This window comes from Lysobacter sp. 1R34A (assembly GCF_051217035.1).
Taxonomy (GTDB): domain Bacteria; phylum Pseudomonadota; class Gammaproteobacteria; order Xanthomonadales; family Xanthomonadaceae; genus Lysobacter.
Genome location: NZ_JBPKJP010000030.1, coordinates 1 through 41,456, shown reverse-complemented (window position 1 = coordinate 41,456; position 41,456 = coordinate 1). Strand labels below are relative to the sequence as shown.

Genomic DNA, 41,456 nt, shown 5'->3' with positions numbered 1-41,456 from the left:
CGCACCGCGCAAGCGCCGTCGCCGTCGTGGCGGACGCCGTATCGAGGGCGCCGAAACCGGCGCGCCGACTGCGAACGCAGCCGAGGCCTCGGTGGTCAAGCCGGCGCCGAAGCCCGCCGCCAAGCCGGTGCAGAAGCCCGCGCACAGGCCGGCCGCATCGGCACCGGCCGGCGAGGCCAAGCCCTCGCTGCTGGGCCGCATCGGCCGCAAGCTCAAGTCGCTGGTCGCGCGTCCGCCGCGTTCGCAGCACTGATCGCCTGAGCCGCGCGCGATCGGTCGACGGCAGGCGTGCGGCCTGCCGTCGACGTTCCGCAGCTATCGAGCCCCATCCGGCACCCGACCTCGTCGCCTCGACGAGGTTCGCGCGAGCTTTCGTCACAGCGCCTTGCTGACGAACACCGACCAGGTATTGGCCGAGGTCTCGACGAGTTGGAACACGTCGAGATCGCCGTCGTTGTCGATATCGAGCGACTGCAGCTGATTGCCGTAGCTCGGCGACGGCGGCCAGCCGACGCCGAAGGCGCCGCCGGCGTACGGCCAGGTGGTGAACACGCCGCTGCTGCCGGGTTCGAAATGGCCGCGGCGGCCGCTGCCGCCGGCGCTGCACCAGATCGTCAATCGCCAGTTCGGCGGTGCGCTGCCGAACGAGGGAAACACGATGAAGCGGGCGTTGCTGTAGCCGGTCGAACCGGCCGGGCAGGCCAGGGTGGCCACGTTGAGCGGCGGGTCGTACTGCTCGGCGCCGGCGTGACCGGCGTACAGGCCGAGAGCGAGCAGGGCGAGGGTCAACTGCGCCTTGGTCGTTTGCATGAGAATGCTCCTTGAAGAGTCGACGACGGTCCGCGCCGGCCCTCGAGGCCGGCGGCGGTGCTTGCGGGTGTCGGACGATCAAGGTGCTGCAAGGCGTGGCGCGGGCGGGTAAGCACCGGCCCGTTGCGGTCGTGCTGCGCCGGCCGGCCTGCGAGCCGGTCGGTGCCGTCGATGCGTCGTCGATGCCGCGCGACGACCGCAGCGCGAACATAGGCCAAACGCCCGGGCCGAAACGTGATGTCTCCGGCGATTCGCTCTGCGATACTTCCGGCCATGACCGTATTGCGCTTCGACAACGTCAGCAAACGCTACAGCAGCGGGCACGAGGCCCTCAGCGAAGTCAGCTTCGAGGTGGCGCCGGGCGAGATGCTGTTCGTCACCGGTCACTCCGGCGCCGGCAAGAGCACCCTGCTCAAGCTCATCCATCTCAGCGAACGCCCGAGCCGCGGCGCGGTGTTGTTCGGCGAGCGCAACCTGCTCAAGGTCGGCGGCCGCCGCGTGGCCCTGCACCGGCGCGAGATCGGCGTGGTGTTCCAGGACCATCGCCTGCTCGCCGACCGCAGCGTCGCCGACAACGTCGCCCTGCCCCTGTTGTTGCGCGGCCTGCGCCGCGCCGACATCGGCCGACGCGTGCGCATGACCCTGGAGAAGGTCGGCCTGGGCGCGCGCGCTTCGGCTCTGCCGGGCGAGCTGTCGGCCGGGGAGCAGCAACGCGTGGGCATCGCCCGGGCGATCATCGGCGAGCCGCGGTTGTTGGTCGCCGACGAACCCACCGGCAACCTCGACCCGACCCTGTCGGCGGAAATCATGACCCTGTTCCAGTCCCTGCCCGAGCGCGGCACCAGCGTGCTCGTCGCCAGCCACGACCTGGCGCTGGTCAAGCGCATGAAGAAGCGCGTGCTGGTGCTCAACCAGGGCCGCCTGGTCGACGACATCGCGCCCGAGGACCTGGCCGAATGAGTTCCTTTCCGACTCAAGAGTCTCCCCGCGAGACGTCTCCCGGCATCGAAGCCCCGGCCTCGCGCGACGACGACCTCGCGGTCGAGTCGGCGGTGCAGTCGCGGCTCGGGGTGTGGTTCGACCACCATCTGTACAGCCTGGTCGCCAGCGTCGGCCGCCTGCTGAGCAAGCCCTGGGCGGCTTTGCTGACGATCGGGGTGATGGCCGTGGCGCTGGCTCTGCCGCTCGGCCTGTGGGCGGCGCTGAGCAACATCGAACGCTTCGCTGGCGAAGTGCAGCAGTCGCGTCAGATCAGCCTGTTCCTCAAGCCCGAAATCAAGCTCGAACGCGCCCGCACCCTGGCCGAGGAGCTGCGCGCACGGCCCGAGGTCGGCGCGGTCGAACTGCGCACCCCGGAACAGGGTCTGGCCGATCTGCGCGAGAAGAGCGGCCTCGGCGACAGCCTCAGCGCGATCGAAGGCAATCCCTTGCCGAGCCTGTTGCTGGTCACGCCGAAGGGCGACGAGCTGGCTCTGGCCGAATCGCTCGGCACTCTGGCCGAGACCGACCTGGTCCAGCACGACGCCGGCTGGCGCCAGCGCCTCGACGGCTGGCTGCGGTTCGGCATCCGCCTGGCCTGGCTGCTCGCGGCGATGCTGGGCCTGGGCGCCTTGCTGGTGGTCGGCAACACCGTGCGCCTGGACATCCAGTCGCGGCGCGAAGAGATCGGGGTGCTGCAATTGCTCGGCGCCACCGACGGTTTCATCCGCCGGCCGTTCCTGTACCTGGGCGCCTGTTACGGCCTGGCCGCCGGCGCGGTCGCGCTGGCCCTGCTGACCGCAGCCGACCGCACCCTGCGCGAACCGCTGGCCGCCCTCGCCACCAGTTACGGCAGTCATTTCGAGCTGCAGGGCTTCGACCTGGCCCAGGCCCTGGCGATCCTGGCCGGCGCGGCCGCGCTGGGCTGGCTCGGCGCCGGTTTCGTGACCGGCCATTACCTGCGCCAGAGCCGCTCCGGCCAAGGCTGAGCGGGCGCGCTTGCGTCGCGCGGTTGTCAGGATGTTGCCTGAGACTCGGATTCGGCGGCCGCTTCCGCCTAGAATCGGGTTCCCCCGCCTGTGCGCTTGGCGTCGATGCCCCCTTGGGCGTCGGCCCTGCGTCGCCGACACGGTACCGTTCCTGACATGCAAAGCCAGAATCTTCGTCACTTCGAAAACACCGCGCCGCGGGTGATGGTGGTCGACGGCTCCAAGCTGGTCCGCAAGCTCATCGCCGATGTCCTGATGCGCGAGCTGCCCAACACCCGCATCGTCCAATGCGGCAGCATCATCGAGGCGCGCGTCGCCCTCGACCACGGCGAGGTCGACCTCGTCACCACTGCCCTGGTCCTGCCCGACGGCGACGGCATCGCCCTGGCGCGCGCGGTGCGCGAAGCCGCGGCGCAGGCCTACGTGCCGGTGATCGTGGTTTCCGGCGACGCCCAGGCGCACCTGGAAGCGCGCCGCTTCACCGAAGACGTCACCGATTATTTCGACAAGGCGCTCGGCCCGAACGCGCTGGCCGAGTTCATCCGCGGCTATGTGCAGCCGCAGCCGATTCCCGGCGCGCGCGTGCTCTACGTCGAAGACAGCCGGGTGGTCGCGGTGGCGACCAAGCGCATGCTCGAGCGCCACGCCCTGCAGGTGTTGCACTTCATCGGTGTCGAGGAAGCGCTGGAGCACCTCGAGGCGCATCGCGCCAGCGGCGCGGCCGGCGGCGATGCCGGCGCCGACCTGGTGCTGACCGACGTGTATCTGAAGGGCGAGCTGGGCGGCAAGGATCTGCTCGCCAAGTTGCGCAACGATTTCGCTTACGGCAAGCGCCGCCTGCCGGTGCTGGTGATGACCGGCGACGCCAACCGCGACAACCAGAGCGAACTGCTGCGCGCCGGCGCCAACGACCTGGTGCTCAAGCCGATCGAGGAGCGCCTGCTGGTGACCAAGACCCTGTTCCAGCTGCGCCTGTCGCGGCTGTCCGAGCCGGCGGCGCTGCCGGCATGAGCGACGCCGACCGCGAGCCCAGGCTCGAAGCCTCCTGGAAAGCCCGCGTCGGCGACTGGTTCGCGCGCGAGGACATGCAGTCGCTGTCGCGTTTCCTGCGCGAGCGCAAGGCGGCTGGCGCGCGCATCTTCCCGCCCGGGCCGCAGATTTTCTCGGCCTTCGACGCCACGCCGTTCGACCAGGTCAAGGTGGTGGTTCTGGGCCAAGACCCGTACCACGGCTACGGCCAGGCGCACGGGCTGTGCTTCTCGGTCCAGCCCGGCGTGCCGGTGCCGCCGTCGCTCGACAACATCTTCAAGGAAATCCAGCGCGACCTCGGCATCGCCCGGCCCGATCATGGCTGCCTGCTGCCGTGGGCGCGGCGCGGCGTGCTGCTGCTCAATGCGGTGCTGACGGTCGAGGAAGGCCGCGCCGGCGCGCACCAGGGCAAGGGCTGGGAAGGCTTCACCGACCACGTCGTCGACACCCTCAACCGCGAGCGCGACGGCCTGGTGTTCCTGCTCTGGGGCAGCTACGCCCAGGCCAAGGGCAAGGTGATCGACGCCGGTCGCCATCGCGTGCTGAAGGCGCCGCACCCCTCGCCCCTGTCGGCGCACCGCGGCTTCATGGGCTGCGGGCATTTCTCCGCCGCCAACGAGTACCTCGCGCGCCGCGGCCAGGCCCCGATCGACTGGACTCTGCCGCCGCGCGATGCTCTGACCGCGTAAGCGCGTAAGCGCGTAAGCGCGTAAGCGCGTAAGCGCGGAAGGGCTAACGGGTAGAAGCGGCGCGAGCCGCCACCGCGATGTCCGGCGTGCGGCGCAGCGATGATGTCGGTGCGCATTGCGGCCATGCCTTCATGGTGGTTTCGCCGCCATCGAATGCATCGCGGTCGCGACTCACGTCGCTCCTGCACCCGTCGCTTCCTTGCAGGAGCGGCGCAAGCCGCGACCGCCCCCTGCGGTGTGCGGCCTACGACGATGACTGTGCGTGTTGTCGCGTTGCGCTCCGCGATGGTTTCGCCGCGACCCGATGCTTCGCGGTCGCGGCTTGCGCCGCTCCTACCCTGGGAAGCAGATGCCTTCATTCACCCGAAATAGGCCCGCAAGGCCTCGCCGGCGTCGCGCAGGGCCGGGTTCGCATCGGCCGGCGGCGGCAACAGGCGGAACACGCAGGACGGCAAAGGCGGCAGCCGGCTCGAACGCGCGATCATCAGGCCTTCGCCGATCGCCGAGGCGTTGAGGCAGCCCAGGCCGAGCCCCGCGCGCAAGGCGGCCTGTACGCCGGCTACGCCGCTGCCGAGGTGGGCGATGCGATGGGCCACGCGCTGCCGCTGCAGCGCGCGCAAGGCGGTCTGGTGCAGGCTGCAGCTCGGCGGCAGCAGCACCAGCGGCAGGCTCGCCTCATGGCGCAGGTCCAATCCGATCGCCGCCGCCCAGGCCAGCGGCTCGCGCCGCAATTCGTCGTGGCTCGCGCGCCGGCGCGGGCGCGAGGCCGATTCGACTTCCATCGTCAGCGCCAGGTCGAGCGCGCCCTCGGCATGGGCCTGCGCCAGCGCCGCGCTCTGGCCCATCGTCACCTGCAATTGCAACTGCGGGCAGTGGCGGGCGAGGTGGCGCAACACGCCGGCGATGTCGTCGGGGCGGAAATAATCGCTGATCGCCAGTCGCACCTCGGTGCGGCGCAGTTCGCGGCGCACGTCGTGCAGGGCCAGTTCGCCGAGCGCGAGCATCTGCCGCGCGTGGCCGATCAGGCGTTCGCCGGCCGGGGTCGGCACGACGCCGTGGCGCGAGCGCAGCAGCAAGGCGGTGTCGGCGGCGCGTTCGAGTTTCTGTATCTGCTCGCTGACCGCCGACTGCGAACGGAACACGCGTTCGGCGCCGCCGGAAATGCTGCCGGCCTCGGCGACCGCGACGAAGGCCTTCAGCTGTTCGAGGTCGAGCATGCTCATGGCGGTCCCTCTTTGGCGATTCCTGTGCCATCGGCCGATCCGATGGATACGGCCGGATCTTCCCGCTATTCCGATGGATGGCGCAAGCCTAGGCTGTGCCCATCCACCCCGCCGACCTTCGGCCCCTCACAGGACCCAGCTCATGCCGCACATCAACCTGCAACTCTCCGGCGCCCCCGACGCCGAACTCAGCCGCCGCGCCGCGGCGATCGTCGCCGACCTCACCGTGGAAATCCTCGGCAAGCCGCGCGAACTGGTCGCGGTCGCGATCCACTACGTCGACCGCCCGCACTGGTTCATCGATGGCCGTTCGCTGGCGCAGTGGGGACGCAACGCCTATCACCTCGACATCAGCATCACCGACGAGACCAATACCAAGGCCGAGAAGGCGCGTTACCTGCAAGCGATGCATGCGGCGTTGTCGGCGCTGATCGGGGAGGTCCACGAGACGTCATATATCCACGTCGTCGATGCGCGCGCGGCCGCCTACGGTTACGGCGGCCTGACCCAGGAGCAGCGTTATCAGGCGGCGCGGATCGCCGCCGCCTGAAGCGCGGATGCCTCGGCTGCCCGGACTGCCGCTTCAGCCCGCGGCCGCGCCTTTCGCCTGGCTGCGCAGCCAGTCGCGCAGCGCCAGCACCTCCGCGCTCGGCGGGGTGTCCGGCCGCACGAACCAATGCGGATAACCGTCCAGCACCGGGCCGAACGGCTGCACCAGGCTGCCGGCGGCGAGATCGTCGGCGACCAGGGCCAGGCTCAGCAGGGCGACGCCGTGGCCGGCGATCGCCGCCTGGATCGCATGGCTTTCGTCGGTGAAGCGCAGCCCTGCCTCGACATCGAGCCCGCTCAGGCCGGCGCGTGCGCACCAGGCCTGCCAAGTCGGCGTGTCCTCGGTCGGATGGCGCCACTCCGAATGCAGCAAGGACTGCGTGCGCAGATCCTCCGGGCCTCGCACCTCCAGGCGCGGGCTGCACACCGGAGCGAAGCGGTTGCCGATCAGTGGTTCGGCGATCAGGCCCGGATAGGGCCCGCGGCCGTAGCGGATCGCCGCGTCGGCGACGCCGCCGTGCAGGTCGACCGGGTCGTCGGAGGCGTGCAGGCGCAGGTCGAGGTCGGGGTAGGCGGCGCGGAACGAGGCCACCCGCGGCACCAGCCATTTGGCGGTGAACGACAGCGGCGCCGACACGGTCAGCGCGCGCCGTCGCCGTCGCGCGGCGATCGCGGCGAGGGCCTCGGCGAAGGCGTCGAAGCCGTCGCGCAGCACCGGATACAGCGCGGCCGCCTCGGCGGTCAGCGCCACCCGCCGGGTCTGGCGCTCGAACAGGCGCACGCCGATCTGCGCTTCCAGCGCGCGGATCTGGTGGCTGACCGCGGTCGGGGTGACCGACAGCTCTTCGGCGGCGCGCTTGAAGCTGTGCAGGCGCGCGGCCGCCTCGAACGCGCGCAGAGAACCGAGCGGGGGCAGGCGGCGTCCGGACATGGATGAAAAAAATTCTCCTATCGGCTGAGTAATCGGAGTTTGTCGGGTTTGTAGGGGCGGATCAACATGGCGGCAGCCAGCGCCATCCCGGCCTGAACATGATCAGGGCTCATCCATGGGCCCGTCGCGAGAACCGCCATGACCCGACTCCTGCACATCGATTCCAGCGCCCGTCCCCATGCCTCCGACCGCGAGGCCCACGGCTCGCACAGCCGCCGCCTCAGTGGCCGCTTCGTGCGTCGCTGGCGCGAGCGCCATCCCGACGACGCGATCGTCCAGCGCGACGTGGGCGTGGCCCCGCCGACCCCGGTCAGCGGCCGCTGGATCCATGCCGCCTTCACCCCGCTCGCCCGGCGCGAGGACTGGATGCACGAGGTGCTGGCCGAAAGCGATGCCCTGATCGACGAGTTGATCGCCGCCGACCTGATCGTGATCGGCGTGCCGATGTACAACTTCGGCGTACCGGCCCCGCTCAAGGCCTGGATCGACAACGTCGTGCGGGTCGGCCGCACCTTCGGCTTCGACCGCTCGCGCGAGGGTGAGCCGTACTGGCCGATGCTCGCCGACGCCGGCAAGCGCCTGGTCCTGCTCAGCTCGCGCGGCGACTACGGTTACGGCAAGGGCGAACGGCTGGAGTCGATCAACCACGTCGAACCCTCGGTGCTGACGCCGATGCGCTACCTCGGCATCACCGAGGCGCACGGCGTCGCCATCGAGTACGACGAGTTCGGCGGCGAGGAGCTGCGCCGCTCGATCGAGAGCGCCGAAGCCGAGGTCGACGCCCTGGTCGAGCGGTTGTCGCAGGGCGAAGCGCGCAAGGCGGCTTGAGACGCCGAAGCCGGCCGCATGGCGAATCCATCCCGCGGAGTTTGCTTTTGGCCTCGCTCGACCTAAGGTGGGCGGCCTGATCGCGCATCGCCGCGATCGCCCGTCACCGCCGAGCCCGCCGCAATGGAACGTCCGTGTTGAGGACCGTCTGCGCCACCCGCTACGTCACCCCGCTGCGCGAGGGCGGCTCGCTGCCGGCCGTGGTCGAAGCCGACGACGACGGCCTGTACGTGATGAAGTTCCGCGGCGCCGGCCAGGGCCGCAAGGCCCTGGTCGCCGAGATCGTGGCCGGCGAACTCGCCCGCCGGCTGGAGCTGCCGGTGCCGGAGATCGTGCTGATCGAGCTCGACCCCGACATGGCCCGCACCGAGCCCGATCCGGAGATCCAGCACCTGATCCGCGCCAGCGAGGGTCTCAACCTCGCCCTCGATTACCTGCCCGGTTCGGTCAACTACGACCCGCTGGTCGACCGCCCGAACGACGAGCTGGCTTCGCGCATCGTCTGGTTCGACGCCTTCGTCACCAACGTCGACCGCACCGCGCGCAACACCAACATGCTGCTGTGGCATCGCCGCCTGACCCTGATCGACCACGGCGCCGCGCTGTACTTCCACCACGACTGGGCCAACGCCGGCAATGCCGCGGGCAGCCGCTTCGTCCCGATCAAGGATCACGTGCTGCTGCCGTTCGCCAGCGCCATCGCCCAGGTCGATGCGGCGATGGCCGCGGCGGTCACGCCCGAACTGGTGCGCTCCATCGTCGAGCTGGTGCCCGACGACTGGCTGGCCGACGAGCCGGGCTTTGCCGATGCCGCGGCACACCGCCAGGCCTATGCCGATTATCTGAACCGCCGCGCGCAGGCGCCGCGCGCGTTCGTGGAGGAGGCGATCCATGCCCGCTCGCTCTCCCTATGACTATGCGGTGATCCGCGTGGTGCCGCGGGTCGAACGCGAAGAGTTCGTCAACGTCGGCGTGCTGGTCTCGTGCCCGGGGTCGAGCCTGCTGGTCGCCGGGATCGAACTCGACGAGACGCGCCTGCGCGCGCTCGATCCCGGCGTCGACATCGATGCGGTGCGCCTGCATCTGCAGGCGATCGAACGGATCTGCCGCGGCGGCCGCGATGCCGGCCCGATCGGCCAGTTGCCGGTGCGCGCGCGCTTCCACTGGCTCACCGCCAAGCGCAGCTCGATCATCCAGATGTCACCGGTGCACACCGGCCGCTGCCTGGAGCCTGGGCAGATCGTCGAGCACCTGCTGACGCGCATGGTGCGGCCGATCCCGCCGCGCGAATGAACCCCGCGCCGGCGCGGGCTTGCTGCCCGTCGCCGGCGCCCCTATGTTCGCCAGAGCGCGACTAACGCAACGGAGCCAGAGCGAATGGAGCAGGGCCAGGACATCTTCGAGCACGCCGGCGACGCCGCCGACCTCAAGCGCGCGGTGGCGCTGCTGGAAACCCCGTCGATCACCGCGCGCATGACCGCCTTCGTCGGCGCGCCGATCGAGTTCGGCATGTCGAAGCTGCCCGGCTTCGTCAGCCGCAGGATCCAGAACATCGTCCACGGCGCCCTGCACAAGGCCGCCGCGGCGGCGCTGTGGACGGTCAAGGACGAGCCGAGCAAGGCCTCCTCGACCAAGAGCCACAAGCTGGTCGCCGGCGCGGTCGGCGCGGTCGGCGGTTTCTTCGGCGCCGCCGGGCTGGCCGCGGAGCTGCCGGTGTCGACCGTGGTGATGATGCGCGCGGTCGCCGACATCGCCCGCAGCGAGGGCTTTTCGCTGTCCGATCCCGAAGTGCAGGCCGCATGCGTGGAAGTGTTCGCCTTCGGCGGCGGCAGCGACGAGGACGATGCGTCCGCGTCCGGCTATTACGCCGTGCGCACCGCATTGGCCGAAGTCGGCCGGCTGGAACTGGCCGGACTGGCCGGCCGGCGCGGCGCCCAGCACGCCACTCATGCCTACGCCAAGAAACAGGCCACGGCCTGGATGAGCAAGCTGGTCGACGTGGTCGCCACCCGCTTCGGCGTGGTGGTCGGCGAGAAGACCGCGGCGCAGTTGGTGCCGGTGATCGGCGCGGCCACCGCGGCGACGATGAACATGCTGTTCACCAATCACTACCAGGACATGGCGCGCGGGCATTTCATCGTCAAGCGCCTGGAACGCAAATACGGCCACGCCGAAGTCGCCCGCGCCTACGAACGCCAGCGCACCGACCCGACGCTGTCGGCGCCGGCGTCGCCGCCACGGGCCTTGCCGGCGCCGCGCGCGGACGATGCCGGGGGCGGCGGCGTGGCTGGTGGTTAGGCGCGGGTGGCTGGTTGTGAGTAACCGGTAACGAGTAGTGAGCAACGAGTAGTGAGCAACTAGCCACAGCAACTAGTTGCTCGTTCCTAGTCCCTACTTGCCATTTCCCCGAGCCCAGCAGCGAACCGGCGATCGCCGCGCGGTTGCCTCAATCGGAACGCAGGCTCAGGGTCGTGCGCGTGCCGCGTTCGGCCGCGTCGAAACGCAGGCTCCAGCCCAGGTGTTCGCATAGGCGCGAGATCAGGTCCAGGCCGATGCCGCCGCCTCCGCGGCCGCCGCGTGCGACCCGCGCATAGATCGCGCTGATTTCTTCCGGGGTCATGCCGTGGCCCGGATCTTCGATGATCACGGTCGCGTCCGCGGACAGGCGAATCGCGATTTCGCCGCGGTCGCTGTTCTCGATGGCGTTGCGCAGCAGATTGCCGATCGCCGCCTGCACGATCGGCAGCGGCGCGACGATCTCGCAATGCGGCAGCGGCGCCAGCGCCAGGCTGAGGTCCTTGTCGCGGGTCAGGTGGCGATGGTCTTCGACGATCTCCGGCAGCAACTGGTCCAGGGCGACGCGGTCGGCGCTCGCGGCCAGGCGCTGCGGGTCCTTGGCCAGGGTCAACAGCAAGGAGATCAGCTGCTCGACGTCGCGGGCGGTGCGGCGGATCCGTTCGAGTTGCAGGCGCGCGCCCGGCGGCAATTCGCGGTGTTCCAGCGCGAGCTCGGTCGAGCCGGCGATCACCGCGATCGGCGTGCGCAGCTCGTGGCTGGCGCTGTCGATGAAGGCGCGTTCGCGCTCGACGAAACGGTCGTTGCGTTCGAGGTAGTCGTTGACCGCATCGGCGATCACCACCAGTTCCGAACTCGCCGCTTCCGGCACTTCGACACGCTGGCCGGCGCGGTCGGGCTGCAGGCCGCCGATGCGCTGGGCCATGTGGCTGAGCGGACGGACCAGCCGGTGCACGCCCCAGCCGATCATCACGGCCAACAGCAACAGGGTGGTGATCGCGGCGCCGGCGATGGTCAGCGCCATGTCGAACTCGCTGTGCTCCATGTCGGTGATGTCGAGCGACAGGGTCAGGCGCGCGCCGTCGACGTCGCGCACCATCACCACGCGTTCGGTGCCGTCGACCAGGATGTCGTCGTGCACGCCGGGGGCGAGCGCTTGCAGGCCGGCGGGGATCGGCCGCGCGCCGCGGCTGTCGTAGAGCTGCAGCGAATCGGTGTCGATCCAGCGGTAATCGGGATCGACTTGGCGGCGCTCGATGAAGTGATCGAGCTCGGAATCCAGCAGCGAGGTCCACACCAGGTGCTCGGCGTGCTCGTTGACGACGAAGCCCTGTACCACCACCGCGACCGACAGCAAGGCGGTATAGCCGAGCACGCCGAGCAGGATGCGGCGCTGCAGGCTCGAACGGAACCCACCGCGCGCGCCGGCGGCGTCGCGGGCGGAACCGGCGCCGGAGTCAGCCGGCGTGGTCATCGAGGTCGCGCTCCGCGGCCGGCGCGGCGATCCGGTAGCCGACCCGCGGCAGGGTCTGGATCAGCTTGACCGGGTAAGGCCCGTCGACGGCGCGGCGCAGTTCGTAGATATGCGAGCGCAGCATGTCGCCGTCGGGCGGGCTGTCGCCCCACAAGGCGTGTTCGAGGCGTTCGCGGGTGACCGCGGCCGGGCTCGACTGCATCAGCACTTCGAGCAATTTGCGGCAGGCCGGATACAGGTGCAGGGCGCGGCCGTCGCGGCTGACCTCCAGGGTGGTCAGGTCGAGCTTGAGGTCGGCCAGTTGCAGCACCTTGCTGCGGTTGCGGCCGGCGGCGCGCGCCGCCAGCGCTTCCAGCCGCACTTCGAGTTCGGGCAGGGCGAAGGGCTTGGTCAAATAGTCGTCGGCGCCGGCGCGAAAGCCGGCGATCTTGTCGGGCAGTTCGTCGCGCGCGGTCAGCATCAGCACCGGCACGTCCGAACCGGCTTCCTCGCGCAGGCAGCGCAGCACCTCGCGCCCGTCCAGGCGCGGCAGCATCCAGTCGAGCACGATCGCGTCGTAATGTTGGGTCACCGCCAGGTGCAGCCCGGTCGGGCCGTCGGGCGCGGCATCCAGGGTGTAGCCGCGCGCCTCGAAATAATCGAAGAGGTTGGCGACCAGGCTGCGATTGTCTTCCACCACCAACAGGCGCATGCGCCGAGTCTCCCGCCGCGGTTCGCGGCTAGTTGCGATAGTGCCCGATTCGGGCCGGCCGGGCCGCTCAGGGGCCGGTTGGAAGCGGGTTTGGAGCCTTTAGGGACGATGGGGCCATGAGCGCGGGCGGTTACGTTCGCCCGCAGTAAACCGCCAGCATCGCCCGACTCGCGTCGGAACGATGTCGGAGCGCGGCCGTGCCCCCTCGCAGCCCGCGTCGAAGTCGCGCCGCGATCCACGCCGGCAGCTGAACGCTGTCGGCTGCAACGGCGCGACCGTCTGCCCTTTAACGAAGCGCGAACCTGGCTCCGACCGCTCTCCGACAGCGGGGCTTCGATGATCGCCGCCGGTCCGGTCGATCCCATTGCGGGACGCCTTCGCCGCCTTGCGAGCCCGCCGCCGTCGATGAACGATTCCGCCTATTCCCTCGCCCGCTCCGGGCCTTCTTCGCCGCCCCAGTCATCGTATTTCCTACTCGTGCGCAGCCCGCTCCTGCGCAGCCACTTCGTCGCGCCGCTGCTGGTCTGGTGCGCGGTCACCGCCTGGGCGATGAGCGGCGGCGACTTCTGGCTCGCCGATCGCCTCTACGCCTGGCAAGGCGGGCGCTGGGCGCTGCAGAACGCTGACCTGACCGAGCGGCTGATCCATCGCTTCGGCCGCGACGCCAGCACCGCCGCCTGGTTCGGCGTGCTCGCACTGTGGCTCGTCGCGCGGCTGCGCCCGGGCCTGAGCGAGTGGCGACGCCCGCTGGCGTATCTGCTGCTCTCGACCGTGCTGGCGATCGCGCTGGTCTCGGCGCTGAAGTCGCTCACCGCCGTCGACTGCCCCTGGGACCTGCGCCGCTACGGCGGGGCCGACGAATTCTTCGGCCTGTTCTCGCAGCGTCCGCCGGGTTCCGGCCGCGGGCGCTGCTTTCCGGCCGGCCACGCCAGCGCCGGCTATGCCTGGGTCGCCCTGTACTTCTTCCTGTCGTGTGTGCAGCCGCGATGGCGCTGGTTCGGGCTGTCGGTCGGCCTCGTCCTGGGCCTGCTGTTCGGCGTCTCGCAACAGCTGCGCGGCGCGCATTTCCTCTCGCACGACCTGTGGACCCTCGCCATCGCCTGGTCGGCGGCGCTGGGGTCGTACCTGGCGATGGCGCCGCTGCGGCGCGCCGCGCCGGCCGCCGTCGCCTTGCCGCTGTCGCCGAGCGCCGGTCGATGAACGCGATCGTTCATGCGCGGCTGCGCTGGCCGGCTTGGTTCGGCTATCGCCCGCAGGCCAGCGTCGAGACCATCGCCCTGGTCGCGAGCCTGTTCTTCGCGGTGTTCGCCAACGGCGCGTTCTGGCGCGCGGCCTCGGCCGCCGGCGCGCTCGGCGCCGGCGACGGCGCCCGGGTCGCCGCCTGCATGTTCGTGGCGATCGTAGCGATCACCCTGCTGCTGCTCGGGCTGTTGTTGAATCGCTGGACGGTGAAGCCGCTGCTGACGGCGCTGTTGCTGGTCACCGCCGCCGCCGCGCATTTCATGAGCCAGTACGGCGTGTACCTCGACACCGGCATGATCCGCAACGTGCTGCAGTCCGACGGCAAGGAGTCCGGCGAATTGCTCAGTGCCGGCCTGATCCTGCCGATGCTGTTGTACGGGGTGCTGCCGTCGCTGCTGCTGTGGCGGGTGAAGCTCACGCCGCGCCCGCTCGGCCGCGCCGTGCTGGTCCGCGTGGGCACGCTGTCGGCCGCGCTCGCGGTCAGCGTGCTGGCGCTGATGCTGTCGTTCCAGGACATCTCGGCGCTGATGCGCAATCACAAGGAAATCCGCCACCTGGTGACCCCGGCGAATTATCTGGTTTCGCTGGCGCGGGTCGCGCTCGACGACTCGGCCTCGCGGGCGCGCGGCCGCGAGCCGGTCGGCACCGATGCGCGCGTCGTCGCGCGCCCGCCCGGCGCCAAGCCGCGGCTGCTGGTGCTGGTGGTCGGCGAGACCGTGCGCGCGCAGAACTGGGGCCTCAACGGCTACCGGCGCCAGACCACGCCGGAGCTGGCGCGGATCCAGCCGGTCAATTTTCCCGACATGACCGCCTGCGGCAGCAGCACCGAGGTCTCGGTGCCGTGCATGTTCTCGCCGTACGGACGCGAGCACTACGACAAGCGCCGCATCGAAGGTTCGCAGTCGCTGCTCAACGTGCTCGAATACGCCGGCATCCAGACCCTGTGGCGCGACAACCAGACCGGGTGCAAGAACGTCTGCACGGGCCTGGCGTTCGAGTCGTTCGAGCACGACCGCGATCCGGCCTTCTGCGATGCCGAGCGCTGTTTCGACGAGGTCATGCTGCGCGGCCTGCGCGAGCGCCTCGACCGGCGCGGCGGCGACGCGGTGGTGGTGCTGCACCAGCTCGGCAATCACGGGCCGAGTTACTTCCGCCGCTACCCCGAGCGCCTGCGCCGCTACACCCCGACCTGCGACACCAACGAGCTGGGGCGCTGCAGCCGCGAGGAGATCGTCAATGCCTACGACAACGCGGTCCTGGCCACCGACGAATTCCTCGCCCGCACCATCCGCTACCTGGCCGGCGATGCGAGCCGCGACACCGCGCTGATCTATCTGTCCGACCACGGCGAGTCGCTCGGCGAGAACGGGCTGTACCTGCATGGCGTGCCATATGCGATCGCGCCGCAGACCCAGACCCGGGTGCCGATGGTGATGTGGCTGTCGCCGGGGTTCAGCGCCGCGCGCGGCGTCGACCTGCAATGCCTGCGCCGGGAATCGCGGCTGCCGGCCAGCCAGGACAACCTGTTCCACTCGGTGCTCGGCCTGATGCAGGTCGAGACCGGCGTATATCGCAAGGAACTGGACCTGTTCGCGCCGTGCGTGCCCGGCGGGAGTGCGACCGCGTCGGGTTGAGACGGCACGGCCCGCGCCAACGCGCTCAGCTCGCGCCCCACCAGCGCCGGTGCAGCACGCGCCGGTGGCTGTAGCGCAACAGGCGCCGGACTTCGCTCTCGTCGGCGCGCTGCGGATACGGCCATCGGGCGCTCTGGGCGCTGTCGGGATGCCAGCCGTTCTGCCGCCACATCGCATCGACCGCGGCGAAATAACCGTGGTTGACCAGCACCTCGAACTCGGGCGCGAGGAAGCGGTCGAGATCGGTGCGGAACTGGCCGATCACCTCGCGCACCAGGCCCGGGCCGTAGCCGTCGGCGCCTTCGTCGCGGGAGCCGTTCAAGCCCCAGTACATGCCGATCAGCGAGCCGCTTTCGGCCTGGCCGAAGAACAGTCGCTTGCGCAGCGCCTCGGCCTGATTGCCGACCACCTGGGTGTAGCGCAGCAGCCGTTGCAGCCACCAACGCCGGCTCTCGAACGCGAACGGTCCGCCGCCGTCGGACACCAGCACTTCGCGATAGCGGCGCATCGCCGGCTCGGTGGCCAGGTTGTCGTAAACGCCGCCGTCGCTGAGCTCGATGCGCCCGCGCAGTTCTTCGCCGTCGTCGCCGCGATAGTGGCCGTGCTGGTAGTCGCCGGGTTCGGTGTCGAAGCGGACCGGGCCGAACACCGGCGGAAACGACGAGGACGCGGCCACCGCGCAGGCCAGCCGGACGCGTCGCGCGCCATCGCGCAGATAACCGGCCAGGTAGTCGCCGACCCGGCGCCGCGAGAACTCCCAGTTGACCCCGAAGGTCAGGTCGGTGGCGCAGAACACGAAGGCCGGCGATTCGGGCAATTGATCGAGGGTGCGTTCGCCGAAGATCGCGGTATAGCGGCGTTCGAGCAGGCCGATCCGGTGCGAGGGCCACAGCCAGTTGTGGGCGAAGGTGGCCAGCACCGGCACGGTGCGCAGGTCGCGGGCGACGACCTCGCGGAACGGTTCGACCACGACCGCGCGAAAATCGATGCGGTCGCTCCAGGCGGCGAAGGCTTCGCCGTCGAGGCGGGTGTCGAGGTAGCGACAGGCCAGCCAGGCCGAGACGATGCTGCCGCCGGAGACCGAGCTGAACAAGCTCACGCCGGCGAGCAGCCCGCTCTCGTGCAGGCGCAACAGGGCGCCGAGATGGAACAGCGCGGCGCGATAGCCGCCGCCGGACAGGCAGACGGCCCGGCCTTCGCGTTCGCCGGCGCCGCGCGTGTCGGCGGCGAGCGCGGCTCGGCGCGCTTCGCGGCGCACGCGCAGCCGTTCGAGTTCGACATCGGTGCTTTTCATGGAGGCGGCCTCGCCGGTTTCGAGGCGCGACGAGAGCATCGCGCGTTCAGCCGGTTATTGTCGCCGGCGAGCGTCTCCGGTGTTGGGACGGGCGCCTTGCGATGCGCCTCGCCCCTGGTGTTTCCATTTGCCCGCCCGATAGCGGCAGCGCGGCTCAGGCTTCCAGTGCCTGGGCGGCCGGGACCCGCGTCGGCGCGGCTTTCGTCGCGGCCGGCGGCGCGGCGGCCTCAGCGGACAGGTCATGCCGAGTCAGGTCGGGGCCGGCCAAGTCCGGCAGCAAGCCCCATTCGGCCAGCGCGCGCACCGCGGTCGCTCCGCCTTCTTCGGCGCGGATGCGTTGGCCGAGCTGCGAGGCCGCCTGCACCATCGGCGCCTGCAGGCCGGCGGCGATCGCCTGCGCCATCTGCGCCGCGGTCACCGTCACCCGGTCCAGGGCCGGCGGCGCGGCGCCCAGTTCGTGCATGCGCCGCGCCCAGAACGGTTGGTCGCCGAAGAACGGCACGAACACCGAGGGGATGCCGGCGCGCGCGGCCGCCGCGGTGGTGCCGGCACCGCCATGGTGAACGGCCAGGGCCATGCGCGGGAACAGCCAGTCGTGAGGCGCGTTGTCGATCACGTAGGTGCGCTCGTCGCGGCGCCCGGGCTCGCCGCGCAGGCCGCCCCAGCCGGTCGCGAGCACCGCGCGGCGGCCGCTCAGGCGCGCGGCCTCGAGCACGGTCTGGGTGAAACCCTCGGCGTTGTTGGCCAGCATGCTGCCGAAGCCGATGTAGATCGGCGGGTCGCCTTGGTCGAGGAAGTCCTGCAAGGCCTGCGGCGGTTGCCAGGCCTGCGCCTGGTCGAGGAACCAGCCGCCGGTGACCCGCGCCTCCTCCGGCCAGTCGCTCGGTCGCGGCAGGATGTGCCGGCTGTAGCCGTACAACACCCGTTTGCGCAGGCGATCGCGCTCGAAGTACGGGCCGTACCAGGGATAGCGCGGCAGGCCGAGCTGCGGCCGGATCACGTCGTTGACCGCGGGCTTGAGCGTGTACCAGGCCAACAGCTTCATCAGTTGGTACAGGCCCAGGTTGATCGCGCCGGGGAAGCGCGCCTTCGACCAGAACGCCAGCGGCGAGAGTTCGCGCGACGGAGTGAACGGCTGCAACTGCGCTTGCACGAAGGCGATGCCCTCGGCCTCGCCGAGCGCTTTCGCCAGCTGGGTGGCGATGCCGTTGCCGATCAGCAAAGCCGCGCCTTCGCAGGCCGGGCGCGTTTCGCGCACCCAGGTCGCGGCCATCGAGGCGAATTTCTCGCGCGTGTGCTTGACCAGGAACAAGGGGTTGAGCGCCTTGTCGACGGTCTCGGGGTTGTTGGTCAGCAGGTCGCTGAAGTCGGCGCTGAGGGCGAAGAACTCCAGCCCGGCCTCGCGCACCATGCCGGCGAAGTTGTCGCTGGTGACGATGCGCACCCGGTGGCCGGCCTGGCGCAGGGCCACGCCGAGCGCGACGCAGGGACGCGCGTCGCCTTGGGTGCCGACGGTGAAGATGACGATGGCGGCGGACACGGGCGTCTCCTTACGAATACGCGACCGCGAGCGCGGCCGGCGTCGGTGGGGGCGAGGGCATCGGCCGCGGCGCCAGCCGCTCGCGCAGCACGCGGGCGATGTGCGCGGCCGCGCGCGGTTCGAGCATCGACTGGTGGTGGCAGTCGATGTCGTGGATCTCGATGCGCCCGCCGATGTAGGGCTGCCAGGCGGCGGCGTGGTAGTGCAGCAGGCCGTCCAGGTCGACGTGCTCCTTGAGCCCGGCGTTGAAGAACACCACGTCGGTCTCGATCGGCGCCGGCCGGTAGCGCCGCGCCAGCATCAGGTTGTTGCGGGTGACCGCGGTGACGTTCTCGATCAGGCGCGCGTCGGCCTTCATGATTTCCTGCACCAGCGGGATCGAGAACACCTCGTACTCGCGGCACAGCAGGTCGGCCAGGCTGCGCATGTCCTGCGGCGGGTTGTCGCGGATGCGGTGATGGAAACCGAGGAACTTGAGCACCGCCAGCGCCTGTTGCGCTTCGCTCTGGCTGTCGTGGGCGTCGGCCACGAACGGATACGAATCCATCATCGCCAGCAGTTCGACACGTTCGCCGGTCTGCTGCAGCTGCGCGGCGATGGCGTGCCCGATCAGGCCGCCGAGCGACCACCCGAGCAGCCGGTACGGCCCCTGCGGCTGGACCCGGCGCATCTGCGCGATGTAGTCGGCGGCGATCTCTTCGATGCTGCCGGGCAGGGCGCCGCCGCCGCGCAGGCCGCGCGACTGCAGCGCATACACCGGCAAGGCCTCGTCGAGGTGGCGCAGCATGCCGGCGTAGGACCAACTGAAGCCGGTGACCGGGTGAATGCAGAACAGCGGCCGCTCGCGGTCCGACGGGCGCAGCGACAGCAGCGCGCCGAGCGGGTCGTTCTCGCCGCCGCTGCGTTCCAGGTACGCGGCCAGGCCGGCGATGGTCGAGCCCTCGAACAGGGCGCCGAGCGATAGCTCGCTGCCGAAGTGCTGCGGGAACGCGGCGACCAGTTCGGCCGCAGTCAGCGAATCGCCGCCGAGCTCGAAGAAGTTGTCGTGGATGCCGACCCGTTCGAGCCCGAAGATCTGCTGCCACAGCGCCACCAGCTTGTGTTCGATGTCGCTGCGCGGCGCGGCGTAAACGGCCTGGCGGCTGCGCTCCGGCGGCGCCAGCGCCTTGCGGTCGAGCTTGCCGCTCGGGGTCAGCGGCAAGGCCGCGAGTTCGATGTAGACGCTCGGCACCATGTACTCGGGCAGTTTGGCGGCGAGGCGGCGGCGCAGGCCGTCGCGGTCGAGGCTCAGGCCGGTGGCCGGCACCAGGTAGGCGGCCAGCATGGCCGGGCCGCTGCCGTCGGCGTGCAGGGCGACCGCGGCCTCGGCCACGGTTTCCTCGGCGCCGAGCAGGGTTTCGATCTCGCCCAGTTCGACCCGGTGGCCGCGGATCTTGACCTGCTGGTCGGCGCGGCCGAGGTATTCGATGACGCCGTCGTCGCGCCAGCGCGCCAGGTCGCCGGTGCGGTACAGGCGCGCGGGCATGCCGGTCTGCTGGTGGGTTGGGGACTGGTCGAACGGATCGGGGATGAAGCGCTCGGCGGTCAGTTCGTCGCGGCCCAGATAGCCCTTGGCCACGCAGGCGCCGCCGATGTAGAGCTCGCCGACGCTGCCGGTCGGCACCGGGCTGAGGGTGCTGTCGAGCACGTAGGCGCGGGTGTTCAACAGCGGCCTGCCGATCGGCGGCGGCGCGCCGTCGGCGACGTCGGCCGCGCCGATTTCGATCGCGCTGGCCCACACCGTGGTCTCGGTCGGCCCGTACAGATTGGTCACCCGCGCGGCCGCGGCGAGCAGGCGCTGGGCGAGCTCCGGCGGCAGCGCTTCGCCGGTCGACAGCGCGTGCACGCCGTCCAGGCGCACCTCGGGGTTGGCCAGCAGCATCCGCCACAGCGACGGCGTGGCCTGGACGAAGTTGAGGCCGTGCTCGGCGATCAGCCGGGCGAGGGCCAGCGGATTGCGCACGACCTCGGCGGTGGTCACGACGATGCGCGCGCCGACGCTGAGCGGCAGGAACAACTCGAAGCAGGCGATGTCGAAGGCGACCGTGGTCTGGGCCAGGAACCGATCGGCCGCGGTCGGTGCGAACAGGCGCTGGGTCGCGAGCAGGAAGTTGGCGAGATTGCCTTGGCTGACTTCGACGCCCTTGGGCCGACCGGTCGAGCCGGAGGTGTAGATCAGGTAGGCAGTCGCGTCGAAACGCGCTCGCGGCAGCGCGAGGGCCGTGTCGATCTCGTAGGCCTCGTCCTGCTCGTGCGCGAACAGCACCGGCAGGGCGCGGCCGGAGAAGGCCTCGGCGAACCGCTGCGTGGTCAGCAACAGGCTCGGCGCGGCGTCGTCGAGGGTCAGGGCGATGCGTTCGGCCGGCGCTTCCGGGTCGAGCGGCAGATAAGCCGCGCCGGCCTTCCACACGGCGAGCAGCGACGCGATCAGGACCTCGTCGCGCGGCAGGCCGATCGCGACGATGTCGCCGGGGCGCACGCCATGTGCGATCAGGCGATGGGCGAGGCGGCTGCTGCTGTGGTCGAGTTCGCGATAGCTCAGCACGGTGTCGCCGGCGATCACCGCGACCGCATCCGGGGTGCGTGCGGCCTGCTGCTCGAACTGCTCGAGCGCGGTGGCTTCCGGCAGCGGCGCGTCGGTGTCGTTCCAGCCCCGCAGCAGGCGTTCGCGCTCCTCCTCGCCGAGCACGTCGATCGCACCCAGGCTCAGAGAGGGATCGGCCAGAACCGATTCGATCAGCCGCATCAGCCGGCGCCGGTGCTCGTCGAGTTCGGCGGCCGGATACAGGGTCGGGTTGGCGTCGAGATCGAAGCTCAGCCCTTCGCCGTCGTCGCGGTCGTAGACGAACACGGTCAGGTCCTCGGCCGAGCCGTTGTGCAGGTTGTGGCCGGTCGCGCGGTGTCCGCCGAAGCTGCCGTAGTCGAAGGGTTCGATGTTGATGCCGAGCCAGGCCAGGTGCTGGTCGGGATTGACCAGGCCGAGGTCGCGGCGCAGGTCCTCGTAGCGGTACTGCTGATGGCGCAGCGCCTGCTTGACCACCCGCGAGACCTGCGCGAACAGCTCCGGCATGGTCATCTGCGGATGCATCGCCAGACGGATCGCGACCACGTTGGCGACCATGCCCGGGGTGCTGCGCAGGGCGTGATTGACCCGGCCGGTGACCGGCATGCCGAACACCAGGTCGTGCGCGCCGGTGGCGCGGTGGTAATAGGCGGCGATCAGCGCGATCAGCGCTTGCGGCAAGCTGACCCCGCAGTCGCGCGCGATCTCGATCAGGCGCGTGCGCGCCGCCTCGTCGAGGAGGCCGCGCGCACGGCGCAGGCCGCCGTTGTTTCGCACCCGCCGCCGCGCCAGGGTCACCGCTTCGGGCAGGGCTGCCAATTGCTCGCGCCAGAAAGCGCGGTCGCGCTGGAAACGCTCGGAGCCGCGGTAGGCGGCTTCGCTTTCGACCAGCGCCGCCAGCGAGCCGTAGCCGCAGGGCGCGGGCTCGCGTCCTTCGACATAGGCGGTGTACAGCTCGCTGATGCGGCGCACCGTCATCCCGCCGCTGTAGCCGTCGTAGATGGTGTGGTGGGCGCGCTGGTACCAGCAATAGCGGTCGTCGGCGAGCTTGAACAAGGCGCCGACCCAGAGCGGGTCGTGGACGAAGTCGACCGGCTTGGCCAGTTCGGCCTGCATCCAGGCCTCCGCGGCGGCGCGCGGGTCGGCTTCCAGGCTGAGGTCGAAATACGGGAAGTCGCTTTCGTACTCGGCGCGCACGATCTGCCGCGGCAGGCCGCCGTGTTCGACGATGCGTACCCGGGTGGCATCGGCTTCGCGGGTGAATTGGCGCAGTGCGCGCAGGAACTGCTCGGCATCGACCGGGCCGAGAATCTCCACGGCTTCGGCGATGTTCATGGACGCTTCGGCCGAGGCGATCTTCTGCCCGACCCATAGTCCGCGCTGGGCGGTGGTCAGGGGCAGGGCGGGGCTGTGGGATTCGTTCATGGCGCGCATCCTTTGAGGCGGCCGTTGGCCGCACGCCGCCAGCGGCCGGCGGACGCAATGCCCGGCGACGCGTTGTGTTCGCGCGCGATCCCGCGGCCGACTCGTCGTTACGAGTGGCCCCCTCTCCGTTTGGTTTCGAAATAAAAAATACGTCGTCGCCGCGGCGTCCGCCGGGGCAGGGCCCTGTCCGTAACCACTGGCTGCGCTGATCGCGCAGATGGCGGGCTTGAGTTCTTATGTGGTGACTGCGACAACGACTATCCGCATCACGCCTCGTTGCCGCTTGGGAATCAATATCCCTGAGCGCCCAAGCCGTGTCCATCGAGATCGGTGAGAGACGGATCACAAGTCGAATATTTACGGAGCCGGCGTTGAGAGCCGGATCACAAGTCGAATATGTGAAGCTTTTTCTACAACGGACAAGAAGCCACGAATATTTTCGTCGCGGCGACGATTTGAGTTTTTATCCCGGGTAATCGCCTGTTCGCGCGGTATCGCAAGCCGGCTGCGAATCACGATCGGTTTGTGACGAAGCGCGGTGCGCTGGCGTCGCGGGTTTCGATTTCGCGAACGATTTTGTCGCTCGCGAATATCGGCGCGGATGCGTGCGGCGAGTTGCCGGGGCGACGCCGCTCCAGTTGCGATGCACGGCGGCAGCGTTCGCGACGCGGGTGAATGCCGGACCTCAAGCGAGGCCCGTCGGTCCGGGCTCCCCAGTCTGGGCTATGATGAGAGTCATTCTCATCTGAGGTCCGGGCCGATGCCGTCCACGCCGCCGCCGTTCGCCGGTCCGGGACCGGACTTTCCGCCACTGCGCAGCACGCAGCCCCACCGCGCGGCGCCGGCCGCCACGGCGGCGAGCACGGCGATCACGCCGAGCCGCGACGCCGTGCTCGACGTCGCCGCGCGGCTGTTCGTCGAGCGCGGCGCCGAGCGCGTCGCCCTGGCCGACATCGCCGCTGGCGCCGGCCTGGAGCTGGGGGCGCTGCGCGATCACTTCGCCAGCCGCGAGCACCTGTTGCTGGCCTTGCAGCAACGCTTCGTCGAAGGCTTCCGGGTCCGCTTATTCGAGGACATGGAGCGTTGCAGCCCGAACGACTGGCCGGCGCGGCTGCGCGCCTGGGTGCAGAGCGCGGTCGACGGCTATCTGGACCAAGTCGCGTTGCACGACGTGGTCTTCCACGACCAGCGCAGCCACGACCGTCATGCGATGCAGGAAAACCCGGTCGTCGATCAGTTGGTCGAGTTGCTCGAAGGCGGCATCGCCGCGCGGGTCTGGGCGGCGCCGGACCCGCGCCTGACCGCGGTGATCTTCTTCACCGCGATGCACAGCGCGGTCGACCGGGTCATCGCCTGCGGCGAACCGCGCGACCGCCAGCGCCTGGTACAGACGCTGGTCGGCTACTTCGAGCGCTCGGTGCAGTGGTGGGCGCGCTTCTGAACCCGGCCCACCGCCGCGGTCAGGCGGCGCGCGCGTCGGCGATGCCGCTGCGCAACCAGCCGCGGATCTCCTCGTCGTGCAGGCCCGCATCGGCGAGAGCGATGGCCTGCGCCCAGCACTGCACGGCCTGGCGGCGATCGCCGCCGGCCTGATGGCCGATGGCCTGGTTGGCGAGATCGAGCACCCGCGATTCGAGGTCGTCGGCGGCATTCATTTCCGTATGCATGAAGACTCCTTCCGGCCGCCGTCATTGGCGGCCTGCGCATGGGCTAACGCACCGCGCCGGAAAAAGGGGTCATCGCCGGGCTCCGCTCATTGCAGATGAAACGATTGCTCGAGAGGGTCGGACTCGGCCGGGGATTCTTCGCGCTGGGCCCGGCGGCGGCCGCGCCACTGGCCGGGCTGGTGCCAGGGGAAGCGCAGCACGAAGCGCGCGCCGCCCAGCGGCGAGTGCTCGATGTGGACCTCGCCGCCGTGGCGGTCGACCACCTGGCGCACGATGCTGAGGCCGAGACCGAAGCCGCCGGTGGCGCGATCGCGGCTGCGGTCGAGGCGATAGAAGGGTTCGAACACGCGCAGGCGGTCTTCCGGCGGGATGCCGACGCCGTCGTCCTCGACCACCAACTGCCAGCCCTGCTCGACCGCTTCGGCGCTCACCCGGATGCGGCCGTCGGCGTAGCGCAGGGCGTTGCGCATCAGGTTGGAGAAAGCGCGGCCGAGGCTGCGAGGATCGACCACGACTTCGTTCAAGGCCGGCGCGAGCGCCCACTCGATGTCGGTGCTGCGGATGCGCAGCTCCTCGGCCGAGACGCCGGTCGAGGCGCGCAGGAACGCCGACAGCTCGACCCGTTCCAGCGCCGGCGTCGGCCCGCTGCGTTCCAGCATGCCGAGGGTCAGCAGCTCGCCGACCAGCAGGTCGAGCTCCTCGACGTCGCAGCGCAGGGCATGCACGCGTGCGCGTCCGACGCGGTCGTCGAGGGTCTCGCTGAGGTTGGCCAGGCCGAACTCCAGGCGGGTGATCGGCGTGCGCAATTCGTGCGAAGCGGCATTGACCATGTCGCGCTGCGACTGGATCAGGCAGCCGATCTGGTCGGCCATGTTGTTGAAGTACACGCACAACTGGCGGATCGACGAGCCCGCCGGCAGCCGCGCGCGCGCGGCGAGGTCGCCGTCGCCGAAACGCGCGGCGGCCTCGCGCAGCCGTTCCAGGTCGCGCCAGTGCGGCTGCAGCCAGATCATCAGGCCGACCAGCACCATCGCGAACACGGTGACGTAGGCGATGTAGCGGATCGGGAAGTCGCTTTCGTCGTAGCTGATCTGGACCACGTCGCCGCGGTCGAGGCGGACGTAGACGTGATGGTGCTCGGTGCTGACGTGGTCGCTGGCGCTGCCGGTCGCGGCCAGTTCGGCCCGCACCCGCGGCGGCAGGCGCAGCGCGGTCGCCGGCGACAGCACGCTGTAGCGGTCCGGGGTGCTGCGGTTGAGCGCGGCCACGCGTTCGGGCAGCTCGTCGACGCCGACGCCGCGCAGGTGCTCGCGCAACAGCGCGAGCTCGCCGCTGAACTCGTGCCGCGCCGATTGCGAGTACTGGCCCGGGAACAGATACGGGAAGGCCTGCTGGACCAGCAACATCGAGCACAACAGCAGGCCGGCCACGGTCAGGTACAGCCGCGCCAGCATCGCGAACATTCAGTCCTCCCAGGCGATCGGACTGAACAGGTAACCGCGGCCCCAGACGGTCTTGATCTTGCGCGGCTCGTGGGCGTCGTCGCCGAAATGCCGGCGCAGCCGCGAGATGCTCACGTCGACCGTGCGGTCGACGCCGTCGAAGCCGATCCCGCGCCAGCGCCGCAGCAGCTCGTCGCGGTTGAGCACGCGGCCGGCGGCCTGGGCCAGGATCACGAACAGGTTGTAGTCGGCGGTCTTGAGGTCGATCTCCTGGCCCTTCCAGCGCACCTGGCGCGCGGTCAGGTCGATCTGCAGGCCGCCGTAGGACAGCAGCGAGGAGCCGGTGGGCTGCGGCCGCGCCTGGCTGCGGCGCAGGATGGCGCGCAATCGCGCCAGCAGCAGCCGCGGTTCGACCGGCTTGAGCACGTAGTCGTCGGCGCCGACTTCCAGGCCGGTGACCTGGTCGAACAGATCGCCGCGCGCGGTCAGCATCACGATCGGCAGGCTCGACTGCTTGCGGATCTGGCGGCAGACATCGAAGCCGTCCATGCCGGGCAGCATCAGGTCGAGCACGATCACATCGGGCGGATCGTCCTCGAGCGCGGCCAGCGCCTGGTCGCCGCGCAGCACCACCGAGGTCTGAAAGTCGTAGCGTTGCAGGTACTCGGAGATCAGCCCGGCCAGTCGGGCGTCGTCCTCAATCAGCAGGACCTTATTCATGGCCACCTCGTGCGAGCCGGCATGGTAGCGCCGGCAGGTGGCGGTCGTCGGGACCGTACAAATAAACACATCTGGTACGGAGGGCTGCCGCAGGCGGCGCCTGGCGCGGGACAGGACTCGGGCGTGCGTTCGCAATCTTACCGGGCGATGGGCGGTGAACTCGGAAACGCGGCAGTGAGGGCATCGAAGGCGGCGCCGTGAATAGGCTTGCTGACAGTGATGCCGCGATCGTACCCAGGGTTGCAAGCGCGATGCGCGGACGGCGGCACGAGCGTCGACGCGATGGCGACGTCTCGATCCGACAGCGTAATGGCGGTTGCTGTACGCAGAGACAAGGCGAAACCGATGGACGGAGCGCGAGCGCCTACCAGCGGCGCACCGGCGGCCATCGCGCAACGCACGACGGCGGCTTTGCGCCGCCGTTTTGGCCGAGACACGAGCCTGGCGATGGCCAGGCACGAACATCTTCGTTGTCGTCGGAACGCGCCCGCGCGGCCACGATTGGTGACAAACGTCATGCCGGCGCGCCGCGCGCCGCTGCGCTCAGAGCGTCGCCCACAGCCGCCGCGCTTCGTGCGCGATCGCTTCCGGAAACTCTTCCGGATAGAAGAGTTTCGCGCCTTCGATGAAGCGGATGCCGCGAGAGTTCGGGAACAGGCGGTCGAGGTAATGCGGGCTGGCCGGCGAGAAAATCGTATCGCCGGTGCCCCACACGATCCGCACCGGCTGCGCGCAGCGCTTGAGTGCCGCCTCGATGCCGGCGAGCGGGTTCGGGTCCAGGCCCATCGCGTAGGCGTCGGTGAGGCGGGTGCGCTGCGGCGTGCTGACCAGCGGGGCGAAGTAGGTCTCGATCGCCTCGTCGGTCGGATGATCGCGATAGGTGAAGCACTGTACGCCGATGCCTTTTTCCGAACGGGCGAAGTCGTGGTCGGCCAGTTGCGGCGGAAACGTGTCGAGGGCGAAGCGGCCGCGGCGCGCGGCTTCGATCACCGGCACCACCGCGGCCGGCGGGCTGTCGTTCTCGACGTCGCAGTTGGTCAGCAGCATGCTGCGCACGCGTTGCGGGTACTTGACCAGGAACATCTGCGCGACCGCGCCGCCGCTGTCGTTGGCGATCAGGTCGACGCTGTCGATGCCGAGCCGGTCGAGCAAAGTCGCGAGCATGTCGACCTGCGCATCCGGCGCCACGCTCTGGCCCTCGGCGACTCGCGTATAGCCCAGGCCCATGAAGTCGGCGGCGATGCAGCGGCGGTACGGCGCCAGATGGGCCATCGCGCCGCGCCACTGGAAACTGTTGAGCGGGAAGCCGTGCAGGAATAGCGCCACCGGCCCCTGGCCGCGTTCGACGTAGGCGATCTCGCCGAACGACGTCGCCAGGTAGCGGCGCGCGGCATGGAAGGCGGCGGCGTTCCAGGGGGCGGCATCGGCAGCGGCCGCGGTCGCGCCGGACAGGCCGGTGGCGCACGCGCCGAGCAGGCCGACGCTGGCCGCGCCGACGCCGAGGTGGAGGAAGGTTCTGCGATTCATGTCGTCTCCAGGAGCCCGAGGGCGTTTCGATGGGAGGCGATGATTGGCGCGCGCGGTCATGCCGGCAATGACGCCGCAGGTGCAATCTTCATGACCTCGCAGGTCATGGTTTTGCGGGTGGCCGGCTCCTATCATGGCCGCATGAACGCTGCCCTCGCACCGAATCCGAAAACCCGCCCGCGCGATCAGGGCGTCGGCGCGTTGCTGCGCGAATGGCGCGGGGTCAGGCGCTGGAGCCAGCTGGACCTGGCCCTGGATGCGGGCGTATCGGCGCGGCATCTGAGCTACGTCGAGACCGGAAAGTCGCAGCCGAGCCGCGAGATGATCGTCAAGCTCGCCGACGCGCTCGACATGCCGCTGCGCGAACGCAACGCGCTGTTGGTGGCGGCCGGCTTCGCGCCGAAATATCCCGAGACCGCGCTGGCGACGCCCGAGTTCGCCCAGATCCGGCGCGCGATCGAATTCATCCTCAAGCAGCAGGAGCCGTATCCGGCGTTCCTGTTGAACCGGCACTGGGACGTGCTGATGGCCAACGAGGCCGCGGTGCGCACCAATGCCTTCGTCATGCGCGGCCGCCCCAACCGCCACGCCAACATGATCCGGCAGATCTTCGACCCCGAAGACCTGCGCCCGGCGGTCGCCAATTGGGAAGAAGTGGCCGGCGAACTGATCCGCCATCTGCACACCGCGGTCGCGGCGACACCGGGCGATGGCGTGGCGCGCGCCTTGCTCGACGAGGCCATGGCCTATCCTGGCGTGCCGAGCCATTGGCGCCGGCGCCAGTTCGATGCGGCGCCGTCGCCGTTGCTGACCACGATCCTGCGCCGCGACCGGTACGAGCTGCGTTTCTTTTCGACCATCACCACCTTCGGCACCCCGCGCGACGTCACCATCGACGAGTTGCACGTGGAATGCTGTTTCCCGATGGACGAGGCCACCGCGCAGCTGTGCCGCGCTTTGCAGGACGGCTCGCTCGCGGTCTGAGCGAGCCGGGTGCCGGGTCTCGCGAGCCCGGCGCCGGCGGGACGAATCGGATAACGCAACCAAATGGTTGCATTTCGCGTCGGGCGGGGCTAGCCTTCGGTTCGGAGGTCACCACCATGTCCGCATCCACCGATCGCATCGAAAGACAGATCCTGCTCAAGGCGCCGCGTTCGCGAGTCTGGCAGGCCCTCGCCGACGCCGAGTCCTTCGGCCAATGGTTCGGCGTCCGCTTCGAGGGCCAGCGCTTCGTGCCCGGGCAGACCACCCAGGGCTACATCACCTATCCGGGCTACGAGCACTTGCTGATGCAGGTCGAGGTCCAGCGCGTCGAGCCCGAGCGCCTGCTGTCCTTCCATTGGCATCCCTATGCGGTCGATCCCGAGGTCGATTATTCGCAGGAAGCTCCGACCCTGGTCGAATTCACCCTCGAAGAGGCCGACGGCGGCACCTTGCTGCGAGTGGTCGAGTCCGGTTTCGACCGCGTGCCGGCCTCGCGCCGCGACGAAGCCTTCCGCATGAACAGCGGCGGCTGGGACGAGCAGATGAAGAATATCGAGCGCTATGTCGGCTAAGCCGGGAGCTTCGGCCCGGCACGCCTCGAAAGGGCCGGCATCGCGAAAACCGGCCCTGCTCAAACCGGTCGTGTCCAAGCCATCCGCGTCCAAACCGTCTCTGTTCAGATCGGCGCGGGTGTTCGCCGCGCTCAGCGACGAGACGCGCCTGCGCCTCGTCGTGGCCCTGTGCGCGGGCGGGGCGATGTCGATCGCGCAGCTCACCGGCGGCACCGACATCAGCCGCCAGGCGGTGACCAAGCACCTGCAGGTGCTGGCCGAAGCGGGCCTGGTGCGCGACCTCAAGGCCGGGCGCGAACGCCTGTGGGAGTTCGAGCCCGCGCAACTGGACGAGGCGCGGCGCTCGCTCGATGCGATCGCGCAGCAATGGGACCAGGCGCTGCTGCGGCTCAAGGCCTTCGTCGAAGACTGAAGGCGCCGCTCACCGTTCCGCCAGGTCGTGCAGCGGCAGCCGGTGTTCGCGGCAGTACTTCTCGTACTCGGCGCGCTGGGTCTCGGCGCTGGCGCGCAGCCGCACCGCGCCGCCGGGGCCGAGGAATTCGACCGTGCCCATCACCACGACCAGGGCGATCATCGGCTCGTCGCCGACGATCTTCCACCAGTCGGTATTGCCGGGCGGTTCGTAGACGTAGTCGCCCGGGCCGATCAGTTCGCCGCTGCACAGCAGGCGGCTGCCGCCGAGGTTGTAGGCGTGGATCTCGCCGGTGTGGCGGTGCAGCGGCATGACCACGCCCGGGTCCATGCGCAGCAGTTCGACGAAACCGCGATCGTCGGCGAGGAAGCGCAGGGGCTTGGCGGATTTGCCCGGCGTCGAGGAGGGAATCCACGGCAGCTCGGCCGTAGTGCTGAAACGCGCGGGCAGGTAGTCGCGCAGGGCATCGAGTCCGCTGGACATGGGATTGCCTCGTAGGAAGAAAGGCGCGGCGCGGCTCAGCCGGCGACCGCGGCGAAATAGCGATCGAACGATGCCTCGACCGCCTCGCGGCCGCCGCCGACGATGTTGCGGCCCCAGGTGTAGCCGTAGACGTCCTCGAACGCGTAGCCGGCGAGGCGTTCGCGCATCGCCCGCACGTCGCTGGGCTTCATCGGGATGTAGTTGGGATAGCTGTACATGAAGGTCACGTGGCGGCGGTCGAACACGACCTGCAGCGCGTCGCCCGGGAACAACGCGCCGCCGGCGCGCGGGCCGTGCTTCCAGTGCAGCGCGGTGCTGCCGGGGAAGTGGCCGCCGCAACGGATCAGGGTCACGCCCTCGGAGAGTTTGTATTCGTCTCCGCGCCAGTAGCGGATGCGCTCGGACGGGCGTTGCACCCATTCGCGATCGGCTTCGTGGAGCAGGATCGGCACGCCGCCGAGCGCTTCGCTCCACTCGACCATCGAGGCGTAGAAGTGCGGATGCGAAATCGCGATCAGATCGACGCCGCCGCGCGCGCGCAGTTCGGCGACGGCCTCGTCGGTGACCAGGGCCACGCACTCCCACAGGATGTTGCCGGCGTCGGTCTGCAGATACAGCACGCGCTGGTCGATCGCGAACGCCGGCGCCAGGCCGATGCCGAGCACGCCGGCGTCGTCCTCGAGCCGCAGGGTGTGCGCTTGCGCCAGCGCTTCGTGGCTTGTCCAGGTCTGGCCCTGCCAGCCGACGTACTGGCGCTCGTCTTCGCAGATCGGGCAATGCGCCGGCAAGCCGGCATGAGCGGCGAACTGGGTGCCGCAGGTTTCGCAGATCGGCAGGGTCATGGCAGGTCTCATCCAAGGTGGTAATGCGGGCGCGGAGCGTTCAGGCCTCGGCCTTCGCCGGGCCCTGGTTGAACAGCAGCTTTCGCGCTTCGTCCGACAGCGCCGGTGCCTTGCCGTACGGATCGTCGATGCCGGCGTAGACACGCTGGGTGGCCGGGCGCGCGGCGATGGCGTCGAACCAGCGCCGCAGATGCGGGGTCCCGGCGAGGTCCTGGCCGAGCCCGAGATGCGGCACGATCCAGGGGTAGCAGGCGATGTCGGCGATCGAGTAGTCGTCGCCGGCGAGATAGGCGCGGCCGGCGAGGCGGCGATCAAGCACGCCGTAAAGGCGCTCCACTTCCCGGGTGTAACGTTCGATCGCATACGCCAGCGGCTCCGGCGCGTACACCCGGAAGTGACCGGCCTGGCCCGCCATCGGGCCGAGCCCGGCCATCTGCCAGAACAGCCACTGAGTGACTTCGAGACTGCCGCGGGCGTCGTCCGGCAGCAGCCGGCCGGTCTTCTCGGCGAGGTAGAGCAGGATCGCGCCCGACTCGAACACCGCCAGCGGCTCGCCGCCGTCGCGCGGCGCGTGGTCGAGGATCGCGGGGATCTTGTTGTTCGGCGAGATGGCCAGGAACTCGGGGCGGAACTGTTCCCCGGCCGACAGGCTGACCGGAACGATCCGGTGGGCGAGGCCGGACTCTTCCAGGAACAGGCGCAGCTTCAGGCCGTTCGGGGTCGGGCTGTAGTAGAGATCGATCATGGGGGGGCTCATCGGGAAGGGGCCGGGCGGCGCGGCGCCGCATCCGTGGAGCCAGCTTAGGAGTAGCCTGGTGCCCTGGATGATCCAAAACGGTTGGATTTCATGGGGCCAGTTTTCCCGTTTCCCCTCGCTTTGCCGGAGCGCGGCCAGGGCCATCTGACCCAGGCCCTGCACCGGCAACTGCGCTCGGCGATCCTCGACGGCCGCCTCGCCGCGGGCGCCCCGCTGCCGGCGACGCGCCGGGTCGCCGGCGAACTCGGCGTCGCCCGCAACACTGTGGTCGCCGCTTACGACCTGTTGATCGCCGAGGGCTATGCGCTGCCGCGCAAGGGCGCGAAGACGGTGGTGGCCGACGTCGCCGGCCGCCGCGACCGGCGCGCGCCCGCGCATTTGCCGCAAGGGCCGGAAGACCCGCGCCTGAACCCGGTGTGGCGCACGCCGTTCCTGCATCCCTCGCCGCCGCGCGACCTGCCCGAGCGCTGCTTCCGCCTGGGCATTCCGGACCATCGCCATTTCCCGCACGAGGTCTGGCGGCGTTTGTCGGCGCAGAGCCTGCGCGAATGGTCGAAGACGCGGTTCGGCTATCCGCCGTCGGAAGGCATCCCGGCCTTGCGCGAGGCGATCGCCCAGCACGTCGCGTTCGCGCGCGCGGTCGCCTGCGCGGCCGGCGACGTCATCGTCACCTCCGGCGCGCAGCAGGCCTTCGACTTGCTGGCGCGGCTGCTGGTGACGCCGGGCGAGACCCGGGTCGCGGTCGAGGAGCCGGGCTATCCGCCGTTGCGCGCGGCCTTCGCCGCCGCCGGTGCGCGGCTGGTGCCGATGCCGGTCGACGACGAGGGCCTGTGCGTCGATCGCCTGCCCGAGGACGTGCGCGTGATCAGCGTGACGCCGTCGCACCAGTCGCCGACCGGCGTGGCCTTGTCGCTGCGCCGGCGCAAGGCGCTGCTCGAATTCGCCCGCAGCCATCGCGCGGTGGTGATCGAGGACGACTACGACGGCGAGTTCCGCTTCGGCGGCCGCCCGCTCGATGCGCTGCAGACCCTGGATCGCGACGCCCTGGTGTTCTACGTCGGCACCTTTTCAAAGAGCCTGTTCCCGTCGCTGCGCAAGGGCTTCGTGGTGGCGCCGGCGTGGGCGCGCGACGCCCTGATCGCGGTCAAGCACTGCGCCGATTCGCACTGCGACACGATCACCCAGTCGGTGCTCGCGGCGTTCATTCGCGATGGTCATCTCGCCCGCCACGTGCGGCGCATGCGCCCGATCTACGGCGAGCGCCGCGAGGTCCTGCTCGACGGCCTGCGGCGCGAGCTGGCGCCGTGGCTGGAGCCGATCCCGTCGGAGGCCGGCCTGCACCTGGCCGCGCGCATCCGCGACCCCGCGCTGGCGCCGGCGATCCTCGCCCGCATGCTGCGCGAACTGCCCGGCGCGCAGTCGGTCGGCGACTATGCGATGAATGCGCTGGAGCGGCCGGCGCTGAGCTTCGGTTACGGGGCGATCGATGCCGGCGAGATCGCCCCGGCCCTGCGGCGGTTCCGCCGCTCGCTGGAAGCGCTCGGCAACGCTTAGCCGGGCGCCGGCCGGGCTCGGTCCGAGGACGCCGGGGTCGACACCGGGATGAAGCAATGCGGCTTCATCCGGCCGAAGTCGGTCCTGCGTTCGCTGCGCACGCGCGGGTTCGGGTCGAGCACCCGGCCGCCTTCGTCGCCGTGCAGGTAGACCACCCAGTGCCAGCTGTCCTCGCGGCGGTTGTAGCGGATGCCGGCGATGCCGCTGCGGTCGAGTGCGTCCCAGCGGGCCAGGCGGCGTTCCGGCCCCGCGTGCAGGCCGAGCAGCTCGAGCATGCGCCGCAACTGCCCGGCGTCGCTGAAATAAGCGTTGCGCACCGTACGGGCTCGGCCGCCGCGGCCGAGCACCCGGTCGCGCGGGCCGATGCCGAGCCGGCGCGCCAGCCTCCGCGCCTGGACATAGCCGATGCCGCCGAGCATCGCCACGCAGGCCAGGCCGCAGCCGGTGGCGTCTTGCTGGGTCTTACGCTGGATCACGGGCGGTCCGAGGTGGGCGACGCCCCACTGTAGGGGCACACCGGCCGCCGGGGCGAGTGGGGGATGCGGGACGACGGGGAACCCTGGTGCGGATCCGGGGTCGAACTCCGCGTCGCCGCCGGCCCGTCTCGCGCCGATCTCGCGATCTGGGACCCCGGTCCAGATGGAATGTGCGCCCGGATCAGGCCGATAGTGGCGTTTCGTTGCGCCGGTTCAGCCGGCGGACGGTGCCGAGGTCGGTGGTTCGAACCCCCGGGCCCCAGCCCGATCCGGGCCGGCGCTCGGTTCGCTTTAATAAGTTATTAATTGCAAAGGGTATGTTGATGTCCGCGCCGCCGTTTCACCGGTCCGGCGCTCCGCCGCCCGAGCCGCTCCAGGCCCGATCGCCCGTTCCAGTACCGCAACACTGTGAACTTTCTCCCGCTTTAGCAGTCATATATCGCGACTGCTAAGATGACCCCCATGACCTCTATCGCCCAATCCACTGCCCTAGTCGCCAACAACCTGCCTGTGCCCAGCGCGCTCGGTTCGCTGGACGCGTACATCGGCGCCGTGCACCAGATCCCGGTGCTCAGCGTGGAGAACGAGCAGGCGCTGGCGCGCCGCTTCCGCGACGAGGAAGACCTCGACGCGGCCCGCGAACTCGTTCACTCGCACCTGCGCTTCGTCGTCCACGTGGCCCGCGGCTACAACGGCTACGGGCTGCAGATCGGCGACCTGATCCAGGAAGGCAACATCGGCCTGATGAAGGCGGTCAAGCGTTTCGACCCCGATCAGGGCGTACGCCTGGTTTCGTTCGCGGTCCACTGGATCCGCGCCGAGATGCACGAGTTCATCCTCAAGAACTGGCGCATCGTCAAGGTCGCCACGACCAAGGCGCAGCGCAAGCTGTTCTTCAACCTGCGCAGGAGCAAGACCCGCCTGGGCTGGATGAACGCCGAGGAAGTGCGCCTGGTCGCCAAGGACCTCAACGTCTCCGAGCGCGAAGTGCTGGAAATGGAGTCGCGCCTGTCCGGCCGCGACATCGGTTTCGACGCGCCGTCCGACGAAGACGACGATCACGCGCCGCCCTCGCCGGCCGCCTACCTGCGCGCGAGCGACGAAGACCCGTCGCAGTCGTACGAGCGCGAGGACGAGGAAGACAGCCAGCTCGCCCTGCTGCGCGAAGGCCTCGCCGGCCTGGATGCGCGTTCGCGCGACATCATCAAGCGTCGCTGGCTCGATGCCGAGAGCAAGATCACCTTGCAGGAACTGGCCGACGAGTACGGCGTCAGCGCCGAGCGTATCCGCCAGATCGAAGCCAATGCGTTGAAGAAGATGCGCGGCCTGTTCGCCGCCTGAGCGGCGACGAACGAGCTCGACGACGACGGCCCGGGAAACCGGGCCGTTCGTTTTTTGCGGTGCGCTAACCCCGCGCGGCATTCGCGTTCGCGCAGCGCAAGAAGCGGATATCGCCGCGCGCGGGACGGGACTACGTTGCCTGCCTGTCCTCCAGGAATCGCGCCATGTCTCGCTATCGCATCACCGGCCTGTCGCCGGAACCTTTCGCCACCCTCGGCGCGCTCGACGACGCCAGCCTGCGCGCGCACGGCATGCGCCGCGTCGTCGCCGACTCGCCGAACGGCTACCCTTGCCGGATCAGCCTGGCCGACGCCGCGCCCGGCGATTCGGTGTTGCTGTTGACCTACGAGCATCATCCCTGCGACGGCCCGTATCGCTCCAGCGGCCCGATCTACGTGCGCGAGGGCGCCGCCACGGCCTCGTACGACGACGCGCTGCCGCCGTTCCTGCGCACCCGCAATCTGTCCTTGCGCGCCTACGACGCCGAAGGGTGGATGCGCGGCGCGCGGGCCATCGACGGGGCCGACGCCGAAGCGGCGCTGGCGGAACTGCTCGACGATCCGGACACGACCGAAGTGCATGCCCACAACGCCCGCACCGGGTGCTTCCTGTGCCGGATCGATCGCGTCTGAGCGGAGGTCGCAGAACGCCTGCAGCCGATGCGAAGGACGCCGTGAGGCGCCCTTCGTCGCAGCCGCAGCGATGCACGACGCAGCGCGCGGCGTTCTGCTTTCACGTCGGCGGTGTTGCGCCGCCGGTCCGCTTCGGCTCGCCGGTGCCGAAGATGATGCGGGCGTGGCGTTGGTAGGTGAAGTACGCCCACGACCAGTTGAGCATCACGATCAGGCGGTTGCGGAAGCCGATCAGGAAGAACACGTGCGCGGCGAGCCAGAACACCCAGGCGAGGAAGCCGGAGAACTTGAAACCGCGCAGGTCGACCACCGCGGCGCGGCGGCCGATGGTGGCGAGGTTGCCGAAGTCCACATAGCGGAACGGCTCGACCGCGCGATGGGCGAGGCGAGCGCGGATCGCCGAGGCGACGTGAGCCCCCATCTGCTTGGCGCCGGGCGCGACGCCGGGCACCGGCTGGCCGTTGGCCTGCTGGACGCTGGCCAGGTCGCCGGCGACGAAGATCTCCGGATGCCCGGGCACGCTGAGGTCGGGTTCGACCAGGACCCGGCCGGCGCGGTCGCGCGGCGCATCGAGCAGGGCGCCGAGCGGCGACGCGGCGACGCCCGCTGCCCATAGCACGGTGCGCGACGGTACGAACTCGGCGCCGAGACGATAACCGCGGCCGTCGATCTCGGCGACCGGGGTGCCGGTGACGACTTCGACCCCCAGCCGCTGCAATTGCGCGCGGGCCTTTTCCGACAGCGATTCGGGAAAGTTCGAGAGCACGCGCGGGCCGGCCTCGATCAGGCGCACGCGTGCCTGCGCCGGGTCGATGCGGCGGAATTCGCGGCGCAGGGTCTTGCGCGAAATCTCGGCGAGGGTGCCGGCGAGTTCGACCCCGGTCGGGCCGCCGCCGACCACGGCGAAGTGCAGCCAGGCCGAGCGTTCTTCCTCGGTCTCGGCGGCCTCGGCGCGCTCGAACGCGAGCAGGACCCGGCGGCGGATGTGCAGGGCGTCGTCGAGGGTCTTCAGGCCCGGCGCATCGTCGGCCCACTCGTCGTGGCCGAAATAGGCATGGGTCGCGCCGCTCGCGAGCAAGAGGTAGTCGTAGCCGATGACCTCGCCGTCGGCGAGGCTGACCTGGCGCGCGTCGGCGGCGATGCCGGTGACTTCGCCCAGGCGTACTTCGACGTTGGCCTGCTTGCGCAGGATGTGGCGCAGCGGCGCGGCGATGTCGGGCGCCGACAGGCCGGCGGTTGCGACCTGGTACAGCAGGGGCTGGAACAGATGATGGTTGCGACGGTCGATCAGGGTGATGCGCACCTCGGCCGAAGCCAGGGCGCGCGTCGCCCACAGACCGCCGAACCCGCCGCCGACGATGACGACGTGCTTGCGGGAATCGCTCATGACGATGGAACCTCGATCAGCCGAGATGACGGGTAAGCAGCTCTTCGAGCTTGCGCTGGTCGGCGGCGAAGCGGCGGATGCCGTCAGCGAGCTTGTCGGTCGCCATCGCGTCCTCGTTGTGCTGCCAGCGGAACCCGGCCTCGTCGAGCGCCGCGCCCGGCGCGGCGCGCTGGCCGTCGTCGTCGAGCGCGCGCGCGACCGGGTCCTGGCCGGCTTCGAGTTCGCCGAGGAGCTCCGGCGAAATGGTCAGGCGGTCGCAACCGGCGAGCGCGAGCACCTGTCCGGTGTTGCGGAAGCTCGCGCCCATCACCACGGTGGCGTAGTCGTGGCGCTTGTAGTACTGCCAGATGCGCGCGACCGACTGCACGCCCGGGTCGTCGGCGGGCGTGGCCGGCTTGGGCGTGCCGTTGGCGAGGTGCCAGTCGAGGATTCGGCCCACGAACGGCGAGATCAGGTAAACGCCGGCCTCGGCGCAGGCCACCGCCTGGGCGAACGAGAACAACAGAGTGAGGTTGCAGTGGATGCCTTCGCGTTCGAGCTGCTCGGCGGCGCGGATGCCCTCCCAGCTCGAAGCGATCTTGATCAACAGGCGGTCGCGGCCGATCCCGGCCTGGTCGTACAGCTCGACGATGCGGCGGGCCTGGGCCAGGGTGGCGTCGGTATCGAAACTCAGGCGCGCGTCGACCTCGGTGGAAACGCGGCCGGGGATCAGCTTGAGGATTTCGCCGCCGATGGCGACGGCCAGGCGCAGGCCGGCGTCGTTGACGCGCGCGGCGGTGTCGGCGCCCTGCGCCGCGGCGACCGCGGCCTGGATCAGCGGCGCATAGGCCGGCAGGGCCGAGGCCTTCAGCAGCAGGGAGGGGTTGGTGGTCGCATCGAGCGGACGGAAGCGGGCGATGGCTTCGATGTCGCCGGTGTCGGCGACCACGGCGGAGAGTGCGCGCAGTTGTTCGAGCTGGTTGGTCATGGCGATGGGAGGTGTCGTGTCGTTAGGGTCCCCGCCATTCTCACTGATCGAGGTTAGCGCGTCATGACTGAGGCGCCCGTTTCGGCCGCCAGGCCGCGGCAAAGCGCCGATCGCGGGCTTGCGCTAGGCTGGGCCGCGACAGGGCCGGCACCGGCCCGCAGGGGAATCGCATGGCCGCAGAGGAAAAACGCATCGCGCTGCTGATCGACGCCGACAATGCGCCCGCGGCGAAGATCGACGTGATCCTGACCGAGGTCGCGAGCTACGGCATCGCCAACGTGCGCCGCGCCTACGGCGACTGGAAGAGCCCGAACCTGAAGAGCTGGGAAGCGGTACTGCACGACTACGCGATCCGGCCGATGCAGCAGTTCGCCTACAGCAAGGGCAAGAACGCCTCCGACATGGCGATGGTGATCGACGCGATGGACCTGCTGTATGCGGGCAACCTCGACGGTTTCGCGATCGTTTCCAGCGACGCCGACTTCACCCCGCTGGTGATGCGCCTGCTGACCGAGGGCGCCAAGGTCTACGGCTTCGGCGAGCAGAAGACGCCCGAGCCCTTCGTCAACGCCTGCTCGAAGTTCACCTATGTCGAGGCCCTGGCCCAGCCGGTCAGCGTCGACGGCCTGCCCGACGAGAGTGCGGCGACCCCGGCGCGCAGCGCCAAGGACCTGCGCAGCGACACGCGCCTGGTGCAGATGCTGCGCCGCGCGGTCGATGCCGCCGGCGGCGACGACGGCTGGTCGCGCCTGGCGACGATCGGACAACAGATCGGCAATCAGGCCTCGTTCGATCCGCGCAACTACGGCTACCGCAAACTCAGCGACCTGATCGAGGCGATGGGGCTGTTCGAGATACGCCGCGACAACCTGACCGTGTGGGTGCGCGACAAGCCCAAGGGCGGGGCGAAGAAAACGTCCGAGAGCAAACCGTCGGCCGCCAAGCCTGCCGCGAACAAACCGCCGGCGGACCAGCCGGCACAGAACCAGGCACCGGCGAACAAGCCCGCTGCGAACAAACCGAAGGTCAAGCCGAAGACCTGATGCCGGTGCGCAGAGCGACCCCGCAGGAGTAAAAGCGGCGCGAGCCGCGACCGCGAATCGTCGATGACCGCGATGTTCTTTTGGGGCACGAAGCATCGTCCTGCGCCCAGGTTTGGCTGTGCCTCTGCATTGGCCTTGGTCGTGGCCGTGCGTAGTTTCGCACTAGCGAAGACAAAAGAAGACCCAAAGGGCGGCCCGCAGGGATGCGGGCCGTTTTTCATCGGGACAGGGATGTCCCGTATGAAAAATCACCGCGGAGGCATCGAACGCGCGGGCCCTTGATTCAAAGAAAAGCACTTTTCTTTGGTTACCTTTCTTTTGTTGCTTTAGACAAAAGAAAGTAACCCGCCGCTTTAGTGGCGGAAGCTTTGGGTTTGATCTTGATCTAATAGACGAGAGAGAGGCGCAAGGCCGGCGCAGCGATGTCGCGGCTTGCGCCGCTCCTACCCTGGCGAAGGAACGCCGCTTCGACAAAGGACGACGGCCCTGCCGTGTCTGCGCGTTCCGCGGTCGCGACTCACGTCGCTCCTACAGGGACACACCCGAAGACGACGCGACATTGGGACATGTCGGTCGTGGCTCGCGCCGCTCCTACCCTGGCGAAGGCGCGCCGCGTCGACGAATGGAGACGGCCTCATTATCTCTGCGCGTCCCTTGTCGCGACTCACCTCGCGCCTGTCGGGGTGGATTCGCAGCGGCAAAACCTTGCGCGACGCCCGAAGCGCAACTCAATACAAATCGATCGGATCCACATCCAACGACCAGCGCACCTTGCGCGCTTCCGGGCAGGCATAGATCGCCGGCAGCGCGGCGTCCAGCGCGCCGTGCAGGTGGCGCCGCTCCAGCGCGGTCAGGATCAGCTGCGCGCGCTGGTAACCGGCGCGGCGCGGCATCGGCGCGGGCAAGGGCCCGTTGATCTCCAATGTGGGCCGCTGCCCCGGCGGCGGTCGCCGGCGCGGGTCGGCGAAGGCGTCGATCTCGCGCCGCGCCTTGGCCAGGAACGCGTTGGCGGCGTCGACCTCCTGCGCTTCGGCGCGCAGCAGGGCCATGTGCGCGAACGGCGGAAAATCGGCGGCCTCGCGCTGCGCCAGTTCGGTTTCGGCGAACGCGGCATAGCCGCCGGTCAACAGGGTGTGCAGCAGCGGATGATCGGGGTGATGGGTCTGCAGCAGCACCTGGCCGGGTTTGTCGGCGCGGCCGGCGCGGCCGGCGACCTGGATCAACAGTTGCGCGAGTTTTTCCGGCGCGCGGAAGTCGGCGCTGAACAAACCTTCGTCGATGCCGACCACCGCGACCAGGGTCAGGTTCGGCAGGTCGTGGCCCTTGGCGAGCATCTGGGTGCCGACCAGGATGCCGGGCGCGGTGCCGAATTCGGCCAGGTGCTGTTCGAGCGCGTCGCGGCGCTGGGTGGTGCCGCGGTCGATGCGGCGCACCGGGTAGTCGGGGAAGCGCGCGCTCAACGACTCTTCGATGCGCTCGGTGCCGGCGCCCTGCGATTGCAGCGCCAGGCCGCCGCAGTCGGGACAGGCGTCGGGGGCGGGTCGGCGGGTGCCGCAGTGGTGGCATTGCAGGCGCCGGCCGCCGCCGTGCACGGTCATCGGCGTGCCCTTGAGCGGGGTGCTGCAGCGCGGGCAGTGCGCGGTCCAGCCGCAGTCGTGGCACAGCAGCACCGGCGCATAGCCGCGGCGGTTCTTGAACACCAGCACCTGGCCGCCGGCGTCGAGCGCCCGGGCGATCGCGTCGACCAGTTCCGGCGACAGCCCGGCCTCGAGCGGGCGCTTGCGCACGTCGACCACCCGCACCTGCGGCGCCTGCGCCTGGCCGGCGCGGCGTTGCAGGCGCAGATGGCCGTAGCGGCCGGCCTGGACGTTGCGCAGCGACTCCAGCGACGGCGTCGCGCTGCCGAGCAGGATCGGTATGTTCAGCGCCTTGGCCCGGACCAGGGCGAAATCGCGGGCGTGATAACGGATGCCGTCCTGCTGCTTGAAGCTGCCGTCGTGCTCCTCGTCGATCACGATCAGGCCCGGCTGCAACAGCGGCAGGAACACCGCCGAGCGGGTGCCCACCGCGACCCGCGCCTCGCCGCGCGCGAATGCGGCCCAGGTGCGGGCGCGTTCGCCATCGGACAGGCCCGAGTGCAGGGCATGGATGGGCACCCCGAGGCGCGCGCGGAAGCGCGCCAGGGTCTGCGGGGTCAGGCCGATCTCGGGCACCAGCACCAGGGCCTGCCGGCCGCGCGCCAGGCAGTCGGCGATCGCGTGCAGGTAGACCTCGGTCTTGCCGCTGCCGGTAACGCCGTCGAGCAGGAACGGCACGAAGCCATCGGCGGCCAGCACCGTGTCGACCGCGGCCTGCTGTTCTTCGTTGAGCGCCGGCCCCGGCCGCGGCGCCGGCGCGCGCGCGCTGGCCGGCACCGCGATGCGTTCG

At 69.9% G+C, this 41,456-nt stretch carries 39 protein-coding genes and 1 pseudogene; 20 read left to right on the top strand and 20 right to left on the bottom strand.

Annotated elements, in window-relative coordinates:
- Positions 1-253 (top strand): annotated as a pseudogene (locus ACSAMQ_RS09645) (hypothetical protein); the annotation flags it as partial.
- Positions 254-375: 122 nt separating this feature from the next.
- Here ACSAMQ_RS09645 and ACSAMQ_RS09640 read toward each other — a convergent pair.
- Positions 376-810 carry a hypothetical protein gene (locus ACSAMQ_RS09640; protein WP_435395437.1) on the bottom strand — a complete coding sequence of 145 codons (435 nt, stop codon included), beginning with the start codon at positions 808-810 and terminating at the stop codon, positions 376-378.
- A gap of 273 nt (positions 811-1,083) precedes the next feature.
- Between ACSAMQ_RS09640 and ftsE the strand changes: the two genes are divergently transcribed.
- The 4 genes from ftsE (at position 1,084) to ung (ending at position 4,495) form a co-directional block, all read left to right on the top strand.
- Positions 1,084-1,770, top strand: coding sequence for a cell division ATP-binding protein FtsE (ftsE, locus tag ACSAMQ_RS09635; RefSeq protein WP_435395436.1), 687 nt, complete (start codon positions 1,084-1,086; stop codon positions 1,768-1,770).
- On the top strand, positions 1,767-2,777 hold the full coding sequence (gene ftsX, locus ACSAMQ_RS09630; RefSeq protein ID WP_435395435.1) for a permease-like cell division protein FtsX: 1,011 nt from the start codon (positions 1,767-1,769) through the stop codon (positions 2,775-2,777). Before ftsE ends, ftsX begins: the two co-directional genes overlap by 4 nt.
- 156 nt (positions 2,778-2,933) lie before the next feature.
- On the top strand, positions 2,934-3,788 hold the full coding sequence (locus tag ACSAMQ_RS09625) for a response regulator (RefSeq protein ID WP_435395434.1): 855 nt from the start codon (positions 2,934-2,936) through the stop codon (positions 3,786-3,788).
- Entirely contained in the window at positions 3,785-4,495 is a 711-nt protein-coding gene (gene ung, locus ACSAMQ_RS09620) for a uracil-DNA glycosylase (RefSeq protein WP_435395433.1), read from the top strand. Before ACSAMQ_RS09625 ends, ung begins: the two co-directional genes overlap by 4 nt.
- Positions 4,496-4,854: 359 nt before the next feature.
- Here ung and ACSAMQ_RS09615 read toward each other — a convergent pair whose 3' ends face one another.
- A complete protein-coding gene (locus tag ACSAMQ_RS09615; protein ID WP_435395432.1) occupies positions 4,855-5,718 on the bottom strand; it encodes a LysR family transcriptional regulator in 864 nt (287 codons plus the stop codon).
- A gap of 142 nt (positions 5,719-5,860) precedes the next feature.
- Between ACSAMQ_RS09615 and ACSAMQ_RS09610 the strand changes: the two genes are divergently transcribed.
- Positions 5,861-6,268, top strand: coding sequence for a tautomerase family protein (locus ACSAMQ_RS09610; RefSeq protein ID WP_435395431.1), 408 nt, complete (start codon positions 5,861-5,863; stop codon positions 6,266-6,268).
- Between the two features lie 33 nt (positions 6,269-6,301).
- Here the strand turns inward: ACSAMQ_RS09610 and gcvA are convergent, their stop codons facing one another.
- Positions 6,302-7,198 (bottom strand): transcriptional regulator GcvA, encoded by an 897-nt coding sequence (gene gcvA, locus ACSAMQ_RS09605; RefSeq protein ID WP_435395430.1) that lies wholly within the window; start codon positions 7,196-7,198, stop codon positions 6,302-6,304.
- Between the two features lie 138 nt (positions 7,199-7,336).
- On the opposite strand from gcvA, the gene ACSAMQ_RS09600 reads away from it, so the two are divergent.
- The 4 genes from ACSAMQ_RS09600 (at position 7,337) to ACSAMQ_RS09585 (ending at position 10,324) form a co-directional block, all read left to right on the top strand.
- The gene (locus ACSAMQ_RS09600) at positions 7,337-8,026 is read left to right on the top strand and encodes an FMN-dependent NADH-azoreductase (protein ID WP_435395429.1); all 690 of its coding nucleotides are present in this window, start codon (positions 7,337-7,339) and stop codon (positions 8,024-8,026) included.
- 137 nt (positions 8,027-8,163) lie between these two features.
- The gene (locus ACSAMQ_RS09595) at positions 8,164-8,940 is read left to right on the top strand and encodes a HipA family kinase (protein ID WP_435395439.1); all 777 of its coding nucleotides are present in this window, start codon (positions 8,164-8,166) and stop codon (positions 8,938-8,940) included.
- On the top strand, positions 8,918-9,319 hold the full coding sequence (locus tag ACSAMQ_RS09590) for a DUF3037 domain-containing protein (RefSeq protein WP_435395428.1): 402 nt from the start codon (positions 8,918-8,920) through the stop codon (positions 9,317-9,319). The genes ACSAMQ_RS09595 and ACSAMQ_RS09590 overlap by 23 nt, the downstream gene beginning before the upstream one ends.
- A gap of 84 nt (positions 9,320-9,403) precedes the next feature.
- The gene (locus tag ACSAMQ_RS09585) at positions 9,404-10,324 is read left to right on the top strand and encodes an EcsC family protein (RefSeq protein ID WP_435395427.1); all 921 of its coding nucleotides are present in this window, start codon (positions 9,404-9,406) and stop codon (positions 10,322-10,324) included.
- 148 nt (positions 10,325-10,472) lie between these two features.
- Here the strand turns inward: ACSAMQ_RS09585 and ACSAMQ_RS09580 are convergent, their stop codons facing one another.
- Together ACSAMQ_RS09580 and ACSAMQ_RS09575 are read right to left on the bottom strand one after the other, a co-directional pair.
- Positions 10,473-11,795 (bottom strand): sensor histidine kinase, encoded by a 1,323-nt coding sequence (locus tag ACSAMQ_RS09580; RefSeq protein WP_435395426.1) that lies wholly within the window; start codon positions 11,793-11,795, stop codon positions 10,473-10,475.
- Positions 11,779-12,486 (bottom strand): response regulator transcription factor, encoded by a 708-nt coding sequence (locus ACSAMQ_RS09575; RefSeq protein ID WP_435395425.1) that lies wholly within the window; start codon positions 12,484-12,486, stop codon positions 11,779-11,781. Before ACSAMQ_RS09575 ends, ACSAMQ_RS09580 begins: the two co-directional genes overlap by 17 nt.
- Before the next feature lie 477 nt (positions 12,487-12,963).
- Between ACSAMQ_RS09575 and ACSAMQ_RS09570 the strand changes: the two genes are divergently transcribed.
- Positions 12,964-13,686 (top strand): phosphatase PAP2 family protein, encoded by a 723-nt coding sequence (locus tag ACSAMQ_RS09570; protein ID WP_435395424.1) that lies wholly within the window; start codon positions 12,964-12,966, stop codon positions 13,684-13,686.
- Positions 13,683-15,362, top strand: a complete 1,680-nt coding sequence (locus tag ACSAMQ_RS09565; RefSeq protein WP_435395423.1) for a phosphoethanolamine transferase — start codon at positions 13,683-13,685, stop codon at positions 15,360-15,362. Before ACSAMQ_RS09570 ends, ACSAMQ_RS09565 begins: the two co-directional genes overlap by 4 nt.
- Positions 15,363-15,387: 25 nt before the next feature.
- On the opposite strand, the gene ACSAMQ_RS09560 is transcribed toward ACSAMQ_RS09565, so the two are convergent.
- From ACSAMQ_RS09560 to ACSAMQ_RS09550, 3 genes are all read right to left on the bottom strand, one after another.
- Positions 15,388-16,656 carry a patatin-like phospholipase family protein gene (locus ACSAMQ_RS09560; protein WP_435395422.1) on the bottom strand — a complete coding sequence of 423 codons (1,269 nt, stop codon included), beginning with the start codon at positions 16,654-16,656 and terminating at the stop codon, positions 15,388-15,390.
- Between the two features lie 154 nt (positions 16,657-16,810).
- Entirely contained in the window at positions 16,811-18,196 is a 1,386-nt protein-coding gene (locus ACSAMQ_RS09555; protein ID WP_435395421.1) for a glycosyltransferase, read from the bottom strand.
- 10 nt (positions 18,197-18,206) lie between these two features.
- A complete protein-coding gene (locus ACSAMQ_RS09550) occupies positions 18,207-22,223 on the bottom strand; it encodes an amino acid adenylation domain-containing protein (protein WP_435395420.1) in 4,017 nt (1,338 codons plus the stop codon).
- Between the two features lie 760 nt (positions 22,224-22,983).
- Between ACSAMQ_RS09550 and ACSAMQ_RS09545 the strand changes: the two genes are divergently transcribed.
- Positions 22,984-23,664, top strand: a complete 681-nt coding sequence (locus ACSAMQ_RS09545) for a TetR/AcrR family transcriptional regulator (RefSeq protein ID WP_435395419.1) — start codon at positions 22,984-22,986, stop codon at positions 23,662-23,664.
- A 19-nt stretch (positions 23,665-23,683) separates the two neighbouring features.
- Here the strand turns inward: ACSAMQ_RS09545 and ACSAMQ_RS09540 are convergent, their stop codons facing one another.
- The 5 genes from ACSAMQ_RS09540 to ACSAMQ_RS09520 all read right to left on the bottom strand — a co-directional run bounded on the left by ACSAMQ_RS09540 (position 23,684) and on the right by ACSAMQ_RS09520 (position 27,579).
- Positions 23,684-23,890, bottom strand: coding sequence for a hypothetical protein (locus tag ACSAMQ_RS09540; protein ID WP_435395418.1), 207 nt, complete (start codon positions 23,888-23,890; stop codon positions 23,684-23,686).
- Between the two features lie 86 nt (positions 23,891-23,976).
- Positions 23,977-25,353 (bottom strand): ATP-binding protein, encoded by a 1,377-nt coding sequence (locus ACSAMQ_RS09535; protein ID WP_435395417.1) that lies wholly within the window; start codon positions 25,351-25,353, stop codon positions 23,977-23,979.
- Positions 25,354-26,052, bottom strand: a complete 699-nt coding sequence (locus tag ACSAMQ_RS09530; RefSeq protein ID WP_435395416.1) for a response regulator — start codon at positions 26,050-26,052, stop codon at positions 25,354-25,356. It abuts the gene before it with no gap.
- A 137-nt stretch (positions 26,053-26,189) separates the two neighbouring features.
- The gene (locus tag ACSAMQ_RS09525) at positions 26,190-26,570 is read right to left on the bottom strand and encodes a hypothetical protein (protein ID WP_435395415.1); all 381 of its coding nucleotides are present in this window, start codon (positions 26,568-26,570) and stop codon (positions 26,190-26,192) included.
- A gap of 25 nt (positions 26,571-26,595) precedes the next feature.
- The gene (locus ACSAMQ_RS09520) at positions 26,596-27,579 is read right to left on the bottom strand and encodes an alpha/beta fold hydrolase (RefSeq protein ID WP_435395414.1); all 984 of its coding nucleotides are present in this window, start codon (positions 27,577-27,579) and stop codon (positions 26,596-26,598) included.
- 141 nt (positions 27,580-27,720) lie between these two features.
- Here ACSAMQ_RS09520 and ACSAMQ_RS09515 point away from each other — a divergent pair, with 141 nt between their 5' ends.
- The 3 genes from ACSAMQ_RS09515 (at position 27,721) to ACSAMQ_RS09505 (ending at position 29,547) form a co-directional block, all read left to right on the top strand.
- Positions 27,721-28,563, top strand: a complete 843-nt coding sequence (locus tag ACSAMQ_RS09515) for a helix-turn-helix domain-containing protein (protein WP_435395413.1) — start codon at positions 27,721-27,723, stop codon at positions 28,561-28,563.
- 116 nt (positions 28,564-28,679) lie between these two features.
- Complete coding sequence (locus ACSAMQ_RS09510) at positions 28,680-29,135, top strand: SRPBCC family protein (protein ID WP_435395412.1); 456 nt, start codon at positions 28,680-28,682, stop codon at positions 29,133-29,135.
- Between the two features lie 70 nt (positions 29,136-29,205).
- Complete coding sequence (locus ACSAMQ_RS09505; RefSeq protein ID WP_435395411.1) at positions 29,206-29,547, top strand: ArsR/SmtB family transcription factor; 342 nt, start codon at positions 29,206-29,208, stop codon at positions 29,545-29,547.
- Between the two features lie 9 nt (positions 29,548-29,556).
- On the opposite strand, the gene ACSAMQ_RS09500 is transcribed toward ACSAMQ_RS09505, so the two are convergent.
- From ACSAMQ_RS09500 to ACSAMQ_RS09490, 3 genes are read right to left on the bottom strand one after another with little or no spacing between them, the layout of a single operon-like run.
- Positions 29,557-30,030 (bottom strand): cupin domain-containing protein, encoded by a 474-nt coding sequence (locus tag ACSAMQ_RS09500; protein ID WP_435395410.1) that lies wholly within the window; start codon positions 30,028-30,030, stop codon positions 29,557-29,559.
- 35 nt (positions 30,031-30,065) lie between these two features.
- Positions 30,066-30,872, bottom strand: a complete 807-nt coding sequence (locus ACSAMQ_RS09495) for an MBL fold metallo-hydrolase (protein ID WP_435395409.1) — start codon at positions 30,870-30,872, stop codon at positions 30,066-30,068.
- 40 nt (positions 30,873-30,912) lie between these two features.
- The gene (locus tag ACSAMQ_RS09490; RefSeq protein WP_435395408.1) at positions 30,913-31,617 is read right to left on the bottom strand and encodes a glutathione binding-like protein; all 705 of its coding nucleotides are present in this window, start codon (positions 31,615-31,617) and stop codon (positions 30,913-30,915) included.
- A 102-nt stretch (positions 31,618-31,719) separates the two neighbouring features.
- Between ACSAMQ_RS09490 and ACSAMQ_RS09485 the strand changes: the two genes are divergently transcribed.
- The gene (locus ACSAMQ_RS09485) at positions 31,720-33,183 is read left to right on the top strand and encodes a PLP-dependent aminotransferase family protein (RefSeq protein ID WP_435395407.1); all 1,464 of its coding nucleotides are present in this window, start codon (positions 31,720-31,722) and stop codon (positions 33,181-33,183) included.
- Here the strand turns inward: ACSAMQ_RS09485 and ACSAMQ_RS09480 are convergent.
- The gene (locus tag ACSAMQ_RS09480) at positions 33,180-33,659 is read right to left on the bottom strand and encodes a hypothetical protein (protein WP_435395406.1); all 480 of its coding nucleotides are present in this window, start codon (positions 33,657-33,659) and stop codon (positions 33,180-33,182) included. The two genes, ACSAMQ_RS09485 and ACSAMQ_RS09480, sit on opposite strands and share 4 nt — an antisense overlap.
- 462 nt (positions 33,660-34,121) lie before the next feature.
- Here ACSAMQ_RS09480 and rpoH point away from each other — a divergent pair, with 462 nt between their 5' ends.
- Positions 34,122-35,000, top strand: coding sequence for an RNA polymerase sigma factor RpoH (gene rpoH, locus ACSAMQ_RS09475; protein WP_435395405.1), 879 nt, complete (start codon positions 34,122-34,124; stop codon positions 34,998-35,000).
- A 164-nt stretch (positions 35,001-35,164) separates the two neighbouring features.
- Entirely contained in the window at positions 35,165-35,632 is a 468-nt protein-coding gene (locus ACSAMQ_RS09470) for a DUF1203 domain-containing protein (protein WP_435395404.1), read from the top strand.
- Between the two features lie 100 nt (positions 35,633-35,732).
- On the opposite strand, the gene ACSAMQ_RS09465 is transcribed toward ACSAMQ_RS09470, so the two are convergent.
- A complete protein-coding gene (locus ACSAMQ_RS09465; protein WP_435395403.1) occupies positions 35,733-37,019 on the bottom strand; it encodes an NAD(P)/FAD-dependent oxidoreductase in 1,287 nt (428 codons plus the stop codon).
- A 16-nt stretch (positions 37,020-37,035) separates the two neighbouring features.
- Positions 37,036-37,986 (bottom strand): transaldolase, encoded by a 951-nt coding sequence (gene tal, locus ACSAMQ_RS09460; RefSeq protein ID WP_435395402.1) that lies wholly within the window; start codon positions 37,984-37,986, stop codon positions 37,036-37,038.
- Between the two features lie 170 nt (positions 37,987-38,156).
- Here tal and ACSAMQ_RS09455 point away from each other — a divergent pair, with 170 nt between their 5' ends.
- A complete protein-coding gene (locus tag ACSAMQ_RS09455) occupies positions 38,157-39,029 on the top strand; it encodes an NYN domain-containing protein (RefSeq protein WP_435395401.1) in 873 nt (290 codons plus the stop codon).
- Between the two features lie 728 nt (positions 39,030-39,757).
- Here ACSAMQ_RS09455 and ACSAMQ_RS09450 read toward each other — a convergent pair.
- Positions 39,758-41,443, bottom strand: coding sequence for a primosomal protein N' (locus ACSAMQ_RS09450; protein WP_435395438.1), 1,686 nt, complete (start codon positions 41,441-41,443; stop codon positions 39,758-39,760).
- Positions 41,444-41,456 lie beyond the last annotated feature (13 nt).

What these genes read in the sequence shown, in the direction of transcription:
- ACSAMQ_RS09580 (WP_435395426.1), bottom strand. Translation starts at nt 11,795, where the DNA reads ATGACCACGCCGGCTGACTCCGGCGCCGGTTCCGCCCGCGACGCCGCC.
- ACSAMQ_RS09470 (WP_435395404.1), top strand. Translation starts at nt 35,165, where the DNA reads ATGTCTCGCTATCGCATCACCGGCCTGTCGCCGGAACCTTTCGCCACC.
- ACSAMQ_RS09535 (WP_435395417.1), bottom strand. Translation starts at nt 25,353, where the DNA reads ATGTTCGCGATGCTGGCGCGGCTGTACCTGACCGTGGCCGGCCTGCTG.
- ACSAMQ_RS09575 (WP_435395425.1), bottom strand. Translation starts at nt 12,486, where the DNA reads ATGCGCCTGTTGGTGGTGGAAGACAATCGCAGCCTGGTCGCCAACCTC.
- ACSAMQ_RS09500 (WP_435395410.1), bottom strand. Translation starts at nt 30,030, where the DNA reads ATGTCCAGCGGACTCGATGCCCTGCGCGACTACCTGCCCGCGCGTTTC.
- ACSAMQ_RS09530 (WP_435395416.1), bottom strand. Translation starts at nt 26,052, where the DNA reads ATGAATAAGGTCCTGCTGATTGAGGACGACGCCCGACTGGCCGGGCTG.
- ACSAMQ_RS09565 (WP_435395423.1), top strand. Translation starts at nt 13,683, where the DNA reads ATGAACGCGATCGTTCATGCGCGGCTGCGCTGGCCGGCTTGGTTCGGC.
- ACSAMQ_RS09610 (WP_435395431.1), top strand. Translation starts at nt 5,861, where the DNA reads ATGCCGCACATCAACCTGCAACTCTCCGGCGCCCCCGACGCCGAACTC.
- ACSAMQ_RS09600 (WP_435395429.1), top strand. Translation starts at nt 7,337, where the DNA reads ATGACCCGACTCCTGCACATCGATTCCAGCGCCCGTCCCCATGCCTCC.
- ACSAMQ_RS09550 (WP_435395420.1), bottom strand. Translation starts at nt 22,223, where the DNA reads ATGAACGAATCCCACAGCCCCGCCCTGCCCCTGACCACCGCCCAGCGC.
- ACSAMQ_RS09515 (WP_435395413.1), top strand. Translation starts at nt 27,721, where the DNA reads ATGAACGCTGCCCTCGCACCGAATCCGAAAACCCGCCCGCGCGATCAG.
- ACSAMQ_RS09520 (WP_435395414.1), bottom strand. Translation starts at nt 27,579, where the DNA reads ATGAATCGCAGAACCTTCCTCCACCTCGGCGTCGGCGCGGCCAGCGTC.
- ftsE (WP_435395436.1), top strand. Translation starts at nt 1,084, where the DNA reads ATGACCGTATTGCGCTTCGACAACGTCAGCAAACGCTACAGCAGCGGG.
- ACSAMQ_RS09640 (WP_435395437.1), bottom strand. Translation starts at nt 810, where the DNA reads ATGCAAACGACCAAGGCGCAGTTGACCCTCGCCCTGCTCGCTCTCGGC.
- gcvA (WP_435395430.1), bottom strand. Translation starts at nt 7,198, where the DNA reads ATGTCCGGACGCCGCCTGCCCCCGCTCGGTTCTCTGCGCGCGTTCGAG.
- ACSAMQ_RS09545 (WP_435395419.1), top strand. Translation starts at nt 22,984, where the DNA reads ATGCCGTCCACGCCGCCGCCGTTCGCCGGTCCGGGACCGGACTTTCCG.
- ACSAMQ_RS09625 (WP_435395434.1), top strand. Translation starts at nt 2,934, where the DNA reads ATGCAAAGCCAGAATCTTCGTCACTTCGAAAACACCGCGCCGCGGGTG.
- ACSAMQ_RS09560 (WP_435395422.1), bottom strand. Translation starts at nt 16,656, where the DNA reads ATGAAAAGCACCGATGTCGAACTCGAACGGCTGCGCGTGCGCCGCGAA.
- ACSAMQ_RS09455 (WP_435395401.1), top strand. Translation starts at nt 38,157, where the DNA reads ATGGCCGCAGAGGAAAAACGCATCGCGCTGCTGATCGACGCCGACAAT.
- ACSAMQ_RS09485 (WP_435395407.1), top strand. Translation starts at nt 31,720, where the DNA reads ATGGGGCCAGTTTTCCCGTTTCCCCTCGCTTTGCCGGAGCGCGGCCAG.
- ung (WP_435395433.1), top strand. Translation starts at nt 3,785, where the DNA reads ATGAGCGACGCCGACCGCGAGCCCAGGCTCGAAGCCTCCTGGAAAGCC.
- ACSAMQ_RS09590 (WP_435395428.1), top strand. Translation starts at nt 8,918, where the DNA reads ATGCCCGCTCGCTCTCCCTATGACTATGCGGTGATCCGCGTGGTGCCG.
- ACSAMQ_RS09585 (WP_435395427.1), top strand. Translation starts at nt 9,404, where the DNA reads ATGGAGCAGGGCCAGGACATCTTCGAGCACGCCGGCGACGCCGCCGAC.
- ACSAMQ_RS09490 (WP_435395408.1), bottom strand. Translation starts at nt 31,617, where the DNA reads ATGATCGATCTCTACTACAGCCCGACCCCGAACGGCCTGAAGCTGCGC.
- ACSAMQ_RS09465 (WP_435395403.1), bottom strand. Translation starts at nt 37,019, where the DNA reads ATGAGCGATTCCCGCAAGCACGTCGTCATCGTCGGCGGCGGGTTCGGC.
- ftsX (WP_435395435.1), top strand. Translation starts at nt 1,767, where the DNA reads ATGAGTTCCTTTCCGACTCAAGAGTCTCCCCGCGAGACGTCTCCCGGC.
- ACSAMQ_RS09510 (WP_435395412.1), top strand. Translation starts at nt 28,680, where the DNA reads ATGTCCGCATCCACCGATCGCATCGAAAGACAGATCCTGCTCAAGGCG.
- rpoH (WP_435395405.1), top strand. Translation starts at nt 34,122, where the DNA reads ATGACCTCTATCGCCCAATCCACTGCCCTAGTCGCCAACAACCTGCCT.
- ACSAMQ_RS09615 (WP_435395432.1), bottom strand. Translation starts at nt 5,718, where the DNA reads ATGAGCATGCTCGACCTCGAACAGCTGAAGGCCTTCGTCGCGGTCGCC.
- ACSAMQ_RS09495 (WP_435395409.1), bottom strand. Translation starts at nt 30,872, where the DNA reads ATGACCCTGCCGATCTGCGAAACCTGCGGCACCCAGTTCGCCGCTCAT.
- ACSAMQ_RS09540 (WP_435395418.1), bottom strand. Translation starts at nt 23,890, where the DNA reads ATGCATACGGAAATGAATGCCGCCGACGACCTCGAATCGCGGGTGCTC.
- ACSAMQ_RS09525 (WP_435395415.1), bottom strand. Translation starts at nt 26,570, where the DNA reads ATGACGTTTGTCACCAATCGTGGCCGCGCGGGCGCGTTCCGACGACAA.
- tal (WP_435395402.1), bottom strand. Translation starts at nt 37,986, where the DNA reads ATGACCAACCAGCTCGAACAACTGCGCGCACTCTCCGCCGTGGTCGCC.